A 47947-nucleotide genomic window follows, 5' to 3' on the forward strand; every position below is an offset into this window, starting at 1 on the left:
CTGTTCGTAACTGGTTATCATTGCATCATTTTTATCGGAATCGTCAAAGAGTACTTTAATCAGCTACTGCTGTGATTATTCCCTTATAAATTCCCTTATTGACCCCCTTAAACTTTTATGGATATCCTGGCAATAACAGGGTCTATCCTGTGAAATTGCTTGATTTTATCCAGATGGATAGGTTTAACAACTTCGCCACTTGCCATCAGGAGGAGACCTCTCTTAGTCCTGACATCTGAAGCAAGGAGCATCCCTTCTTTCAACTCTGCCATATCAATCTCCCGGACATCAATTTCAATCTCCTGATGTCTGAATTCATGCACTACCTCACTAAATTTTCCCACCAGGCCGGGGTCAAACATCTTTCCCGTTTCTTTTTCAAGTGCATAAATAGCCCTGTCCACAGAAAAGCGGTCTCCTCCGTCAGGGGGATTAATCAGGTCATCAAAATAGTCCGCTATGGCAATTATCCTTGAGCCTGCAGGAATTACATCACCCTTGAGATGATCCGGATAACCGTGGCCATCATATTGCTCGTGATGATGTCTTATAAGAAGAGAAACCGGCTGAAGCTTTTGTATATGCTGAAGAGATGTCTGTCCAAGTACAGGATGCTGCTCAAGAAGCGCCTTCTCAGTAGGGTCAAGCTCAGAAATCTTTTTTTTAAGCATCTTTTCAGGATATCCGAGGGTTCCTATATCCTCCAGCATTGCGGCCAGCTCAATGTCAAGTATCTCATCCGGAGACTGTCCGACCCTCTCTGATAGCCTGCGAGAAAGTGCTGCTACGCGTTTACAGTGGCTTCCAAGATGCGGACTTTTTAATTCAAGAATGTTTATGAAGACCCGTACGAAGTCAATAAAGTTCTGTTCAAGATTTTTATAAAGGACCTCAACCTCTTTAGTCCTTTCTGCAACTTTAGCCTCAAGATTGTTGTTAAGGTCTTTTAACTCAACATTCTGTCTCATTGTAACCGCCTGTAATTCCCTGTTCTCGTTAACAAGGTCATAATGACGTATTGCATCCTTTACAATGAACCTTATTTCTTCATCATCCCACGGTTTTGTTATAAACCTGTAGACCTCTCCCTGATTTATGGCATTCATTACCGCCTGCATATCAGCATAGCCGGTAAGCATCATCCTGATTGTATCAGGAGATTTCTTTTTGACTTCATTGAGGAATTCTGCACCTTCCATGCCCGGCATTCTGTGGTCTGAAAGCACAACACTAACCGTTTCCCTGTCTATGACTGACAATCCTTCCATACCGTTCCTGGCCGTAAATATCCGGTATGGTTCCTTTCTGAAAGTCCTGTTAAGGGAATTCAGGATGTTTTCCTCATCATCAACAAGGAGCACTGAGTGTATACACACCAAATCTGTCTCAGGATTCATGATACCTTTCTATGACCCATAAAAATATATCCAATAAATAAGGATCAAATTTAGTACCTCTTCCCTTTTCCAGGACCTCATTTACCTCTTCACCTGTCATAGCCGGCCTGTATGGTCTGCTGCAGGTAAGTGAATCATATACATCTACCAGTTGAACTATCCTTGACCCGATTGGAATTTCATTTGCTTTCAATCCATCAGGATAACCAGTCCCGTCAAAATGCTCGTGGTGATACATCACTATCGTGGATACTGCATCAAATCCATTAAGGAAAGATATTATGGATGCCCCTATAACGGGGTGTTTCTGTATCTGAATCCATTCATCGGGAGTAAGTGGTCCATTCTTCTTTAATATATTACTATCAATACCTATATTTCCTACATCATGCAGTCTGGTTGCTATATATAAGTCCTTCAAATCGGTATCACCAAGCCCCAGCTTTTTGCCTACCTCCTGACTGATAGTATTCAACCCATCAACATTAGTCGGTATGCCGGTACATTTTTCCCTTGATAAATAACTAAGCATTTCAACAGTACGTACGACATTTACCTTAATTTCCTCTATTTTTTCAGTCAAAAGAAGATTTGATCTTTTCAACTCTTCATTTTGTCTATTCAAGTCAATTAACAGTTTCTTGTTGATATTTTGAAGCTCGTACCGTTCAAGTGCATAGCGTACCTCAGACTTTAAAATGTCATCTTCCCACGGTTTGGCAATATATTTATATATGCCGCCGTCATTTATGGCTGAAATAATAGTGGAGCTGTCAGCATAGCCGCTAAGAATCATCCTGATGGCATCAGGCATTATAGCGGTTGCCTCACGTAAAAACGTAACGCCATCCATATCCGGCATTCGGTAATCTGATATTATAAGGTGGCAAAATTGTTCTTTAAGCAGTTTTAATGCATCGAGAGGGTGGTCACATCCCAGAATATTGTACTTCTCTTTCCTGAAAATCCTGTAAATAGCATTCAGGACACTTATCTCGTCATCAACAACTAATATCGTATAGTCACCCATAGTATTCAACCTGTAATTTTGCGATTTAATTGCATGCTTTCAATTGGTATACATATGTTGAAAGTAGTCCCGCTTCCAATTAAACTGCTTACTGTAATATCACCATAATGTTTACGAATGATCGCATACGCCACGGACAACCCAAGCCCGGTCCCCATGCCAACCGGTTTTGTCGTAAAGAAAGGTTCAAATATCCGGGACACATGCTCCGGTGAGATTCCACAGCCAGTATCACTTATCTCAACAAATACATTATCACCCTCACAGAAAGTCCTGATAGTTATAACACCTTTACTTTCTATCGCATGTGCGGCATTTACAAAGATATTCATAAAGACCTGATTCAATTGCTGCGGATAGCACAAAACATGTGGAATATCCCCATAGAGTGTTTTAACCTCGGCCTTATATTTAATCTCATTCCAAACGATATTAAGTGTGCCTTCCAATCCTTTATTAATATCTGCATATTCTGGACTATCTGATCCTGTGTGTGAAAATTCTTTCAGATCCTTGACAATCTTCATGATCCGTCTCATACCGTCCTGAGTTTCTGTGAATATCTGTTCAATGTCATCGAGTAAAAAGACCACATCTATTTTCTTTTTAAACTCCTCAACCTGCTTCATATGGGATAATACATCTTCATCAGATATAGCTCCGCAACTCTGAAGGAGCGTATCATACTCTTCCAAAAGACCTTTTATATCACTAATATATTCATTCAATGTCTTTAAATTGCTTAATACGAATCCTGTCGGGTTGTTGATCTCGTGGGCAATTCCAGCAGACAGCTGGCCAATTGATGCCATCTTATCGCTCTGTATCAACTGAGCCTGGGTCTGTTGTAATTTTTTTAATGCCACATCACTTGCTTCCTTCGCAATCCTCAACTCATCTGTCCGACGGTTAACACTTTTTTCCAATTCCTCATTTAATTGCGTTAGCTCAGTAACAAGCGGATATATCTCCCTCATATCTCTTGAAAACAGCAAAATGGCCTTAACACTGCCATCTTCACTTCTAAGCATTGAGCCATTCATAATAACAGGTATCCTTTCACCAGTACTGCTCAACATGTTAATCACCTTATAGTGCAAATCTCCATTCGTCTGAAGCCTGTTTACATGGTCAGATAAATGCAATTCCAGGTCATCAAAGAGACTCACTGCCGGGATACCATTAATTTCTTCATTACTAAATCCCAGGACATTAAGGGCTGACTGATTCACATACCTTACAGTTTCATCCGGATTGGTCACAACCAGTATATCCGCCATGCTTTCCAAGACGCTATCAATTAAATCAGAGATATCACTTATATTATTCATCCATTCCTCTCCCTTAACTTGCCTTTCAACCTTATCATTGCCTGGGTATGCAGCTGTGAAACCCTGGATTCTGTTACCTCAAGTATCCTGCCTATCTCCTTCATGGTAAGTTCGTTATAGTAATAGAGAGAGACCACCTTTCGTTCCTTATCCGGGAGCTTATCAATCGCAGTAGTCAATGTCTTCTGTCTGTCTTTGGTCATTAACAGGGAAAGTGGGTCACGCTTTTCAGGATCACCTATTGTCTCAAGCATATCTCTGTCGTTATCATCACGATTCATTCCAAGGTCTTCAATACTTATCATTGAAGAACTTCGAGCCTGCGTAAGGAAATCCTGATACTCATTAATATTCATCTTCAATGCAGCAGCAATCTCCTCTTCTGACGGCGGTCTCCCCAATTCCTTCTCCAGCGATGAAACTGTTTTGTATAACAATCCGGATTTTTCCTTAACTGACCTTGGAACCCAGTCCATGGCACGTATTTCATCCAGCATTGCACCCCTTATACGAAATTCAGCATATGTTTTAAAGAGAGTTTCCTTTGCCGGGTCGTATTTATCCATTGCGTCCATCAGCCCGATTATCCCTGCACTGATCAGATCATCAATGTCAATATCGGGTTGCAGCCTGTAAGACAGCCTGTATGCCATATACTTTATTTTCTGTGCATATTCCTGAATCAGTTTGTCCCTCGCATCAGGGTCCATGATTCCCTTTTTTGCTGCTTTACCCTTGGAACTATACTTATTGACCTTATTGATAATCTTTTCCATATATCACTCCTTTTCTATATTTTGTCCCACCCTGACTGGCCCATGAGCCTGCGCCATAAAAACTGGATATTACCCTTGATGTCTTTATTGACAGGCCATCCACAGACTGTTCTGGCAAGCGAAGTATAACATTTACCAGCATCTGAACCCGGATACAAGTCAACGACCGGCCGCTGATTTAGTACAGACATACGAACAGATTTATCCTGCATGATATGACCCAGATAATCTATGGACACATTAAGGAATTTGTCAGCAGCTGTGCTGAGTTTCCTGTAAACATCTCTTCCCTCTCCGCTTTCCCTGACCATGTTTACCAGAAGCCTGAAGCGGCTCTCCCCATATTTCATGTGCATAATTTTCATAAGCGCATATGCATCAGTGATCGAGGTTGGTTCCGGCGATGCCACAACGATGATGTCCTGAGCTGCAGTATTAAAATACATGACATTGCCTGAAATACCGGCAGCTGTATCAATCAAAACAATGTCAATTGAACTGTCTATCCTGTCCAGTTCAGAGAGAAGATTTAATTTCTGATTTGCAGTCAGTTCTGATAACTCCTGAATGCCTGAACCTGCTGGGAGTATTTTCATTCCTCCAGGTCCGTATGTCATCACCTCACTGATTTTCTTTTCGCCATTAATCAAATGATACAAATTATATTCCGGAGCCAGGCCTAACATCACATCTATATTGCCAAGTCCCATATCTGCATCAAGTATAAGGACATTTTTACCAGACTCTGTCAGCGCATAGGCGAGGTTAACTACAACATTTGTCTTCCCCACCCCCCCCTTGCCGCTTGTGACCGAAATTACCTTAACAGCATTATCACCCGGTTTGTTAAATACTTCACCGGTCGGTCTGCTCATCATCTCTTGAAGTGTGAACGCCTGTCCCATTTAGTCTCCTTTTTCCGATTTCTTACTTTTGACTGCTTATTTCCTGTTTCACTCATCGCGCTATGCTTTCCGCTCATTGCTTTATCTTTTAATGACCGCTCACGGCATCCATCCTGAGTATTAACCTGCTTAGCCGCCCAGCTGCGGCAAGTTCTATATCCTCAGGGACGCGCTGCCCTGTAGTAAAATATGATAATGGTTTCTGCGCATTTATCATGGAGCTGAAAACAGCGCCATAATTGTCAGCCTCATCCAGTTTAGTAAACAGCAGACTGTTTATCTTTATATCCCTGAAATTTCCAATGATATCTGCTAATACCGCATTGCTGCTTGTAGCTGAAAGCACCAGATGACAATCTATCTCATCTCTCTGACTGACTAATTTGCTTAGTTCATTAATGTAAGAGCGGTCCTTGTGACTTCTGCCTGCTGTATCAATAAGGATCAGGTCAGCATCTTTCTTCTTGCTAATTACCCCGTCAAGGTCTGAAGGAGCAAGCACTACATCTACCGGTAAACCGATAATCTTTGCATATATCTTAAGCTGCTCAACTGCCCCAACCCTGTAGGTATCAAATGTAACAAGAGAAACTTTCTTCTTGTCAATCAATGTATATTTAGCAGCAATTTTGGCAATGCTCGTAGTCTTCCCAACACCTGTAGGACCAACAAATACCGCTATTTTCCTATCCTTAACCTCACTACATATGGGTCCTGTGACCTTGACCTGTTTCTCGATTATTTCATATCCATATCTGTCAATCTCTCCTGCATCTTCTTTCTGCTCTTCAGATAATTTGCAATTTAATATCTGGACAAGCCTGTACGCAATATTTCTTTCCATTCCCTCTGACATCAGTCTTCTGAAATAAATCACAAGTTTATCGTGCAGGGTCTTTAAATGCTCCTGCTCTCCATCTCTAAGTAGTTCCTGAATATAACCCTTAAGCAATCCAAGTTCGGATTTTACATCGCGTAATTCGCCGGGGGTTTCCCTTATCTCACTTCTTATCTTCCTGAGTTCTTCCTTCATAAAATCGTCTGTTTCAATGAATCCCTTATGCGGACTTACAGAAGTGCCGTTTTGCTGAGGCTTGTCAACGTAGTCTCTGGCAGCAACAACTTCTATAACCTGACGGCTGAATATCCCGAATACACCATTATCCTTTTTTATCTGTCTAGTAGAAAGAATTACTGCATCCGGACCAAGCTCACCCTTAACCAGCTTAAGCGCCTCCTGCATGTCAACCGCTTCATATCTCTTAATTTGCATCGTTATACCTCACTGTACTTATAGATTGTAAACTCACCGATGATGAGAGCTCATTGGAAGATAATATATTTATGCCTGGGATAAATCTCTCTAAATACTTCCTTAATGGAGCCCGTATTGACGGAGATGTCAGCACCACAGGGTAGATACCCTTTCTAGTAGATGCTTCAATCAGCCCCTTTAACTGATTGATAAATACCTGTGCCATTCTCGGCTCCAGAGACAACTGCATCCCCTGCGAAGTCTGTCTGATTGCCGCGTTAATCTTTTCCTCAAGAACAGGTTCAATTGTAATAACCGGAAGACTGTTGCCGTTTTGATACTGTTTTGTAATGGTCCTTGCGAGACTGGCCCGTACATACTCTGTAAGCACGTCTGTGTCCTTGGTGACTACTGCATAATCAGCAAGAGTTTCAAGTATTGTCAAAAGATCCCTTACTGACACCCTCTCCTTGAGGAGATTCTGCAAGATCTTAACTACCCCTCCAAGCGTAAGCAGGTTTGGTATAAGCTCTTCAACGACCCTTGGATATTTCCTTGCAAAACTGTCAAGCAGTGTCTGAACCTCCTGTCTCCCGATTATTTCATGAGCATGCATCCTTATGACTTCTGTGAGATGGGTAACAATCACTGTCGAAGGTTCAACAACGGTAAAACCGGTCAATTCAGCCTTATCTTTCTCCTGCTCCGAAATCCAGAGGGCAGGGAGTCCGAATGATGGCTCCCTGGTTGGAATGCCCTGTATTCCTTTATTCATACCTTCCGGATTCATGGCAAGTAATCTGTCCGGCATCAATTCTCCTTCTGCGATCTCTGTCCCCTTGATTAGAATCATGTATTTGTTCGGCCCAATCTGCATACTGTCTCTGATGTGTATGGGCGGAACAATTATTCCCATATCTGACGCTAATTGATTCCTTATAGATTTTATACGATCAACGAGCTCTCCCTGCTGCTTGGGGTCTACAAGTTGTATCAGACCGTACCCTATATGAAGCTCCATTATATCCAGAGGTGTCACTCCATCAAATCCCTCATGAGGCACTTCTCCTTTTTCATCTTCTGCGGACTTGCTTCTGGGTGAACGTACTGCTTTTTCAGGCTGAGTCCAGCCTATTTCACTACCTACTGATTGTTTAATGTTATACGCAACCCATGCTACTCCGCCTGTAATAATTGAAAGAGTTATAAATGCAAAATGCGGGAGCCCTGGTATTAACCCGAATAAGAATATAATAACAGCGCTGATGGCAATAGCCTTATGGTGAGAAAGCAACTGTTTTGATACTTCTGCACCAAGGTTTGACTCTGAAGCAGCCCTGGTGACTATTAAACCTGCGGCCGTTGATACAATAAGGGCTGGTACCTGAGCAACCAGTCCGTCACCAATCGTTAGCAGTGTATAATTCTGCGCCGCAGCAGATATCGCCATGCCATGCTGCAATACCCCTATGACAAGACCGCCTATTATATTGATAATTGTTATAATAATACCTGCAACCGCATCTCCTCGTACAAATTTACTCGCACCATCCATTGCACCGTAAAACTCTGCCTCCTGAGAAACCTGCATCCTTCGTCTTCTGGCCTCTGTTTCATCTATCATACCTGCATTCAGGTCAGCATCTATACTCATCTGTTTGCCAGGCATTGCGTCTAAAGTAAATCTGGCTGCCACTTCGGCAATGCGGCCGGCTCCCTTTGTTATTACGACAAAATTAATAACTACGAGGATCACAAAGACTACAAGTCCAACTGCATAATTACCGCCGACTACAAAGTTGCCAAATGCCTTGATGACCTTACCTGCAGCATCAGAACCTTCATGCCCCTTAAGCAGTATTAGTCTTGTGGATGCAACATTAAGTGACAACCTTGCGAGCGTAGAGATCAGGAGGACAGAAGGAAATACGGAAAATTCAAGAGGTTTCAGTATATACATTGATACAAGCATAATGATTATAGATATAGTGATACTGAAAGACAGGAGCATATCCATAACAATGGCAGGAACAGGTATGATCATGACAACAATAATCCCAACCGCCATTATTGCAAGCAGTGCATCACTGTTTTTAGTCAACGTAATAAATAGTCCCCTGTTAGGCTCTGCTATAGTTGCTGACATAATCCCCTTAATCCTCCGCTGATCTTTTTATTATTATCTGTTCTTTTTCAATTTATAGACGTATGCGAGTATCTCTGCTACAGCCTTGTAAAGGTTAGAAGGAATTTCATCTCCAATCTTCACCATCTTGTAAAGTGTTCTTGCCAGCGGTTTGTTCTCCAGGATAGTAACGCCGTTACTCTTCGCAATCTCCTTGATCTTTTCTGCAATAATCCCTGCGCCCTTTGCAACTACTTTAGGGGCATTCATGTCACCATGCTGGTATGACAGCGCAACAGCCAGATGAGTAGGGTTGGTTATAACCACGTCCGCTTTTGGCACATCCGCCATCATTCTCTTTCTGGCCATCTCCTTCTGCATGCTTCTAATCCTGGATCTGATCTGAGGGTCACCTTCCTGCTGTTTATACTCCTCCTTTACCTCCTGCCTGGTCATTCGAAGATCTTTTGCAAACTGCCATTTCTGATAACCCAAATCTACCGCAGCAAGGATAAATATAACTATACCTGTCCAGATAACAAGTTTTAATGTCAGGTGCCCCATATATGAAAAGATATAATTAACATCTGCATCTAATAACAACGGGAAATTATGGAACTCACTTTTGATCAGATTATAGGACGTATACCCTACAATCGCTATCTTGACCAATGACTTAATAAGCTCCATTATTGAACGAAGGGATACCAGTTTTTTTATCCCTTCAACAGGATTGATCCTTTCAAACCTGACTCCCAGAGCCTTAGGACTGAACACAAAGCCAATTTGAAGAATGTTTGACACAATGCCTGCAAGGGCGACAAAAACAAGGAATGGTAATAACGTAAAAAAGACCTTTCTGAGGATACCTGACCAGAATGGATAGAAATTATCCGCAGTAAGCTGTATCGTACCGCTCGATCCAAGAACATTTGAGGTAATATCAAGCAGGTTAGTGTACACGCCGGGCAGCAGATAATACATTGCGGCCGTACCAGCCATTAATACAGCCACAGAGGATACCTCAGGGCTTTTTGCTACCTGCCCCTTTTCCCTGATCTCCTCCCTGCGTTTGGGCGTGGCCTGCTCTGTTTTTTCCATGTCCTGATCAGCCATATTACCTCACCATAACACTTAAAACATTAAAGAAGTCACCCTTCATACCCTCAAATGCCCTTTGAACCAGATTAGAAAATAAGGGCATTGAAAGCACCATTATCAATAATCCGCCTGCTATAGTAATTGGAAAACCAACCATCATTACATTCATCTGCGGCATCGTCTTTGATACAATGGCCAGAGCAATGTTTGTAATAAACAATGCTACAATCACAGGGGCGCCTATCCTTATAGCAAGGACGAATATATCCCTTGAAAGTGTCATAATACCTGCAAACATCTGATCAGTTAATGCTAATCTCAACGGAGGCACCAGGGTAAAACTCTCAGCAATAGCAGCAATAAATAAATGATGCGCATTTATAGTCAGGAATATCAGTGTCGCCATTATCGTATGGAATTGACCGATAATAGGCACATGCGTACTCGTTTGAGGATCAATTACATTTACTATAGAGAATCCCATCTGAAAACCTATAATCTCACCTGCCATTTCAAGGGCGCTGAAGAGCAACTTTGCTATTAGTCCTATCGTAAAACCTATGATTATCTCGCCGGCTATCCCTGCTGTCATTGTTATCAAGTCTGCAGATATTATTGCCGCATCAATCTTTACAATGCCGATCAATATAAGCGACATCATTAATGAAAGACCTATTTTGAAGACCCTCGGAACATTGCGAGCCCCAAGAAATGGTATAAAAAAGATCATAGCCGCAGTACGTACAAATATCAGGGTAAAAGAGTTCAATTGCATTAAGATATCCATTAAGTTTACAGCCCTTTATTTATTTAATATATGCCGGGATATTTATAAATAAGGATGATGTAAATCCCAGCATTACCCTCATCATCCATGGGAAAAATATCAGCAGCGCCAGAAATGTTACGATAATCTTTGGGACAAATGTCAGAGTTGCCTCGCTGATCTGAGTGACCGCTTGAAATATGCTTATTATCAGTCCTATCCCAAGGCTCACCAGCAGCATTGGAGCAGCTATCAACAGTGTTGTCTCCAGGGCACTCTTGCCAATTGTCATAACAAGTTCAGGTGTCATTTTACTCTCCGCTCTTTTTAACCAAAGCTTCTTACTATAGAGCCTACTATGAGATACCAGCCGTCAACCAGTACAAATAACATGAGTTTAAATGGCAGCGATATCACAACCGGGGGGAGCATAAGCATGCCCATTGACATAAGAACGCTCGCTACTACCATATCCAGAACAAGAAATGGGATATAGATTAGAAAACCAATCTGGAATGCAGTCTTTAACTCACTTATCATAAACGCTGGAATTATCACATGTGTCGGAACCTCAGATATATTTTTTGGGTCAGGAATCCTTGCCATATCTATGAACAGTGACAGATCCTTTTCCCTCACCTGCTTAAGCATAAATTCCCTGACAGGCAATATGGCCCTGTCAAAGGCAACTGACTGTGATATTTGATTTGTCATCAGCGGCTGCAGAGCCTCACTGTTAACCCTGGCCCAGACCGGCGACATTATGAAAAAAGTCAAAAATATTGAGAGGCTTATCAAGACCTGATTCGGCGGGATCTGCGGTGTACCGAGCGCCTGGCGGAGAAGAGACAGGACAACTGCTATCCTGGTAAAGGATGTAACCATCACAATAATGGCCGGTGCCAGAGACAGTATCGTAAGCAGCATCAGTATCTGTACTGTAACTGCTGTCCCGCCGGCACCCTGAGACCCTCCTATACTGACATTAATTTCAGGCAGAGAGATGGTGTTTCCTGAGGCCGCCGCCCCCCACGCTAAGCTGTCAGCATAAACCGGGTAAATAAATGCTGCAGCCCCGATCACAAGGGTCTTGTAAAAAGATCTAAACTTTTTCCCACAATTCATCTTGTAACTCAACCCTCTCATTTGTTGGTTCAGAATTGATCTTCTCTTTCAAAACCTCAACGAAGTCTTCATCCTTTCCAAGTTTTGTAAGCATAGAAATATGCGTGGCAGTAACACCAACGACTATTTTTTCTCCTGCAATCTCCACTAATGCGATTGATTTCTTTGGCCCGAGATATGTGCTTGTCACTACCCGGATCTTCTGATCTTGCCCGGACAGCCCGATCTTCTTTCCCAGATATTTCTTCACGAGATAAACAATAGCAAATAGGAGTGACAGAACTATCCCGAGTGCCGTCACCATCTTAATAAAAGAGCCGGTAAAACCCGGGGGATCTTTCAATAAATGAGGCTTATCTTCATCAATATGCTGATCAGGCTGCAGTCCGTCTGTTTTAAGCAGTCCTGTTACGGCTTCTGCATGCGATTGTCCGCTCAAAACCTCGCCCTGATTTTCGTTCGTGTTAGCTGCGGCAACATCACTACTTTCAATCGGCTCAATTTGTGCAGGCGGCACTTGTTCTATTGTTACCGGTAATTTGATTTTTTCAGGTGGAATCGCATTTTTATTCAAACGCTTTCCCGTATTAACTTTTACAGCAGCCGGAGTCTTTTTATTTACAGCCGGAGGTTGTTGATCATAACTTATTATCAGACCATTATTATCCCTGCTGATACTGACCCTGTCCTTCAAGTTGACCGCATTGCCATATGCAAATAATCTTATCCGAACTGTATTTTCATCAAACTGATAAATAAAGATATTTTTAACAATTTCATCTTCCACCTTCAGCCATTGTTTGGGCGGATCTGTATAAGCCTCAGGAATTTCAACCTGAATAAATTCATTCCGGTATAATATTTTTTCATGTTCCGGCTTTTCATCAAACATGAGTTCTATTTTAGTGTTATCTACTGATGTAGCAATTTTCACATCATTGAGCATGACAAGATTAGCCGGCCTGGCCGCAGCAGATTGATGCAAGGCAGGCAATAATGTCAATAATGTCATAACTGATAATATTCTTTTCATTCGAAAACCCCTCTTCCCTGTCGTGCCGGTCCCATTGACAATTCAATTATTGCTTACTTCAACTGCTCAACCCTATCAGTAAGACTCAATACATCCGTCAGGCGAATCCCGAACTTATCATTAACAATGACCACTTCACCCCTGGCAATCAACTTGTCATTTACCAGTACGTCCATTGGTTCACCTGCCATTTTGTTTAATTCAATTATTGAACCCTGTCCCAGCTGAAGCAGATCCTTTATCAACATCTTGGTCCCGCCGACAAGTACTGATACATGCAATGATATATCCAGGATAAAATCAAGGTTGTTTACACCACCTCCTGTATTTGCAGCCGTAAGCGGTGTAAAGTTGGCTGGCCTGGCATCCGTAACATTTTCCCGCGATGCAGCCTGACTTTTATCCTCCGCATCCGCTGTTTCTTCATGCAGAGATTGTTCCCACTGGGCCGCTAATTCATTATCATCCATTGCCTTCTACCCCCTATTTTGTAGACGACGAATTTATCTGGAATGCAAGATTCCCTCTATATATCCCGGGCCTCCCCGTAAACTTGGGCCGACCCTCAACCTTGGCCACTAAATTCTCATCAACCTGTTTATCGAGTATCAGGATGTCACCTGTCCTTAAATTCATCATTTCTTTAATCTTTATCACTGTACCTCCCAGCTCAACGGTGATATTGAGCGAACATTCTGACAGCTGGTTCCCGAATCTTTCCATCCACTTTTGATCAACCTCATAATTATCACTCTGATACCCTGCCTGTAATTTATCCTTTATTGGTTCAATGCAAGGGTAGGGTATGCATACATGTATCTTGCCAGGTGCATTATCAACCTCCATATCAAATGTTATTACTATTACTATCTCAGTCGGCGTTACTATGGAAGCAAACTGTGGATTAATCTCAGTCCTGGAATACTGCACATCAACCGCATAAACTGGCTTCCATGCTTTTCCTATATCCTGAAGACAGAGATTAACAACCTTGTTGATTAACCTGTGTTCAATAGGTGTATAATCTCTTCCCTCAATTTTTACATGCGTCTGCGCCTTGCCGCCAAAAAAATTATCCACGAGAAGGTAGATTACCCGAGGATCAACGACGAGAAGGCTGAAACCCTTTAACGGGTCCATTTTAAATACATTAATACATGCAGGCAAAGGTACATTCTTCATGAATTCATTAAACTTCATAAGCTCAACAGATGCCATGTTCACAACCACTATTTTTTTTAACAATGCAGACATGCTCACCTGAAATATCCGTGCAAATCGTTCACTGATTATCTCAAGAGTTGGCATTCTGCCGCGGATAACACGTTCATTACTTGTCAGATCATAATTACGCCATCCGTCTCCATCTGCTGATGATGCATCTGCTGACAAGTCACCGTTATCAATCCCTCTTAGCAGAGCATTTACTTCATCCTGTGATAGAATTTTTTCCATATACCCTCATTACTGCATTACAAATTCAGTAAAATAGACTGCTTTTACTTTTCCTGTCTGAAGATAGTGATTAATTCTTACAACCATATCTTCCTGCAACTTCAGTTTACCACCTGTACTTCTTACATCTTCAGCCGTCTTGCTTGTAAGCAGCATTAGAATGGTATCTCTTATCTGAGGCATTCTTTTTTGAATCTCTTCAACCACTATTTCAGAATCAACTTCCAGATTTATGGCTACCTTAAGATATATAGACTCAGACGGATCTGCTAAATTAATTATAAAAGGGTCCAGGGTCACTATTTGTCCAGTGAATTCTTTCTTGGCATGTCCATCAGTTGCAGCTGCCGAGCTACCATCCCCACCCTTATGAATAAATAATTTCCATCCGGCATATCCACCTCCCAGTATTAACACTATCCCTGCCCCTATAATGGCCAGCTTCATGAATTTCTTTTTTGGCGTCCTTGCAGGATTTTTTTCAGTCACATCATCTTCTATCTTATTTTCTTCGTTCCCGGTATTTTCTTCTCTTGCCATATCCCCCCCTTAGTAAGCCTGCCAGGTCAAATTCACAAGAACTGTCAACCTATTTTTGCAATGAACATGCCAGCAAAATGCCGTATGCATAATTATTTATTTCTTGATATTTCAAGTAGTTATAGAACTCATCAGGATCATGGGGAGTAGGTCTGACGTCAAACTAAGCAATGCTGCGTCATGCAATTGACAAACAAATCTGTAATACAAATAAAATAGCCCCCTCAGGTCCTGAGGGGGCTAAATGTTAAAACTATTATCTCTTCAGATTCACCAGCTCTTCAAGCATTGAGTCGGTGGTAGTGATAATCCTTGAGTTGGCCTGAAAGGCCCTCTGTGTAGTTATAAGTTTAACAAATTCTTCTGCAAGATCCACATTGGAAAGTTCAAGTGTATTTGCAAGAATCCTTCCGCGGCCTCCGTTATCCGGTGATCCCAATACTGGTTGGCCTGAATCAAAAGATTGTGCATACAGGTTTTTACCGATCTTGGTCATCCCCTCAGGATTTGTGAACATACCAATTACAATCTGACCTATGGTCCTCGTCTGACCATTTGTAAACAGCCCGCTGATTATTCCGGATTGATTTACATTGATACTCTTTAATGAACCGGCGGCATAGCCATTCTGATTCATGAATACAGTAGTTGAGGCGGAACCAAATTGTGTCGTACCATCTAATCCTGATCCGCCTTCGGTAATACTTGTACCAAAGTCAAAATTGATAGCCTGATTCTGTACTCCCCCGCCTTTAAAATTAAAATCTGATATGACGCTTGCCAGACCCAGGCCAGACACAGGATCAATATCCATATCCGCTGTATTTTCAGCTACCAGGGCACCGCTGGAATCAAACTGAAGATAGCCTCGCCCCATAACCTCGGTACCTGTAGCCCCATCCGCCACTGCATTCCACTGCCAGTAATTTCCCGTTCCGCCCGCTGTATCTTCATGTATTTTCGTATAATAGGTTGTAACTTGGTGCTGATTTCCAAGGGAATCGTAAACCGTCAAAGAATTGGAAAAGTGATAGGAGTTACCAACGTCATTAATGTCAAAACCTGATGCTATTGGAGCTTTGCTTGAATCGAGATTAGCAGTCACCTGCACATTTGATGTTGTGTTAGGTGGGGTTGTATTTGATGATACATCAATATTACCAATGGTGCTGGTAGCGTTTCCTGTTGAATTTGCCTGGTATGCTTGAAGAAAATATCCTTCGGGATTTACGATGTAACCTTCTTTATTAATACTAAACTGGCCTGCCCTCGAGTAGTATGAAGTCCCTGCTGAATCATTAACAAGGAAGAACCCTTCTCCATCAATGCCAAAATCAAGTGCACTTGAGGTTGTCTCCATTGACCCCTGTGAAAATAGCGTAGAGACATCGCTAAGATATACACCCCGGCCTATCTGCGAACCTGATGAGCCTGTAAGGCTTTGGCTCAGAACATCCGAAAAAGCGGCACGGCTTGCCTTGAAACCTACGGTATTTACATTCGCAATATTGTTACCTATCACTGAAAGCGACGTGCCATTTGCGTTAAGACCGCTTATCCCTGTAAATAGTGATGTTAAAATTGCCATTTTAATTCCCTCCTTTATTATTCGTCTGAAAACAGCTCATACCTGTTATTCTGAAATATGTTCTGAACTAATTTAAAAAGCATTTCCATTACTCTTTTAGGGCCAGGTCCTTTTATTTATTCACCTCCTTAATCTCTTCAATATCAGATACCGGCACCTTCAAGCCATTTATTGTAAGAAAAGGAACATTTCCTTCAAACAATATGCCATCAACAATGCCAATTACGTTTGGAAGAATATTAATCTGATCTCCCTTCACATCTTTTGCACTTAATGAAAAGTTATATTCACCTGAAGGCATGATATTTCCTGAAAAATCTCTGCCGTCCCATAAACCGGTATGGAACCCGGCGCTTTGCGGTCCGGCCTCTATTTTCGAGACCGGTTTCCCATCTTTATCAAATATCCTGATAACAACATCAGTTGCATCTTTATTTAACTGATACCCAATGCCGGTTGCTCCACTTTTATCGTTTATATTAATCGTGTTTCCGGTGGCCTTTACATTTTTCCCGATTAAGTTAACTGCCTGTGCATTGTTCATATTTTTCTGTGTCTCTGTCAGTGTTTTTATGCCATTGTTGATGCCCGATAGGTGATCGAGACTTGAAAACTGGGAAAGCTGTGTCACAAACTCTGTATGTTCCATAGGCTTTAACGGGTCCTGATATTGAAGTTGAGTAACAAGAAGACGTATGAAATCTTCCTGACCAAGGGTTTTCTTAACCTCGTTGTCAACTTTACTGGCAGAAGCAATTTCATTAGAAGTGACGGAATTAATCATATAACCTCCCTTTGTTTAATCACACAAATATGCTGAGTCCTACAGCCGAGCCTGCATATAACAGAGTCTCATCCATGTGAGACAAAACATTTTCATCATTTACATGACTCACAACAAAAATATCATCATTAAACATATTTCTGCTGTTTCGGCCTGACCATCCACCCGATATATTTCCATCAAAATTTGACGGCGCTATATTCACTGTAACTTGATCTACATTCAAACCTGACCTCCTTAATTGTTCGACAAGCGTATCAATATTTGCATCTATAATACCCTTGACACTTTTATCCTCAACAGTAATAATCGCATTGATACTGTCTTTTATAACTGATAAATCTATATGAAGATGTCCAAGTTCTTCCGGCTGAAGACTGATCTTTGCCGAATTCCCCCCTATGTGGTAAAGATCAATAATTTTGTCTGACAGATGTGATACTAAATCAGGACCATTTGTATGAATTGGTTGGAGCGTGACTTCATTACTGTTTACGCTGGCAACGTCCGTAACTAAATTCGGAATAATCTCCGGCATTGTATCAACTGTCGTCTCAGGCATTTGTTCCAGATGCTTGTTGAAGTCGTCTTGAAATGAATTCAAATCTAATAAGCCTTTATATGCATCTGAATCGCCATTAAGTGACATAGAAGCCTTAGCGCCGGAAAAGGAAATATTATCGTCCTTTGATTCAGTTTCCGCACCCTGACCTAACCTGTCCTCATCACCAGCATTTATTTGCCTGAATAAGGGAACCGGCCCTGATGTTAATATATCCTTATTCAATTCAGCGGCTTGTTTCAGCTTTGAGGGAAAGGATGTCGGTCCTTCAACGCCGGGAACTGACACGTTATTACCGGTCAATGACAACATATACAACAGTTCTGAAAAGTTTTCACTATCTGCCGGCCCTGCTGGCTTTTTCTTAACATCATCAGTCTTTTCAGATGCATTTCGGGATTCAGCAGGTTTCTCTGCCGGAGGCAGGACAGTCGGCATATTCATTCTACTTTTCCACCTTTTTAGAAACTATCCTTTCACTTATTAGTGCAGCCTTGTCAGCGCTGATTGCCCCCAGAATCTTACCTGCCTGTTTACTTTTTATGGCACTCAGAAGTTTTACACTAAGTTCAGTGTCCATTTTTTCAATCCTCTGAGCGGCCTCTTCAACTGACATTGCTTCATACAACTTTGCGGTCATTGATACTCCGTCCCGGGTCTTGCTGTCTGAAGGACTCTTCTGCATCTTTTCACGGAGTGATGAATACTGCTTCAGTGATAGTTCTATCGAATTCTTCAGCATATCCAATCGTGCTTCTTCCTTCTTTAATGCCTCTTCCCTCTTTGACAGTTCTCTCTCTCTTGCCTCAAGCTCCTTCATTATATCCTGTATATCCATTCCGACATCCACAGAAGATGCCTCATTACTGTTGCGGTCTCCTTCTACACCATGATCACTATCTTGTTTTTGCACAGCGACTGCCGGTACAAATATGAAGATACCTGTTAGGACAGTGAATACTATGGTAAGAGATATTATGAATTCTTTACGTTTTAACAATGAAGGCCTCAGTTGTTAGTGGTATACCTGTTGTTCCCTATCTCATTCATCGTTTTTTTATCTTCTTTTTTGACATGTTCTTTTTTACTGTTGATCGCTTTGTTTCTGACCTTTTCAGCAATCTTTTTATCCTTTGATGCACTTATCAGCGCCGATTCTCTTTCATTATATGTCTTAACAACGTCAGCAACCCTCTTCCGCTGGACCTCCAAATCAAGCGTTATCTGATGCAGAAAAGAATGATACATGAATATTTCATGTGACGGCACTTCACTCTCCTGTCGCTCTTTCAATTCATCATTTGCCTGTCGGCAAATTTCCTCAAGAGCAAATAGTTTTCTCTCCTCCAGCTCCAGTTTCTCAAGTACTTCAGCCAATTCGTACTTCATAGTCTCCTCCAGAAATTCCCTGTATCTAAGGAGCGGATCAAATCTTTCGCTCTCACGCCTCATGCTGCTGCCTTATCTGCAAATAACATATGCAGTCCCTTGATACAATCATCATAATTGACCTTTTCATCAATACCCTGACGCAGATAAGCATTAATTCTGTCCATCATGCTGATGGCAAAATCTATCTCTTTATTAGTGCCGGTCTTATAAGCCCCTATGTTTATCAAATCTTCCGCCTTCCTGTACCTTGATACAACCTCGCGCAGTTTTCTCGCATTAGCAAGGTGATCCGCCGACACGATGTCTATCATCGTCCTGCTTATACTGCGGAGTACATCAACTGCGGGATAATGGTTGTGGGTAGCGAGGTCCCTTGAAAGAACAATATGACCATCCAGTATGGACCTCACGGCATCCACTATGGGATCATTCATATCATCTTCTTCAACAAGAACAGTATACAGTCCTGTAATATTACCAATACCCTCACATGTACCGGCCCTTTCCAGTAACTTCGGAAGTACAGAAAACACAGAAGGGGTATACCCCTTGGTGGTGGGGGGTTCTCCAATTGCAAGACCAACCTCCCTGAGTGCCGTTGCAAACCGCGTAACTGAATCCATCATTAGAAGGACTTTCTTACCACAATCCCTGAAATACTCTGCAATTGCTGTTGCGATGTATGCACCGCGCATCCTTACCAGCGGTGGCTGGTCTGATGTAGCAACGACGACTACAGAACGGGCCAGTCCATCCTGTTTAAGGTCCTTTTCCAGAAACTCCTTTACCTCTCTTCCCCTCTCTCCAATCAGCGCAATGACATTGACATCCGCAGTGGTGTTTCTGGCCATCATGCCAAGCAATACACTCTTGCCGACTCCGCTCCCTGCAAATATACCAAGCCTCTGCCCCTGTCCGCAGGTAAGTAAGCCATTCATAGCCTTGATGCCAAGATCAAGCGGTTTATCAATACGACGCCTGTCCAGCGGATTAAGGGGAGAATTGTAAATTGGGTATTCCACTTTTTCATTTATCGCTCCCTTGCCATCAATTGGATTGCCAAGCCCGTCAATGACCCTGCCAAGAAGGTTATCTCCAATTTTTACGGAAGCACCATGAGTTTTTGCCATTATTTTACTGCCCGGGCTCAACCCTCTCGTATCACCAAGCGGCATTAATTGAATTTTTTCCCCTTTGAATCCTACAACCTCAGCCTCAACAGCATTAGATGCCCCTGATGGGAAAATGTCGCATAATGCTCCTATGGAGGAACCAGGTCCATGTCCTTCAATAATAAGTCCTGTAATCTGTGTAACCTTACCATAGATTTTGATCGGGTCTGTATCATTAATTATATTGATATATTTGTTAACGTTTATCATATTATCTCGCTGATGTCAGTGATTCCTTCAAAACCTGAAACTGCGAATCAATCCTTGCATCTATATCACCCTGATTCGTTTCAATCAGACACCCGCCTGGCTGAACAGACTCATCCACTTCAATAAGCAGGCTCTTTATGCCATCAAAACATTGAAGCAGTTCTGAGCGTTTCTTATTTAAGGCATCATAATCAACAGGGGCAACCCTGATCCTCAATACCGCACGGTCTGATGCCCTCTTAATCGCCTCTTTGGCGCTATTCACAACTACTTCGCGGTCTTTCTCAGCGATCTCACAAATTATCTTTCTGGCTATCATGAGTGAGATCCCTATCACATCATTTTCAATCTTGCTGTACAATTCATCTTTAAGGTTAATTGCGCCTTCAATCAGCTGCTTCAATATCTTTAATTCGGCGCCTAAATTGTTTAATATCTGCATCCTGCCTTTATTCATACCTTCATCTAATCCCTTGTTATATGCCGCTATCTTTTCACTATCAATCTCTGAAGCAGTCTCTTCTGAACTGCCGGAAGACGCCATTCCAATGCAATTTTCGACTATCTTCAAATTAAATGGTTTTACTTCGGGCCTGTTTAATACCCCGGTCTTAAGAATACGTTTAGACACTTAACTCACCTCTATAAACTTTCACTTCATCCAACCATCTCTTCACTTCCCTTACCGCCTATAACTATTTTCCCCTCTTCTTCCAGTCTTTTAGCCACTTTTAATATCACCTGCTGTGATTTTTCGATTTCACTGATCCTGACAGGTCCCTTTGCCTCCATGTCTTCTTTTAATCCCTGAGCAGCCCTCTCTGACATATTCTTGAAGAACTTCGCCTTCAAATCATCTCCTGCTCCTTTTAGCGACATCATAAGGTCTTCTTTACCCACCTCTTTCATAATCTCCTGCATACCTCTGTCATCTACATTCATCAGGTCCTCGAATACAAACATCATCTTACGTATTTTTTCCGCCATATCCGGGTGACTTTGTTCAATACTGCTCATAATCTCCGATTCATTGCTCCTGTCGAGACTGTTTAGTATCTGAGCAACTACATCAGGTCCGCCTATCTTTTTTTCAACGATACTTCCGCCCATCTGAAGTTCTTTATTGAGCACATCTTCAATCTCACGTATGACTCCGGGAGATACCCCTTCGATCGTCGCAATTCTCAACATAACATCGCTCCTTATTGCAGCCGGCAACAATGCCACAACATGGCTTGCGTGATCTGCGTCCAGGTGAGCAAGGATAAGGGCTATCGTCTGCGGATGCTCACATCTTATAAGATTTGCAATACCTCTGGGGTCTATCCATTTTAAAGAATCCAGCCCCTTGTCTTCCGATGATATTTCAAGATTCTCCATAACCTTACCGGCCTTTTCAGAACCCATGGCCTTTGTGAGGACTGAACGTACGTAGTCCTCACCTCCAAAGATGAAACTCTCCGCAGATGTGGCTATCTCATGAAATTCCTTTACCACAGTTTTGACTTTTTCAGGCTCTATTTTGTTTGCCTTGGAAAGATAGGTCCCAATAACACGGATCTCTTTTGCGTCAAGATTCTTCATAACCTCTGAGGCTACATCCTCGCCGAGTGACAGAAGAAGTATCGCCGCCTTTTCATAACCATTATTCTGATTTTCCGCCATGCAGCTATTCTCTCCTGATAAGATGAATAATGTTGTTCCGTCAGTAATTACTTTATTTTACTTTTCACTAATCCATGACTTAATTAATTTCGCTGTCTGCTGCGGATTTTCCTTAGCTATCTTTAAAACCTCACTTCTGGTTCTGGCATCAGAATCCATCTGAAGAGGCGACTGTCCGCCAACACCTTCAAACTCAACAACCCTCGGTAAGGCCCCTGCCATACCTCCAGGAATAGCTGCTGTCTGCGGGCTGGGAGAGAGTATATTCTTCATTAGTGGTCTTATAACAAAAAGGAATGCAAGCGCTGCCACTATTAAGGATACTGCATACTTAATGAATGGCAGAATTGCAGCTAACTGAAACTTACTTTCCGTCTCAGCTGCTCCATCATCTGCATATGCAGATGACTCAAACAGCATGCTAAGTACTTCAACCTGGTCTCCCCTTTCTTCATTATATCCAATAGCTTTTTTTACAATTTCCGTATATTTGCTGATCTCTTCTGCTGAACGAGGGACATAGTTTTTTGTTTCCTTACCATCCGCACCCTTTACAACCTCATAATTACCATCTATAAGTATAGCAGCAGACAATCTCTTTATTGTTCCTGCTGCCTCAACAGTATGGCTTACAGTCTTATTTATTTCATAATTAATTGTCTCCTGGGCCCTTTTGCTTTGTGAAGAAGCACCTCCCTTTTCACCGGACACCTGAGCATTTTCATTTTTAACTGTGGGTAGATTTGAGACGACACCGGGGACACCTGATGCACTGGCCGAGGAGCCTGAATTATTTTCCTGAACCCTTTGTTCACTCCTTACAGCAACAGTATCCGGATCATATTTCTCTTCCGTCTTCTCTACCTGATTGAAATCAAGAGTGCTTGAGATACGGACGGAGACCTTCCCCGGGCCAACTGTCTTTTCAAGCATACTCTGCACCCTATCCTCCATTGATTTCTCAAGGTTCCTTTGATACTCAATCTGATACGTGGACATATTTGCCGAATACCCTTCATCCGAAGGTTTTGATAAAATATTCCCGTGTGTGTCAACAACTGAAATATTCTGGGCGCTCAGACCCTCCACACTGCTCGCAACCAGATGCACAATGCCATTAACCTGATTCTGCGACAGCATCTTTCCACCCCTGATCTTCAATACAACCGAGGCCCGGGCTGATTCCTTTTTCTCAGAAAACAGTGTTTTTTCAGGAACCACTAAATGAACCCTTGCCTGCTCAACTTCAGTAAGTTGGCTGATAGTCCTGGCCAGCTCGCCCTGTAGTGCCCTCTTATAATTCAGCTTCTGAACAAAGTCTGTCATGCCGATGCTCGTCCGGTCAAATATCTCAAACCCGACACCACCACCTGAGGGCATTCCCTCGCCAGCCAGAAGCAGCCTCAGTTCATGCACCTTCTCCTGAGGTACCATAACAGCATTCCCATTTTGTATTTCATACGGAACCTTCATCTCCTTCAATTTCTCAGTTATTGCTCCTGCATCCTCAGGGGATAAATTTGCATAAAGCAGATGATAGACAGGCTGATTTGCCCACAACACAACAGCTATGACAACTGCAATCACAGCTGCAACCCCGGCCACCGCCATTATCTTCTGGCCAACCGGGATAGCAGCAAATTTACTCTGCAGCTCAGATGTATTCAGCGCCATAACTTCTTATTCCCTTTCTATTGATTATCTCTTTTACGAGCCAGCGACAGTTGACGCTCAAAAACGTCCAGTGAAGCTCAAATCTTAATTCCGGGCGCCGCATGACTCATTGCATTTATTTCGTTGCAATGAGTACCCCCATTTTTCATCGTCAACTATACCTGGGTGCGCATTATTTCTTCATACGCGCTCATTATCTTATTCTTTACCTGCATCATCATCTGAAGCGACAGGTTTGCCTTTTCCACTGCAATCATCACCTGATGAATATTCTGATCTTTACCGAGCAATAAATTCTGCACCGCCTGATCAGCCTCGTTCTGAATTGTATTAACCTTATCTACAGATCCCTTCAGCATCTCTGCAAAAGAATTCCCTTCACCATTTATTTTAGTTACGGAACTGCTGTCAGGTACAGACAGGACGTTTGCTCCTGCACCTTTTATCACAATATCATTCATGCCTCACCATACCTTTCCTTCTTACCTGCCAATCTCAAGCGCCTTCTGGGCCATGGACTTAGCAGAGTTTACAGCAGTAACATTGGCCTCGTAGGACCTTGATGCCGACATCATGTTTACCATCTCTTCAAGCAGATTCACATTAGGAAGCTGCACATACCCTTCTTCATTTGCATCAGGATGCTGGGGATCAAAGACTACCTGGAACGGCCTGCTGTCTTCTACTATCTCCTTAACCTCTACTGCACTGGCACCCTTCTCGATCTCATTTCCCAGAACCTCAGAAAAGACGACATCCTTCCTCCTGTATGGACCACCTTCCGGAGTGTGTGTAGATTGTGCATTCGCAAGATTACTCGCGATAATATTCATCCTGATGCGCTGCGCTTCCAGACCCGAAGCGCTGATTGAAAGTATCTTACCTATATCCATGTGCCGCCCTCCATTTAACTCATCTTCCTTCTCTGATTGCGTTAGCTATCATCCTGAACTTAGTTGATATAACCTGCGCTGAGGCGTTGTATAATATTGAATTCTGTGCCATATTTGCCATTTCGAGTTCAACATTCACACTATTGTTATCGTAGCCCGCATTGCTGTCAGGTCTATTGATTATACTTACCCCGCTGCCGCTTAAACCTGCGTTGCCGGTTATATGCATTGGATTTGTCCTTGCAATATTCTGTACCCCTCCGGAATTCTGAACCGCTCGAAGTTCATCTATAAAGTTAATATCCTTTGCCTTGTAGTCAGGTGTTTCCTGGTTAGCAATGTTTGATGAGAGGAGTTTATGTCTCTCATTCATCATATCCAGAGCCCTTGACAGGAATGAAATTGTGTTATCGAAAATAGACATAGTCATTACCATAAAACATAGAATGCAAGCGATATACCATAAATGGTTTCATATTTTAGTTCTGATTAATCAATGAGTTAAAGTTCAATGTCAGTTTTTCTGCCTTATCTTGTTTTTTTCTGGCAAGCATTTCTTTCCGCTTCAGCAGGCAATTTCTGCCGTCTGGGCATTATTATTAATAAGTAACGTTTATAAAATAATTCCTTCCTCCCGATATTCGCTCAACTTGTTTCTAAGAGTCCGGACACCTATGTTCAACAATTTTGCAGCCCTGGTCCTGTTCCAGTTAACCTCCTCGAGTGTCTTTAGAATAAGGGCCGTTTCCATTTCCCTTACTGACATTCCTGCAGATATTGATGATGGGGCATTCTGGTTTTCTCTGCTGTCATCAATCATCATATGACCCGGCAGAAGTGTATCGCCTTCTGCAATGAGGATAGCCCTCTCAATTATATTTTCAAGTTCTCTAATGTTCCCCTTCCAATCATGATTTACCAATAGATCGCGAGCCTCGCCGGCGACCTTTGTCACGAGATCTTTATTCCCGCGTAATCTCTTGTCCTGGTGTTTTTTTATAAAGTGATCTGTAAGTTCGGGTATATCAACCTTTCTATCTCTAAGTGGAGGAAGCAGCATAGGAAATACATTTAGTCTATAATAAAGATCCTCCCTGAACCTGCCCTCTTCGACCTCCTTTTTAAGAGATCTGTTTGTAGTGGCTATCACGCGGATGTCTACATATACAGGTTCCCTCCCGCCTATGGTATCAACCTGCCTCTCCTGCAGTACCCTCAACAACTTGGCCTGAAGCGGCAGGCTCATCTCTCCAACCTCATCCAGAAGGATCGTACCGGTGTTAGCCTGGATGAATTTACCATTTCGTTTACTGACAGCTCCTGTAAATGCCCCCTTCTCATGACCAAATAATTCGCTCTCAAGGAGCCCGTCAGGTATTGCTGCGCAATTTATTGCCACAAAAGGGCACTCTGCCCTGTAACTCCTCCTGTGAATAAACCTGGCAAGCATCTCTTTCCCGGTGCCGCTCTCACCCTCTATTAGAACTGTTACATCACTGAATGCTATCTCTTCAGCTGTCTTCAACAACCTGAGCATCCCCGGGTCTTTTGTTACAATCCCGGCGGTACGTCCTTCTTCATTTGAATTATTATTTATTACCCGGGCCGACTCAATACCCCGCCTGACTAAATCCTCAAGCGCATCAACAGAAAAAGGTTTCATTATATAGTCAAAAGCGCCCAGCTTCATGGCCTCTACGGCATTATCAATTGTTCCGTATGCAGTAATAAGGACTATAGGGACATCCGGTGAGCGTCTCTTGACCTCCTTTAATACAGTGACTCCGTCACCATTCGCCATCCTAACATCAGTTATAACCATATCAAATTTTCTTAATGAAATTTTCTGTATAGCCTCGTCTCCGCAGGCGGCTACTTCTACTGTATACCCGCATCTCCTGAGTGTTTCACTCATAGCATATCGCATTTCATAGTCGTCATCCGCCAGAAGTATCGTCTGCCCCATTACTCTCCCCCTTTTGAAGGCAAATTCATCACGAAGATGCTGCCATCCCCCGGTTTGCTATATGCCTTTATAGTCCACTTATGGGCACTCATAATATTGTGTACGATAGTAAGACCTAATCCTGAACCTTTTTCCTTAGTCGTAAAAAATGGGTCGAATATTTTATCTATGTCTTTAGAATCCATACCGGAACCGGTATCCTGAACGGAGATTACAATCCCGTTATTATCCTCATCCTTAAACACTTCGACAGATAGATTACCGCCATCTGTCATTGCCTGAAGTGAATTTAAGAACAGATTAAGGAATACCTGTCTTATCAATGTCTTGTCGCAATTTATCTGAAGGTTATCAGGAAAACATTTGTTTACACTGATGTACTTCTTGTTTATCAGATACGATACATCATCGAGACTGCCTTCAATTATTGCCCCTATATTCTCCGGTTCAAGCCTGGGTTTAGGTAATTTTGTGAAATGCAGCAGGTTTGATAAAACCGTATCAATATTCCTGACGCCATAAATGATATGACCCAGCAGCTCCTGCTTATCATGATCTCCAGCCAGCTCCTTCTTTAATAAAGATGAAATCAGTTCTATACTCCCCAGCGGGTTTCGTACGTCATGTACGATTTTTGTCACCATCCATCCCATTGCCTGGAGGCGATCATCTCTCTCAAGCGTTTCCCTTTTATTTATACTTTGTAAACTCTCTGATGACTTTGACTCCAGCCCTTTATCTTTCTGTTCCATTTTGCGGTATTCCATTGTCCTTAATTTATAATCCTTCTGCCCCAAATACAATGTCCTTTAATCGTTCTTCCGATGCCTGTTTAATAAGTTTATTCGTACCTTCTGTCAGCCCTGAAAATACCTTCTTAGCCTCACCTGACCTGCCCAGTCTGAGGAGGCAATCCCCTATCATAAACTCAACTGAGTCAGAGTCTTCCTTTAAATTCGTGTCCACTATTCCTGCCCTGTATGCATCCATGGCCTCCTGATATCTCTGCATACCATAGTAGGCATTTCCAAGCAGGATATAACCCTGTGATATGGCATCACTGTTCGCCTGTTTTCTGACTCCTCCAAGCATATCTCTGAGGACAGCTATGCTGTCTTCATTTTGCGCACTGTTTAGCAGAATAGTCGCGAGCTTTAAATAGACATCAGGATAACGGTATGGGGCATCTCTCATTACTTTATAAAAGTGATTGCCTGCCTTATCATACTCTTTAAGGTTATATAACCCGTATCCTGACATGGCCCTTGCTTCATTAACCTTTCCACTTTTTGGATACTCAGAGATAAACCGTCCGAGTTGATCAACTGACTTCCTGTCCTCACCGGTCCTGCCAAAAAGGCTGCCGGAATTAAACAGCGCCTGTTCTTTCCTGCTTCCATTGATCTCAATGATGCGGTCATATATCATATGTGCGTATTTATTAAGGTGAAGGCCTTCATGCATCAATGCTATCTCCATAAGAAGTCCTTCATCCTTTATATGCGGCAGGTAATTTTTGTAGCAGGCATGGTATAACATAAGGACACCTTGCTTATCTCCGCGGTCTAACCTGTCTCTTATTTGTGTCCCAATCCTCTCAATTGAGGTACTTAGAAATACAGATGCCTCATTACTCAGAGATTTATCAGGATGCCCGATCAATTCACTATAGACATCGAATGCCTCCTGACATTTCCCCTGCACTTCCATTACCCTGGCTCTCTTTAAGCGGGACATATTAATAAGGAGATCATTACCCGACAGCGTTTCAACATCTTTATAATATTTCAGGGAGTCCTGATATGATGTAAACGCTGATTTAGACGGTGAGATTGCATTGTTATTGCCCGCTGAATTGACTTGAAACTTAATGTCACCAAGGGCCAGCATGCTTTCAAATGCTTCATTACTATCATGAAAATAATTTATTACATCGAGGAATACTTTTTCGGCCATAGCCTTTTTCCCTGAAAGTGCAAATGTCTCTCCTGCCCTTTTAAGCGCAAATCCAGCATACTCATCTGCCGGATATAAGTTGTACAAAGTAATAAACCCTTCCCTCGCCTTTACTACTTCTCCATTCTGAAACTGACACTCACTGTAATCATGCAGAATTTTTGGGTTGCCTTTTACATATCCCGGCCATTTCCTCACTCCCTCGTCAAAATATTTTTTTGCGTCGCCGAACTCATTAAGTGATAAAAGGGTCTTGCCTGTTAGAAACACCCTGTCTCTCTCCATCCCCTTTTTGTATTTAAACATGAGCAAATTAAGGTCTGATAATGCCTCGTTGTACGCCCCCTTGTTTATATTTGTTATTGCCAACAGATATTGTCCATTTTCCGCATAGTCCGTTGAGGGATACTCCTTTACTACCCGGTTGAAACTTCCTTCAGCCTCAGCAAACATATGGAGGTCAAGATATGTTTTACCTAACTCAAGAAGCATTTCCGGGATCTTCCCTTTCTCTTTTAAAGGACATGTCCGGATACCGAGTTGAAATGATCTGATCCCGCTCATTAGCATCTTTTCGTCTTTATTCTTATCCTGTATCGCAAACCAGTGGTAAATACTGCCGGTATAAAGTGATGCGATTGAGGCCGCTTCACTTTCCGGATAATTAATCACCAACTGCTCAAATTGTTTTAACGAAGCTTTATAATTACTTTTTTTAAACTCCCTTAAAGCTTCAACGAATTCTTTCTCTCCTGCGCCAGATACACTCTCTGTCCATGTAACGATTAACTTATCAGGAGTTGAAAAAACTGCAGGGGTAGTGTAAAGCACAGAGGCATATGAAGAGCATTCGGATATAATGATAAACAGACTAATGAATAATATTCGCATCAGGAATGGATATAAGCAATACGTATGCCATCATAATACCGCTTAAAAGATTTTGTAACTATATGATTTTACGTGATATTTATAAAACAGGGGGGATAGCGGTACGACGACGTCCTGTCAATTGTTTGACAAAGACCTTTCAACTTGACGTGAACGAGAAAGGTGAAATGGTTATTTCATGCATTAATATGGTAATCCAGTTTCTTCTTCTTTAGCTTTTCAACAAGGGTAGTGCGGTTTAAGGAAAGGAGTTGTGCAGCCCTGTTTTTTACACCCTGTGCCTTTTGCAGGGCCTGCAGGATAAGGTTATTCTCGAACTCTTCAACAACATCTTTCAGATTGACGCCTGTTTCAGGAAGTGTGATATACAAGGCTCCTTCACTATTGATGGTATGGGAAAGAAATTTTTTTGGCAGGTCATCAGGCGATATTGTCCCGTCACTGCTGAGTATAACAAGTCTCTCTACCAGGTTCTCAAGCTCCCTTATATTCCCGGGCCAGGGATAGGTCATTAAGATATCAATAACCTCAGGAGAAAAACCCTTTATCTCTCTTTTTTTGGACTTATTGAAGTGCTTTAAGAAGTGATCCATCAACAGTGGAATATCGTCTATTCGTTCTCTCAGAGGCGGTACTACCACAGGGATTACATTAAGACGGTAATAAAGGTCTTCCCTGAATTTTCCTTCATTGACAGCATTTTCAAGGTCAATATTGGTTGCTGCAATTATTCTGACATCCACCTTAATAGTCCTGACTCCTCCCACCCGCTCAAATTCACGCTGCTGCAAGACCCGAAGAAGTTTAACCTGAAGAGTCGGACTCATGTCCCCGATCTCATCGAGGAATATAGTCCCTCCGTCGGCAAGCTCAAATCTCCCGATACGGGTAGTGCTTGCACCTGTAAAGGCTCCTTTTTCATGCCCAAACAGTTCGCTCTCAAGCAGAGTTTCAGGAATTGCTCCGCAATTTATCGGGATCAATGGTTTATTCTTACGCGGGCTGTTATAGTGAATCGTCCTTGCAACAAGTTCTTTGCCTGTTCCACTCTCACCCAGTATGAGAATCGTACTGTCGGTTTCTGCAACCTTCTCAATGAGAGCGCAAACCTTTTGAATACCTTCACTATTTCCTATCAGATTCTCATAACCGTACTTGTTGTGCAGATTCCTTTTGAGCTGACTATTCTCTGCCTTCAGCTCTTGTAACTCCATGACACGTTTCAAAAGCATCAAAACCTCAGAACCGTTAAATGGCTTCATGAGATAATCATAGGCGCCTGCCTTCATCGCGTCTACTGCAGTAGACACAGTAGCATATCCCGTAATTACGATACACTGCAGATCAGAGTCTATCCCCTTTACATTCTTAATAACATCTATACCGCTCATCACAGGCATCATAAGGTCAGTAATTACTATATTATATTTTCCCTTGTTTACTTCGTCTATGGCTGAATGACCGTCAGCTACAGCCGTCACATTGTAGTCATTCATGGAGAGGAGGGTAACCATAGTCTCCCGGATATCCGCATCGTCATCTACCAAGAGTATACGTGGGGACTTCATGAAATTATCTTACAAATGATTGACACTAATGTCAACATTTATATGGTTGACATTTTTTTATCTTTTATGTTAAATGGGTAGCACATGGAAAATGATAGCATTGTAATTGTTGGGCGAAACACTGGTTTCGCTGAATTAAGAAAATCATGGGGAGAGAAAGGCATTGAAGTAACACTTATCAAAGATGCTCATGAGGCAAAAAAAAGAATTGGTAAAACCCCATGCAGTCTCGTTGGGCTTGCCCCGGATACATTCAACACATTTGTTTCTCAAAGCGCCCCAACCACCGTCTCTCTTAAGGATTACATAGAAAAAAGGCTTCATGACTTTATCAAACGATTCAAGTCATCAGAAGGGTCAAATCTGTATTATACACTTCTGCGTGAGATCGAGAAACCGCTCATTACAATGGTGCTCAAAGAAACCAAGGGAAATCAATTAGAGGCAGCCCATATACTCGGATTAAACAGGAATACCCTCAGAAAAAAGATAAAAGAGTTAAATATATCCCTTGACAAAATCAAATAAAGTCTGTTAATCTGTCCCCTGTTTTTTTTCACCGGAGGCAACTCAATGACAAAAGCTGAACTAACGGATAAGATAGCTATTTCCGCAGGCATAAGCAGGACAGCAGCATCAAACGCGCTGAATTCCATGCTTGAAAATATAACAAAGACCCTGCAGAAGGGGCAGAAAGTAACACTGGTCGGGTTTGGTACATTCTCAGTTCAACAGAGGAAGGCTCGCTCAGGCCGGAACCCTAAGACTGGCGAAGAGATTAAGATACCTGCAAGTAAATTACCTAAATTCACAGCCGGCACAGTCCTCAAAAATTCCCTAAAGTAGTTTTTTTATTGTTCCAGTTCCAGGACTGTGTTGCAATTCATGCATAGATACCCCTCGCCGTCTGCCATGCGGCAAGTCTCAGAAAGATATCTCATCTCATATACCATCCCGCACTTACTGCACGTAATCTGATGTCTTAACGAAGAATCAGGACTTTCAAACGCTGTACCATCTGTCTTATCATTGTCTGACACATCAACCTCCGTATCATTCTTATGTTACTCATTGCTAAATACTCATTACTCATTGCTTCTTATACTAACACTGCCCCCTTACTCCCTGATGTGACCATCCTCGCATACCGTCCGAGCCACCCCTTCTCAATCTTTGGCGCAGGCTGTTTCCACTCTGCCCTTCGTCTTACAAGTTCATCCTCACTGATCTTTACATCGAGAACCCTCTTGTTGATGTCAATACTGATAATATCCCCGTCTTTGATCAGGGCTATCGGTCCACCCTCTGCTGCCTCGGGTGATACATGGCCAATACATGCACCGCGCGTACCTCCTGAAAACCTCCCGTCAGTAATTAGCGCCACTTTATCCCCAAGCCCCATACCCATGATATTCGCTGTTGGAGCAAGCATCTCCTGCATACCCGGCCCTCCCTTGGGACCTTCAAAACGGATGATAACTACATGTCCCTCTTTAACCTTTCCCTCAAGTATACCTGCACATGCCTCTTCCTGTGACTCAAAGACAATAGCAGGCCCCTCATGCCTCAGCATAACCGGGGCCACCCCGGCAGTTTTCACTACCGCCCCTTCAGGTGCAAGATTACCAAACAGAATGGCAAGACCACCGTCTTTACTATATGCATTTTCAACTGGTCTTATGACCTCTTTGTCTTTCAACACAACACCGTCAATGTTTTCGCCAATACTCTTTAGTGTCACACTTTTCTGTCCAAGATCCAGCACCCCGTCTACCTTGCTAAGCTCTTTTAGAATAGCGCTTACCCCCCCGGCATAATGAACATCCTCTATATGCCATTGCGATGACGGACTTACCCTGCATATGTTTGGTACACGGGCCGAGAGTTCATTTATCCTGTTGAGATCATAATTAATACCTGCCTCCCAGGCTATTGCAAGTGTATGCAGGATTGTATTGGTAGAGCCTCCCATGGCCAGGTCTAACGCAAATGCATTATCAATGGCGCCCTTTGTAACAATATCCCGCGGTTTGAGATCAGCCTTAATCAGCGCTATAATCTGTTTTGCGGCCCTGCGTATCAGGTCCTCCCTTTCTCCTGATGTCGCAAGTGCAGTTCCATTGCCAGGGAGGGCAATCCCGAGGGCCTCCATAAGGCAGTTCATCGAGTTTGCAGTAAAGAGCCCGGAGCATGAGCCGCATGTGGGGCAGCCATGGTCTTCGATGTCTTTTAACTCTGTCTCAGATATCCGCCCAGCCCTGAACTCGCCAACACCTTCAAAGACAGAGATCAGGTCAACAACCTTTCCTTTGGAAGTCCTGCCTGCAGCCATAGGCCCGCCGCTCACAAATATTGTGGGGATGTTAACCCTCGTAGCCCCCATAATCATACCCGGGACTATCTTGTCGCAGTTCGGTATGCATACAAGGCCGTCGAGCATATGCGCCTGCGCCATCGTCTCTACTGAGTCAGCAATAAGCTCCCTGCTCGGAAGGGAATAAAGCATTCCCTTATGCCCCATCGCAATCCCGTCATCTACACCTATGGTGTTAAATTCAAACGGTACTCCCCCTGCCTTTCGTATCTCTTCCTTTACAATTCTGCCAAACTCCTGCAAATGGACATGACCGGGAATAATATCAATGTATGAATTAACCACGCCTATAAATGGCTTGTCAAAATCCTCATCCTTTAGACCACAAGCCTTAAGCAGGCTCCTGTGAGGAGCCCTTTCGAAACCCTTCTTTATTGTATCACTGCGCATAATCCCTCTTTCTGTAAGTTATATTTTTTGACATTATAACACTGGATCAATCATCCGGTAAAGACCAAATCCCGGAAAAATTGCCGAGCCTCTACACCTTCACATTCAGGACAGGTATCCCTATCTTCTGCCTCTTATTTTCCCCTTTGAACAATTCCACTTTTCTGACAGGCACATCCCCCCTCTCCCCTTCATGCTGTGACTGCACTCTTGCAGGAAGACTCGATGCGTGCTGAACTGTATGTTTTCCAAACCGGCATGAGAGCTCATCAACAGCGCTGTATATCCTGGCCATCTTCTCTATCCCCGGCACATCATCAAAGAGGGTGTACTGAACAGTGCCGACAGGGATAAGGCCGGCAAGGATAACACCGGTTGACCTGTAGAGTGTACCTCTCCTGTATATCTCCCTGAAGCCCTTTCTGAGCAGGCCGGTAAGCTCTGCCGGAAAGGAGGTGGGGCGATTTAATTTCAGTTCAATCCCTCTGTCCCTGAAATCCTGCATCCTCAAAAATAGAATTAACCTCGACGCTGCAAGTTTATGACGCCTTGCCTTGATGCAGGCGTTCTCAAGGTTTTTGGACAACTGGGCAAAGATAAAGGTCTCATCCATTGACGGAGGGGTAAAGGTCTTCGTCTTGCTGATTGACTTATAACTGCTCTTTGACTCACGTATAACCGGATAGACACTTCTCCCGTTTAACTCATGCCATATCTCCTGATAAGGCTTGGAGAGGTATGCCTTTATGAACTCTTCTTTGCATCCGGCAAATTCAAGGGCAGTTATTACATTAAACTTCCTAAGAAATGCAGAGGTATTAGCCCCTATCCCCCATACCTTGCCAACAGGCAGATTTGAAAGATACCTGTGTATATCTCTCCCGGGAATTACCGTGAGGCCGCCTGGTTTTTTATACTTTGACGCCACCTTGGCAAGTACCTTGGTAAGGCTGACACCTATGGAAACACTTATCCCCAGCTCCCTTGCAACCGTATCCTGTATCCGTCCGGCAATATCTGAATAAGGGCCATGAAAACTCCTCCTCAGGCCGGTAAGATCAACAAATACTTCATCTATGGAATACTCCTCAACATCAGGTGAAAAACGACGGAGTATCTCAAACATCCTTATGGAGAAGAGGCTGTAGGTCTCATAATCAGACGGAAGCAGCACAACATCCGGACAGACCTTTTTTGCCTCAAACAATCGCATCCCGCGCTCCACCCCCATGGCCTTTGCCTCATAACTTGCCGCAGCAACTATACCCCGCTCCTTTCCTGTTATAACAGGCCTGCCTCTAAGTTCAGGATGTATTGCCTGCTCACAGGATGCAAAAAAAGCATCCGCATCCATATGCATTATGGCCCTGGGCCATGAGTGTATTGTAATCATGTCATGCTCATATGTTGCTACATGTTGACGGTAGCACCAACCATGATAGCCATATAGTTTCGCACACAAAGTTGACGCTCAAAAATGCCCAGGTGCAAGGAAGGACGCCGCACGACCCATTGCATTTACTACGCAGCAATGGGTACCCCGTATTTTTCAGCGTCAACTACTTATACTTCCTCACCACTGCCGTTACCACCCCTGCAATCTTCAACTCACTTTTAGGCCTTATCGTCTTATACTTTGGATTTGCAGGGACCAGCGTCGCCATATCCCCGCGCTTTCTCAGGTACTTCATGGTCCACTCCCCATCTACCTCGGCAATCACGATATTGCCGCTTTTGGGGGCCTGAGACCTGTCTACTATAACCATGTCACCTGGAAGTATACCGGCCTCAATCATGGAATCACCGGAGACCTTCAGCAAAAATGTAGCCTCACGGTTCTCTACAAGGAGGTCATCAAAAGACAATGTGTCCGCCAACTCTTCCTCGGCCGCGCTTGGGAATCCGGCCTCCACAGTCCCAAGGACCCTGATACCTGATACTAATGAGCGTGGGATAAGCCTCCCTGTATGATCCCTTTCAACCACCCCCATTTCTTCAAGCCTGTTTACAAATTTGAATACAGAATTCTTTGACCTTAGCCCAAGCATCTCCCCTATCTCGGAAAAACTTGGCATACGCCCCTGCTGCTTATAGAACCGGACTACGGCATTAAACCTCGATTTTAACTTAGCCTCTCTCCTATGTTCCTGCTTCACTCGAAATAGCCTTTCAAATCCCCCCCTGACCCCCTTTTCTAAAGTGGGGCAACTAATTTCCCCCTTTGAAAAAGGGGGATTAAGGGGGATTATTTCCATGTACCTTGTGAGCCCGCGGCTCATGACTGTTCATCCGAGAATCACCTTGAGATCAAGTATAGGTGAACGTTCGTTCACTGTCAAGGGGCATATCATCATTTATTGCAATAAACCGCTTTATTACAGTAATATGTCAGCATGATAGAAAACCATCGCCTGCGGGAGACTGCCCTCCTCTTTCTCAAACTCGGCCTCACCGCATTCGGCGGTCCTGCGGCTCATATAGGCATGATGCGGGACGAGGTAGTAAAACGCCGTAAATGGGTGGATGATCAACACTTCCTTGACATGCTCGGGGCTACAAATCTTATACCCGGCCCCAACTCAACGGAAATGACTATCCACCTCGGATATATCCGGGCCGGGTGGAAAGGACTAATAGCCGGCGGTACATGCTTCGTTCTTCCTGCCATGATAATGGTCATGGCAATAGCGTGGGCATATGTAAGTTTTGGCACAACTCCCGAGGTGTCGTGGCTCCTCTACGGAGTCAAACCAGTAGTCATAGCGATAATAGTGCAGGCACTCTGGGGGTTAGGGCGAACGGCAGTTAAAGGGGTGTTAACTGCAATGATTGGTCTTACCGTGCTTATACTCTATTTTCTTGGTGTTAACGAGATACTACTCCTTTTTTCCGGCGGGTTTGTTGCAATAATTGCGAAGAACCTCCCCGGACAATACAACAGGAGCCTCTCACAAGTTATTGCGCCGGCAGGAGGATTCGCATTGCCTGCAGCATTGACTGTCATTACTCCCATCAAGTTATCACACCTGTTCCTGATATTCCTCAAGATCGGCTCAGTATTGTATGGAAGCGGATATGTGCTTCTCGCCTTTCTGCGTGCTGATTTTGTAACCCGCCTCGGCTGGCTCACAGACCAGCAATTGATTGACGCCATAGCAATCGGCCAGCTAACGCCGGGGCCTGTGTTTACTACAGCGACCTTCATAGGTTATATCCTCGGGGGCCTTCCAGGGGCAATACTCGCAACCGTCGGCATCTTTCTGCCCTCGTTTATCTTTGTAGCCATCAGCAATCCATTCATCCCCCGCATCAGACAATCTCCCCGTATAAGTGCCTTTCTGGATGGCGTAAACATTTCATCCCTCGGTCTTATGGCCGCAGTAACGATTCAGTTAAGCAAAACATCCCTCATAGACCCCCTTACGGTTATTATTGCCATCCTATCCGTAATCCTGCTCGTCTACTTAAAAGTCAATTCAACATGGCTCATATCAGGAGGCGCTGCTGCCGGCCTCATCAGAAGCTTCCTGGCATAAATACCCACTTACAATGCATTGACACCCGTCCGTCAATTTGATATTATTACATCATACTTTCGTAATTTCTAAATTACAGAAAGACTATAAAGGGTAAACTATGGAAAAAGAGATATACGAGATGCATGCGAGCATTTGCCAGATTATGGCGAATGCAAAGAGGCTCGAGATTATCAGCATCCTTGGCAACCGGGAATTATCAGTCGGTGAGCTTGCTGAAAAGATGGATATCAGGATGGCCAATCTCTCCCAGCATCTGTCTATAATGAAGGCAAAGGGAATCCTCAAATCCCGCAGGGAAGGTGTGAGCATCTATTATCGCATTGCAAACCCGAAGGTGGTACAGGCCTGCAAATTGATGCGTGATGTTATGATGGAACAGATCAGGGAAAAGGGGCAGCTATCGGTGTCAGGTTAATCTATTGACACAAACATACCATATTGGTATTTTATATCTGTGCTGTTCACCCTCATGCATATTATTCATCTCCTTACCGTCATAATCTGGATCGGCGGTCTAAGCTTCATTACTATTATTATCATTCCTATGCTCATCAAATGGGATGACCCGTTACAGAAGGTGCTAACTTTTCAAAGGATAGAACACAGATTTGCCCCTGTCGCAAGGGTTTATAATGTCATTACCGGTTTAACCGGTTTCGTGATGGTCTATCTCACAGGGTGGCACAAGCTCTATCTTACAGCAAAGGGTCTGCCATTACTCATCATGACCCTTATATGGCTGATCTGGTTTATAATGCTATTCGGTCTCGAACCACTTATCGTAAAGAAGATGCTCGACAGGATGGTAAAAAGCGGTGTAAAGATCGAGATAGAGGCAGTATTTTCCAGGATGAACGCGATGCATTGGATCCTGCTGACACTATCACTCGCAGCATCCGTAGCAGGAATAGTCTTCGCACATAGCTATTATTAGAAAACATCTCTTCACAGAATCAGGTAAATATATGCCATGATTACCAGAACACTCAGGGCAGTACTCGTATCAGTAGTCCTCATGCTGACATTCACTGGATGCAATGAAAATACCTCCCGCCGGTCGCACCAGGTTTCTAAGGGTCTTAAAACAATAGCAACAGGCCTTGATTTTCCTCTTTATCTCACAACGGCACCTGATGATAATAACCGGCTTTTTATTGTTGAAAAAGGCGGACTCATCCGTATTATAAAATATGGTGTTTTATTAGAGACCCCCTTCCTGGATATCCGTAAACTTGTCTCAAACGGTAATGAACAGGGTCTCCTTGGACTTGCCTTTGATCCCGGATATGTAAGAAATCACCGATTTTATGTAAGCTACACTGACAATGCCGGTGATTCCAGAATCGTACGTTATCTTGTCACCGGCAATCCGGATATCGCTCAGGCTGCTCCAGACCTTGTCCTCCTGACAATTGACCAGCCATTTCCCAATCATAACGGCGGGAATATAGTCTTCGGACCGGATGGTTATCTGTATATTGGAATGGGTGATGGTGGTTCTGGAAACGACCCACAGGGTAATGGCCAGGATATGACAGATTTACTTGGATCTCTGCTGAGGATTGATGTACGACCTCAGGGAAATTATACCATTCCGGTTGACAACCCCTTCATTAGTCAGCCGTCTGCCAGACCAGAGCTATGGGATATTGGACTGCGGAACCCATGGCGGTTTAGCTTCGACCGCAAGACAGGGGATCTCTATATTGCTGATGTTGGACAGAATGCACGTGAAGAGATTGACATAGCCCCTGCCTCGCAAGGCGGTGGTAAGGGCGCAAACTATGGCTGGAATATCATGGAGGGTACCATCTGCACACCCGGAATTAATCCCGGCTGTCAAAAAACAGGACTGACAATGCCGGTTCTGGATTATGACCACAGCGGCAACGCTTGTTCCATCACAGGAGGTTATGTCTACCGGGGATCCGACATCCCTGAGTTTCAAGGGACCTATTTCTATGCAGACTACTGTGCCGGATGGGTAAAGAGCTTTGTTTACAGCAATGGTACTATCACGGACAACAAGGATTGGAAATCACTCAGGCCAGGCGGCTATATCACCTCCTTTGGAGAAGATGGACAGGGTGAACTCTATATACTCACTTCTCAGGGCGGTGTCTATCGTATTGATGCTGCCGTTCTTTCTCCGTAAGGATATTCGCTTGTTTCACAATAGTAACCACATGCCTATAGTGTGCCGTTTACCAGGATTTTATCAGCTGCATATGATCCTTGTCATAGCAAACAGGATTTCCACCGTATTAAAATGATGTGATCAGAAATGAATTTGGGAGGAAGTATTTCCAATGATTGCCACAGATGCATTGAAGAAAGATCACAGGGTAATTGAAAAGATGCTCAGGTTGCTTGAATCAGCATCTAAGAAGTTGGAGAATGGTGAAAATGTGCCAGTTGATATACTCAATAAGGCATTGGATTTCATCAGGAATTTCGCTGACAATTATCATCATGGCAAAGAAGAGGATATCCTGTTCAAGATCATGGGGGAGAAAGGATTTGCCAAAGAAGGCGGTCCTATTGCCGTAATGCTCGATGAACATAATACAGGCAGGGGCTATACACGGGCATTGTCAGAAGGGATTGATAAATACGCATCCGGCGATATTAATGCAATAAAGGAAATAGCTGAGAATGCCCGGAATTACACGCGTCTTTTAGCCACCCATATCATGAAGGAAGACAACATCCTCTATACGATGGCGGATAAAATACTACCGGAAGATCAGCAGGAAGAACTGCTTAATAAATTTGCAGCTGCAGAAATGGACCAATTAGGCATCGAACTGTTACAATACTATTTGAATATGCCGGATCAACTGATCAAATCAATCACCTGACAATTCCTGTTCATCTGCATCAAACCTTATATGTCTTTCCTCCATAGTTAAGCAGCTTACCGCTGATAAACACCGCTTGACACGTATTACGAGTTTGGATTATTTTTATACAACATGAATCCATATGACAAATTTCTTTATCCTAGTTATGCATATCCCCAGTCGCATCCCGATAATCTTGCGACATTAGCCACTTTATTTGGAATGGAACATGCTCCTGCAGACCGCTGCCGTGTTCTTGAACTGGGCTGCGGAAGCGGAGGCAATATAATCCCTATGGCCCTTGGATTACCGGAAAGCAGGTTTGTAGGTATAGACCTTGCAGAGGTCCCAATTACTGAAGGACAGGCTATGATTAATACCCTTTGTCTGAAAAATATCATTCTCAGAAAAATGGATATTATGGATGTCTCTGCTGAACTGGGACAATTCGATTACATCATTGCCCACGGACTGTTTTCATGGGTTCCGCCTCTGGTACAGGATAAGATTTTTTCCATTTGTAAAGACCTGCTGCTTCCGAATGGGATAGCGTATATTAGTTATAATACTTACCCCGGTTACCACCTGCAAGGTATGGTACGGGAGATAATGCGCTTTCACTCCACCCAAATTGATGAACCTAAGGAGAAGATCAGCCATGCGCTGAATTTCGTTAAATTTTTATCAGAGTCAATTCCAGATAACACATACAGGTTAATCCTGAAAGAGGCAGTGGAACAAATGGGAAAAAGACGGGATGAGGGTATATACCACGATGAACTTGCTGAGTTTAATCTGCCGGTCTATTTTTACAGTTTTATGGAACGTGCTGAGAATCACGGCTTGCAGTATTTATCCGAAGCTAACTTCTACGACATGCAGGAGTCATTCCCTTCGGAAGTCACAGATACCCTTAGCACCCTCGCAAAAGACAGCGTGGTACTGAAGGAGCAATACCTCGATTTCCTCAAATGCCGGAGGTTCAGACGCTCTCTCCTCTGCCGGCAGGGTCTCAATCTTAATCGGACACCTCAGCCGGAACAGATGTATAATTTCTATATAGCATCTTCAGCACAGACTATGTCACAATTATCTGACATAACATCAGAGACAGAGGAAGAATTCCGAAATGCTCAAGGGGCTTCAATGAAGACAGGACACCCGCTTGCAAAAGCCGCAATAGCAGAGTTAGCCAATGCCTGGCCAGCGTCACTTGATTTCCATGAATTATTGAACCGCGTAAGAAATCGTTTTCAAGGCAAAAATGTCGCTGCGCTTGAAGGAGATGAAACTTCTCTATCCAAAATAATATTATGGACATATGCTGCAGGGCTCGTAGAATTACATACTTATCAACCGGCCTTTACGCTGGATATTAGCGAACGTCCTGTTGCAAGTCCTCTGGCGCGGCTGCAATTGCTGAGCGGCAACCGTATCACTAACCTGCGTCATACGAGCGTGCAAATGGAAGGCCCTCTCGAACAACGGCTGTTGCTGCTATTGGATGGCACCAGGGATCGTACAGCCATATTGAATGAATTGGCCAATCTGGTTGAGTCCGGAGCAGCATCATTGCGCATGAATGATGTTGAGGTAAGGGACAGATCAGAAGCAATTGATATCCTCAGTAAAGGACTGGAGACTTCACTCAAACAGATATCACGTCTCGCGTTACTTGTAGAATAATATCTATGCAGTTGCTGAATAGAAAACTCCACGCGTTTCTTTGAATGTTACTGACACAAACTCAGCGCCAATAATGTACTCTGTCTCTCCATTGTAAAGCGACTTACTTGCATTGTTAATTTTCACAATGCCTTTTAACCAGGAACCGCTGATCTTAATAAACATGCCATGGCTGAGCTTACTGAAACACTTGAAGCGAATACCGTTCCTGGACAGATCAATCATCTCAGCAATATTACCCTTCTGAGGCCATGTTGTGTAATAATAAAACTTGTCTGATTTTTTAATTCTTGGCCCGGATCTCTTGCATTCTCTTTCAAATTGATCAACTCCAAACTTCTTTAAAGGGCTTTTACATGTTGGACAACATCCCTTTGAGCTATCATCACGTGAGAGCGGCCTCTTACAGAAACTGCAGTAACTTGTAATTTTTAGCGCTCTGTTTATACCCGAATTGCTGAAAGTATTATTAGTGTATTTTTCTAACATCATTTTATCGTATTCCCGTCTTTTAGCTTCATCTTTGAGTGATTCATACGCCTCATTTATCACTTGCGCCTTCCATTTTTCTCCACCAAGATCCGGGTGCTGTTTTAATTCTAACATAATCGCTTTATAACTTGCCCGAATAACCTCGAATGGAGCATCAGGCTGAACCTGCAGCACACGATAGTAATTGCGTCTGTTTTTCATAACCTCTCTGAAATTCAGCAGTTATTTGATGATTTTCTGTTTTTATGGCAGAAAGAAATTTGCTTATTTATAAAAAGCACTGGAATAATTTCTATTGTATAACAGTATCTTGTTGGCATAACAGGTCTCCTTAAAAATTATTACCTCATATATACCACAATAACCATGTTTGCTACAAGGAGCATCTTGAGACAGCAATAGGCCAGCGCATTTATGGTCAACGGTGACCGGAAGACTTTAAAGTTGAATATTTCAAAACGGAATGAGAATACGGAAGATAACCCTGTATCATTTTATTCTCAACTCATCTCCCGTCAGAAAAGTTAATAAACCTTGGGACCCGTATGATCCAGCAGATCGTGGCGCTGTGATTACTTCAATTACCCGCATTCGATTCGATTTTTCTCACTTTTTTTCCTTGATATTCCTTTAGCGCTGAAAGGAGCAGGAGTTCAAGAAATAGATATGATTTCAGGCCTTGAGTTGGTACAATAGAGCAAGAAAACTGACAGGATAATGTAATGAATAAGAAAACCCCGACGCGGAAGGCAATTAAAACGAAAAAAATGCGCTCTCTGCATGATTACGTGTCAGAGGTATCGGAACAGACTGATGTGAGGGTTGGTATGCCATTGCCTATGGGAACCTATGCACGCGGTGATGGGGTGAACTTTGCTTTCTTCAGCCGGCACGCCAGCCGGGTTCGTCTCGAGCTGTTTGATCATCCCGAAGATGCCGTGGCAGCGAGGGTGATTGATCTTGACCCCGCGCGCTACCGCACGGGCGACGTCTGGCATGTCTGGATTAAGGGGATCCGGACTGGCCAGCTGTATGCCTGGCGCGTGGACGGTCCGTATCAACCCTGGAACGGGCATCGTTTCAATTTCAACAAGCTTCTCATAGATCCCTTGGCAACGGCGATCTCGCCGCTGCCTGATTGGGATTTTGCCCCGGCACAGGGATATGACCAGTCTTCACCGGAACGAGACGTTGTCTGTTCGAAAACAGATGATGCGGGAGCCATGCCGAAATGCGTGTTCACCCATGAGCATTTCCACTGGCATGAGGACCATCCGCCCAGGCATCCATGGTCGAACACGGTCATTTATGAAACACACGTGCGCGGCTTCACTATCCATCCCAGCTCCGGTGTGCAACATCCAGGCACTTACCGCGGCCTCATGGAAAAGATCCCATATTTAAAAGAACTTGGGGTTACGGCCGTGGAATTGATGCCAGTGCAGGAATTCAATGAACATCAGGTGACAGCAATCAATCCGCAAACAGGCCAGCCGCTTGTTAATTACTGGGGCTACAATCCTGTGGCCTTCCTTGCTCCGAAAGCATCCTACAGCAGCTCCGGAGGCATGGGTCAGCAGAAACTGGAATTCAAGGAAATGGTCCAGGCCTTTCATGGGGCAGGAATCGAGGTAATCCTGGACGTGGTCTTCAATCATACGGCCGAGGGCAACGAAGAGGGGCCTACACTCTGTTTCCGGGGGATTGATAACACTATCTTCTACATGCTGGCAGACGATAAACGTTCATACAGGAACTACACTGGCACCGGCAACACCATCAATGCCAACCATCCCGTCGTGCGGGACCACATACTGAGAGCGCTGCGCTACTGGGTGGTGGAAATGCATGTAGATGGATTTCGTTTTGACCTGGCCGCAGTGCTTGGCCGGGGCCGTTCCGGAGACTTGCTGCCCAATCCCCCGCTTCTTGAGGGGATCGCCGAGGACCCCATCTTAAGGGATGTGAGAATCATCGCCGAGGCGTGGGATGCCGCAGGAGCGTATGAAGTCGGGAGCTTCTCCGAACGACGCTGGGCGGAGTGGAACGGCCGGTACCGTGATGACGTCCGGCGGTTCTGGCGAGGTGATGATGGTATGCTTGGTCTGTTTGCCAGCCGTATTTGCGGCAGCGCCGACATCTACACCAGGTCAGGCAAAGGCCCTGAAAGCAGCATCAATTTTATCACATGCCACGACGGCTTCACTTTGAATGACCTGGTGAGCTATAACCACAAGCACAATGAAGCAAACGGGGATAACAACCGTGACGGGACAAGCGAGAACTTCAGCGAGAACAACGGCGCTGAAGGCGAGACAGCGGATGCCGGGATAGAGGCCTTGCGGAAACGCCAGATAAAGAACTTCCTGCTGACCCTGTTAATCTCTCGAGGGGTTCCGATGCTGCTCGGCGGGGACGAATTTCGCCGGACGCAAGGCGGCAATAACAACGCCTACTGTCAGGACAACGAAATGAGCTGGTATGACTGGAACTGCCTGGAGAGGCACAGGGAAGTCTACCGGTTTACCCGCGGCATGATCGCCTTTCGCCGTTACCACCCGATTCTGAGCACAGAGCAATTCTACATGGACACCGGGATCCAATGGTTTGGCCCGCAGGGAGGATTGCCACGCTGGACAGATCCGAAAGAAAAACAGGTTGCCTGCCTGATCCATGAAGATGAGCAGGCTGCACTTTGCCTGATGTTCAATGCCGGCACCACCGCAGTAGATTTTTGTTTGCCTTCTGTACCTCCGGGGGAGCGGTGGTTTCTGGCCGTTGACACATCCCACGAAGCGCCGCAGGATCTGTTTGCAGCGGGCGAGGAACCGCTCTGGGAAGATCATCAAACGTACCGTATGGGTCCACATTCGAGCGCCATACTTCTGGTTCGAAGAATGGACTGACAGAGCAAGTAGATATAGACATGAACACAAATACAAAGGCACTTGATCCGGAACTGCTGCGCAAGATGGATGCCTGCCGGCGAGCTGGGCTATTAGCAAGGAAAGGATAATGGAGACCGGCTTTATTCATGACTAAACAGGCAACTGAGCTAAGATATGCGGTACGCTTACGGGTGGTTTTGAAGTATTTCGGTCAACTGTGCCTTGTCCTTGCCGTACTGACGGTCCTGCCGCTGGTCATATCGGTGATCTATGGCGAGACGGACGCTGTCCTGCGTTATGGCATTGTGGTTGGCGGACTCGCGGCCCTGGGAGCAAGCCTGGCACGGCTGCGGGCGCCGGCCAGTGTGCAGGCTAATGAAGGCATGGTGCTGGTGGCGCTGATGTTTCTCTCTACGCCGCTCGTTATGGCCTATCCGATGATGGGCTTCGGGTTGAGTTTTCCGGATGCCTTTTTTGAAGCCGTCTCGGGAGTGACTACCACAGGTCTGAGCATGAAGGCAACGCTCATCGGTGCATCGCCTGTTTTTCTCTTCAGCCGCGCCTGGATGCAATGGTATGGGGGACTGGGCTTTGTCGTGCTGGCTCTGGCTCTGGTGGTAAAGCCCGGGCTGCTGGCCAAAGGTCTTGCCGTAACCGAGGTTGGAGAAGACAATTTGGTCGGCAATACGAAAACCCACGCGCGGCACGTCCTCATCGTGTATGGGTCGCTGACCGTCATCGGCATTGCTGGTTCGTTGCTGGCTGGACTGGGACTGTTCGATGCGGTATTATACATATTTGCATCGGTCTCGACCGGAGGCTTTGCGACTCATGACGGCAGCCTGGCAACATTAGGTTTGCCTGCGCAGGCGTGGATCACACTTATCTGTCTCGCGGGGGCAATCCCTCTGACGCTCTACTACCGGATATTCTGGCAAAAACGGCGTATTGCGATAGATGGGCTGCAACTTCTGTCTGTAGTAATTGCCGCAATTGTCGTCACTCTTCTGATGGGCGCAGGCATGCGGTTACGGGAGGGAATGCCATGGGCACAAGTTCTTCATCATGCGCCGCTTCTGGCCTTTTCCGCGCAGACTACAACCGGTTTTTCATCCATAACGGTTTCACAACTCGATCCCTATTCCAAGCTGGTGGCGATCTTCTCGATGATCGCGGGCGGAGGGGTCGGGTCCACGGCCGGGGGATTCAAGCTGCTGCGGCTCCTGATAGCAGCCAGTGTGCTCAGGTTTATCATCGTACGCTCGTGCCTGCCGCGGCACGCTGTATTGGAACCACGGCTGCCGGGACGTCGTTTGCAGGGAGAAGAGATTCAGGAAGCGTTGATGCTGATTTTCATGTTCATAGTTGTCGTCGCTGTGTCATGGCTGCAGTTTGTCGCGCTGGGATACCCTGCTCTGGACTCGTTGTTTGAAGTTGTTTCGGCAACGGGAACCGTGGGACTTTCGGTGGGAATCACAAGTACCGATTTACCAGCCCTCCTCAAGGCGGTCCTGTGTACGGATATGCTGTTGGGACGACTGGAAATCATTGCCTGGCTCGTGATGATGTTCCCGGGAACGTGGGTTGGCAGAAGAATGGAGGCAAAATGAGAATAGTGTTTATTGGAGCCGATGAAGTCAGCATTGAAACTGCTAAGGCTCTTGTCAGGAAGAACCACGAAGTCATCATCATCGAGACCGACAGGGTAAAAATAGATGAATTGTCTGAAGAGATGGATTGCAGTTTTCTGCTGGGAGATGGCAGCCGTCCAAACATCCTGCGCGAGGTGAATCCCGAACAGACCGACATCCTCTTTTGCCTGACGGGCAGCGACCAGACCAACGTCATTGCCAGCCTCGTCGGCCGGTCCCTCGGCTTCAAGCGAGTAGTGACGAGCATTGCCGATGAGCAATTCGAGGGCATCTGCCGCGAGCTGGGGCTCGGGGACACGATCATCCCCTCTCGCACAATCAGCCGTTACCTGCAGGATATGGTCGGCGGAGGTAAAAACGTCGAGTTGTCCACGGTTCTTAAGGACGAGGCCCGTTTTTTTACATTCACCGCCAGGGAAGAAGACGCCGTTGCCGTCAAAGAGCTGAAGCTGCCTGCAGATGCCCGAGTCATTTGCTATTATCGGGAAAACAAGTTTGCCATCTCCGATGATGAGACGATGCTGCGGCCGGGCGATGAGATAGTGATCCTGACACACAGCAGGAACCTTGGCAACCTGGAAAAACGCTGGCACCCAAAGCAACTGCTGCATGAGTCAAGGGAGTGACCTGTAAGTATGGCAGACGAAACCATTTTTATTTTGCTGTTCGTTGTGGAGACAGCTGTGGAATTCTTTATAATAGCTCTATAACGTAATTATCCCGGTTAATAAAGTAAGAAGTATGCAAAAAAAGACTCGGATATTTACAGCCTCCTCCAAATTGCATTGTAATCACCTTGGTAAATTCTTATGAGGTGTGCTCATCACACCCCTGAATCTAAGATGCATGGAGCCGAGGAGGGGAATTGAACCCCCAACCTACGCATTACGAATGCGTTGCTCTACCATTGAGCTACCTCGGCA

General features: G+C 44.2%; 47 protein-coding genes and 1 tRNA gene. 11 read left to right on the forward strand and 37 right to left on the reverse strand.

Annotated features, from left to right (window positions below; translation table 11 throughout):
* Positions 1-107 precede the first annotated feature (107 nt).
* From IT392_06475 to IT392_06625, 31 genes are all read right to left on the reverse strand, one after another.
* The gene (locus IT392_06475; GenBank protein MCC6544134.1) at positions 108-1397 is read right to left on the reverse strand and encodes a response regulator; all 1290 of its coding nucleotides are present in this window, start codon (positions 1395-1397) and stop codon (positions 108-110) included.
* A complete protein-coding gene (locus tag IT392_06480) occupies positions 1387-2427 on the reverse strand; it encodes a response regulator (GenBank protein MCC6544135.1) in 1041 nt (346 codons plus the stop codon). The genes IT392_06475 and IT392_06480 overlap by 11 nt, the downstream gene beginning before the upstream one ends.
* Before the next feature lie 5 nt (positions 2428-2432).
* Entirely contained in the window at positions 2433-3758 is a 1326-nt protein-coding gene (locus tag IT392_06485) for a PAS domain S-box protein (protein MCC6544136.1), read from the reverse strand.
* On the reverse strand, positions 3755-4468 hold the full coding sequence (locus tag IT392_06490; GenBank protein MCC6544137.1) for a FliA/WhiG family RNA polymerase sigma factor: 714 nt from the start codon (positions 4466-4468) through the stop codon (positions 3755-3757). The genes IT392_06485 and IT392_06490 overlap by 4 nt, the downstream gene beginning before the upstream one ends.
* Positions 4469-4548: 80 nt before the next feature.
* Positions 4549-5439: a MinD/ParA family protein gene (locus IT392_06495; GenBank protein ID MCC6544138.1), complete on the reverse strand. Its 891-nt coding sequence runs from the start codon at positions 5437-5439 to the stop codon at positions 4549-4551.
* Positions 5440-5527: 88 nt separating this feature from the next.
* Positions 5528-6712 (reverse strand): flagellar biosynthesis protein FlhF, encoded by a 1185-nt coding sequence (gene flhF, locus IT392_06500; protein ID MCC6544139.1) that lies wholly within the window; start codon positions 6710-6712, stop codon positions 5528-5530.
* A complete protein-coding gene (gene flhA / locus IT392_06505; protein MCC6544140.1) occupies positions 6702-8840 on the reverse strand; it encodes a flagellar biosynthesis protein FlhA in 2139 nt (712 codons plus the stop codon). The genes flhF and flhA overlap by 11 nt, the downstream gene beginning before the upstream one ends.
* A gap of 33 nt (positions 8841-8873) precedes the next feature.
* Positions 8874-9935: a flagellar biosynthesis protein FlhB gene (flhB, locus tag IT392_06510; protein MCC6544141.1), complete on the reverse strand. Its 1062-nt coding sequence runs from the start codon at positions 9933-9935 to the stop codon at positions 8874-8876.
* A 1-nt stretch (position 9936) separates the two neighbouring features.
* Entirely contained in the window at positions 9937-10707 is a 771-nt protein-coding gene (fliR, locus tag IT392_06515) for a flagellar biosynthetic protein FliR (GenBank protein ID MCC6544142.1), read from the reverse strand.
* 19 nt (positions 10708-10726) lie between these two features.
* Positions 10727-10996: a flagellar biosynthesis protein FliQ gene (fliQ, locus tag IT392_06520; GenBank protein MCC6544143.1), complete on the reverse strand. Its 270-nt coding sequence runs from the start codon at positions 10994-10996 to the stop codon at positions 10727-10729.
* A 17-nt stretch (positions 10997-11013) separates the two neighbouring features.
* Positions 11014-11811 carry a flagellar type III secretion system pore protein FliP gene (fliP, locus tag IT392_06525; GenBank protein ID MCC6544144.1) on the reverse strand — a complete coding sequence of 266 codons (798 nt, stop codon included), beginning with the start codon at positions 11809-11811 and terminating at the stop codon, positions 11014-11016.
* Complete coding sequence (fliO, locus tag IT392_06530; protein MCC6544145.1) at positions 11789-12844, reverse strand: flagellar biosynthetic protein FliO; 1056 nt, start codon at positions 12842-12844, stop codon at positions 11789-11791. Before fliO ends, fliP begins: the two co-directional genes overlap by 23 nt.
* A 53-nt stretch (positions 12845-12897) precedes the next feature.
* Entirely contained in the window at positions 12898-13314 is a 417-nt protein-coding gene (gene fliN / locus IT392_06535) for a flagellar motor switch protein FliN (GenBank protein ID MCC6544146.1), read from the reverse strand.
* 13 nt (positions 13315-13327) lie between these two features.
* The gene (gene fliM / locus IT392_06540) at positions 13328-14299 is read right to left on the reverse strand and encodes a flagellar motor switch protein FliM (protein MCC6544147.1); all 972 of its coding nucleotides are present in this window, start codon (positions 14297-14299) and stop codon (positions 13328-13330) included.
* Between the two features lie 9 nt (positions 14300-14308).
* Positions 14309-14839: a flagellar basal body-associated FliL family protein gene (locus IT392_06545; protein MCC6544148.1), complete on the reverse strand. Its 531-nt coding sequence runs from the start codon at positions 14837-14839 to the stop codon at positions 14309-14311.
* Positions 14840-15095: 256 nt separating this feature from the next.
* The gene (locus tag IT392_06550; GenBank protein ID MCC6544149.1) at positions 15096-16427 is read right to left on the reverse strand and encodes a flagellar hook protein FlgE; all 1332 of its coding nucleotides are present in this window, start codon (positions 16425-16427) and stop codon (positions 15096-15098) included.
* A 112-nt stretch (positions 16428-16539) separates the two neighbouring features.
* Positions 16540-17211: a flagellar hook capping protein gene (locus IT392_06555; protein MCC6544150.1), complete on the reverse strand. Its 672-nt coding sequence runs from the start codon at positions 17209-17211 to the stop codon at positions 16540-16542.
* Positions 17212-17230: 19 nt separating this feature from the next.
* Positions 17231-18217 carry a flagellar hook-length control protein FliK gene (locus tag IT392_06560; GenBank protein MCC6544151.1) on the reverse strand — a complete coding sequence of 329 codons (987 nt, stop codon included), beginning with the start codon at positions 18215-18217 and terminating at the stop codon, positions 17231-17233.
* 1 nt (position 18218) lies between these two features.
* Positions 18219-18773 (reverse strand): hypothetical protein, encoded by a 555-nt coding sequence (locus IT392_06565; GenBank protein MCC6544152.1) that lies wholly within the window; start codon positions 18771-18773, stop codon positions 18219-18221.
* Positions 18774-18781: 8 nt separating this feature from the next.
* Positions 18782-19225 carry a flagellar export protein FliJ gene (gene fliJ / locus IT392_06570; GenBank protein ID MCC6544153.1) on the reverse strand — a complete coding sequence of 148 codons (444 nt, stop codon included), beginning with the start codon at positions 19223-19225 and terminating at the stop codon, positions 18782-18784.
* Complete coding sequence (gene fliI, locus IT392_06575) at positions 19222-20547, reverse strand: flagellar protein export ATPase FliI (GenBank protein ID MCC6544154.1); 1326 nt, start codon at positions 20545-20547, stop codon at positions 19222-19224. Before fliI ends, fliJ begins: the two co-directional genes overlap by 4 nt.
* Before the next feature lies 1 nt (position 20548).
* Complete coding sequence (locus IT392_06580) at positions 20549-21178, reverse strand: hypothetical protein (protein MCC6544155.1); 630 nt, start codon at positions 21176-21178, stop codon at positions 20549-20551.
* A gap of 26 nt (positions 21179-21204) precedes the next feature.
* The gene (fliG, locus tag IT392_06585; protein ID MCC6544156.1) at positions 21205-22212 is read right to left on the reverse strand and encodes a flagellar motor switch protein FliG; all 1008 of its coding nucleotides are present in this window, start codon (positions 22210-22212) and stop codon (positions 21205-21207) included.
* A gap of 57 nt (positions 22213-22269) precedes the next feature.
* Complete coding sequence (gene fliF, locus IT392_06590) at positions 22270-23886, reverse strand: flagellar M-ring protein FliF (protein MCC6544157.1); 1617 nt, start codon at positions 23884-23886, stop codon at positions 22270-22272.
* 155 nt (positions 23887-24041) lie between these two features.
* Positions 24042-24347, reverse strand: a complete 306-nt coding sequence (gene fliE / locus IT392_06595) for a flagellar hook-basal body complex protein FliE (GenBank protein MCC6544158.1) — start codon at positions 24345-24347, stop codon at positions 24042-24044.
* Between the two features lie 21 nt (positions 24348-24368).
* Positions 24369-24779: a flagellar basal body rod protein FlgC gene (gene flgC, locus IT392_06600; GenBank protein ID MCC6544159.1), complete on the reverse strand. Its 411-nt coding sequence runs from the start codon at positions 24777-24779 to the stop codon at positions 24369-24371.
* Positions 24780-24798: 19 nt separating this feature from the next.
* Positions 24799-25203, reverse strand: a complete 405-nt coding sequence (flgB, locus tag IT392_06605) for a flagellar basal body rod protein FlgB (protein MCC6544160.1) — start codon at positions 25201-25203, stop codon at positions 24799-24801.
* A 189-nt stretch (positions 25204-25392) separates the two neighbouring features.
* Entirely contained in the window at positions 25393-26745 is a 1353-nt protein-coding gene (locus IT392_06610) for a sigma-54-dependent Fis family transcriptional regulator (GenBank protein ID MCC6544161.1), read from the reverse strand.
* A complete protein-coding gene (locus IT392_06615) occupies positions 26745-27512 on the reverse strand; it encodes a hypothetical protein (protein MCC6544162.1) in 768 nt (255 codons plus the stop codon). Before IT392_06615 ends, IT392_06610 begins: the two co-directional genes overlap by 1 nt.
* Before the next feature lie 10 nt (positions 27513-27522).
* Complete coding sequence (locus IT392_06620) at positions 27523-29532, reverse strand: tetratricopeptide repeat protein (protein MCC6544163.1); 2010 nt, start codon at positions 29530-29532, stop codon at positions 27523-27525.
* A gap of 236 nt (positions 29533-29768) precedes the next feature.
* Positions 29769-31160 carry a sigma-54-dependent Fis family transcriptional regulator gene (locus tag IT392_06625; protein ID MCC6544164.1) on the reverse strand — a complete coding sequence of 464 codons (1392 nt, stop codon included), beginning with the start codon at positions 31158-31160 and terminating at the stop codon, positions 29769-29771.
* Between the two features lie 84 nt (positions 31161-31244).
* Here IT392_06625 and IT392_06630 point away from each other — a divergent pair, with 84 nt between their 5' ends.
* Positions 31245-31688 (forward strand): hypothetical protein, encoded by a 444-nt coding sequence (locus IT392_06630; protein ID MCC6544165.1) that lies wholly within the window; start codon positions 31245-31247, stop codon positions 31686-31688.
* A gap of 45 nt (positions 31689-31733) precedes the next feature.
* On the forward strand, positions 31734-32006 hold the full coding sequence (locus IT392_06635; GenBank protein MCC6544166.1) for an HU family DNA-binding protein: 273 nt from the start codon (positions 31734-31736) through the stop codon (positions 32004-32006).
* A gap of 5 nt (positions 32007-32011) precedes the next feature.
* Here the strand turns inward: IT392_06635 and IT392_06640 are convergent, their stop codons facing one another.
* From IT392_06640 to lexA, 4 genes are all read right to left on the reverse strand, one after another.
* Positions 32012-32200 carry a hypothetical protein gene (locus tag IT392_06640; protein MCC6544167.1) on the reverse strand — a complete coding sequence of 63 codons (189 nt, stop codon included), beginning with the start codon at positions 32198-32200 and terminating at the stop codon, positions 32012-32014.
* 59 nt (positions 32201-32259) lie between these two features.
* Complete coding sequence (gene ilvD / locus IT392_06645) at positions 32260-33924, reverse strand: dihydroxy-acid dehydratase (protein MCC6544168.1); 1665 nt, start codon at positions 33922-33924, stop codon at positions 32260-32262.
* 91 nt (positions 33925-34015) lie between these two features.
* Complete coding sequence (locus tag IT392_06650) at positions 34016-35317, reverse strand: DNA polymerase IV (protein MCC6544169.1); 1302 nt, start codon at positions 35315-35317, stop codon at positions 34016-34018.
* 166 nt (positions 35318-35483) lie between these two features.
* Complete coding sequence (lexA, locus tag IT392_06655; GenBank protein ID MCC6544170.1) at positions 35484-36203, reverse strand: repressor LexA; 720 nt, start codon at positions 36201-36203, stop codon at positions 35484-35486.
* A 114-nt stretch (positions 36204-36317) separates the two neighbouring features.
* Here lexA and IT392_06660 point away from each other — a divergent pair, with 114 nt between their 5' ends.
* From IT392_06660 to IT392_06685, 6 genes are all read left to right on the forward strand, one after another.
* Positions 36318-37460: a chromate transporter gene (locus IT392_06660; GenBank protein MCC6544171.1), complete on the forward strand. Its 1143-nt coding sequence runs from the start codon at positions 36318-36320 to the stop codon at positions 37458-37460.
* 100 nt (positions 37461-37560) lie between these two features.
* Entirely contained in the window at positions 37561-37878 is a 318-nt protein-coding gene (locus tag IT392_06665) for a helix-turn-helix transcriptional regulator (GenBank protein MCC6544172.1), read from the forward strand.
* Positions 37879-37932: 54 nt separating this feature from the next.
* Positions 37933-38397 (forward strand): hypothetical protein, encoded by a 465-nt coding sequence (locus tag IT392_06670; GenBank protein MCC6544173.1) that lies wholly within the window; start codon positions 37933-37935, stop codon positions 38395-38397.
* 81 nt (positions 38398-38478) lie between these two features.
* Positions 38479-39618, forward strand: coding sequence for a PQQ-dependent sugar dehydrogenase (locus tag IT392_06675; protein MCC6544174.1), 1140 nt, complete (start codon positions 38479-38481; stop codon positions 39616-39618).
* A 154-nt stretch (positions 39619-39772) separates the two neighbouring features.
* Positions 39773-40324: a hemerythrin domain-containing protein gene (locus IT392_06680; GenBank protein MCC6544175.1), complete on the forward strand. Its 552-nt coding sequence runs from the start codon at positions 39773-39775 to the stop codon at positions 40322-40324.
* Between the two features lie 114 nt (positions 40325-40438).
* Positions 40439-41992, forward strand: coding sequence for a methyltransferase regulatory domain-containing protein (locus IT392_06685; GenBank protein ID MCC6544176.1), 1554 nt, complete (start codon positions 40439-40441; stop codon positions 41990-41992).
* Between the two features lie 3 nt (positions 41993-41995).
* Here IT392_06685 and IT392_06690 read toward each other — a convergent pair whose 3' ends face one another.
* A complete protein-coding gene (locus IT392_06690) occupies positions 41996-42685 on the reverse strand; it encodes a DnaJ domain-containing protein (GenBank protein MCC6544177.1) in 690 nt (229 codons plus the stop codon).
* A gap of 521 nt (positions 42686-43206) precedes the next feature.
* Between IT392_06690 and glgX the strand changes: the two genes are divergently transcribed.
* From glgX to IT392_06705, 3 genes are all read left to right on the forward strand, one after another.
* Positions 43207-45390 (forward strand): glycogen debranching protein GlgX, encoded by a 2184-nt coding sequence (glgX, locus tag IT392_06695; protein ID MCC6544178.1) that lies wholly within the window; start codon positions 43207-43209, stop codon positions 45388-45390.
* 128 nt (positions 45391-45518) lie between these two features.
* Positions 45519-46982, forward strand: a complete 1464-nt coding sequence (locus IT392_06700; GenBank protein ID MCC6544179.1) for a TrkH family potassium uptake protein — start codon at positions 45519-45521, stop codon at positions 46980-46982.
* Positions 46979-47650 (forward strand): TrkA family potassium uptake protein, encoded by a 672-nt coding sequence (locus IT392_06705; protein ID MCC6544180.1) that lies wholly within the window; start codon positions 46979-46981, stop codon positions 47648-47650. Before IT392_06700 ends, IT392_06705 begins: the two co-directional genes overlap by 4 nt.
* A gap of 221 nt (positions 47651-47871) precedes the next feature.
* On the opposite strand, the gene IT392_06710 is transcribed toward IT392_06705, so the two are convergent.
* Positions 47872-47946: transfer RNA gene (locus tag IT392_06710), tRNA-Thr, on the reverse strand.
* Between the last annotated feature and the right edge of the window lies 1 nt (position 47947).

The sequence above is a fragment of the Nitrospirota bacterium genome (genome assembly GCA_020846775.1).
Classification (GTDB): domain Bacteria; phylum Nitrospirota; class 9FT-COMBO-42-15; order HDB-SIOI813; family HDB-SIOI813; genus RBG-16-43-11.

What these genes read in the sequence shown, in the direction of transcription:
- IT392_06635 (MCC6544166.1), top strand. Translation starts at nt 31,734, where the DNA reads ATGACAAAAGCTGAACTAACGGATAAGATAGCTATTTCCGCAGGCATA.
- IT392_06660 (MCC6544171.1), top strand. Translation starts at nt 36,318, where the DNA reads ATGATAGAAAACCATCGCCTGCGGGAGACTGCCCTCCTCTTTCTCAAA.
- IT392_06550 (MCC6544149.1), bottom strand. Translation starts at nt 16,427, where the DNA reads ATGGCAATTTTAACATCACTATTTACAGGGATAAGCGGTCTTAACGCA.
- IT392_06670 (MCC6544173.1), top strand. Translation starts at nt 37,933, where the DNA reads ATGCATATTATTCATCTCCTTACCGTCATAATCTGGATCGGCGGTCTA.
- flhB (MCC6544141.1), bottom strand. Translation starts at nt 9,935, where the DNA reads ATGGCTGATCAGGACATGGAAAAAACAGAGCAGGCCACGCCCAAACGC.
- IT392_06625 (MCC6544164.1), bottom strand. Translation starts at nt 31,160, where the DNA reads ATGAAGTCCCCACGTATACTCTTGGTAGATGACGATGCGGATATCCGG.
- flhF (MCC6544139.1), bottom strand. Translation starts at nt 6,712, where the DNA reads ATGCAAATTAAGAGATATGAAGCGGTTGACATGCAGGAGGCGCTTAAG.
- IT392_06705 (MCC6544180.1), top strand. Translation starts at nt 46,979, where the DNA reads ATGAGAATAGTGTTTATTGGAGCCGATGAAGTCAGCATTGAAACTGCT.
- fliQ (MCC6544143.1), bottom strand. Translation starts at nt 10,996, where the DNA reads ATGACACCTGAACTTGTTATGACAATTGGCAAGAGTGCCCTGGAGACA.
- IT392_06615 (MCC6544162.1), bottom strand. Translation starts at nt 27,512, where the DNA reads ATGGAATACCGCAAAATGGAACAGAAAGATAAAGGGCTGGAGTCAAAG.
- fliJ (MCC6544153.1), bottom strand. Translation starts at nt 19,225, where the DNA reads ATGAGGCGTGAGAGCGAAAGATTTGATCCGCTCCTTAGATACAGGGAA.
- IT392_06560 (MCC6544151.1), bottom strand. Translation starts at nt 18,217, where the DNA reads ATGAATATGCCGACTGTCCTGCCTCCGGCAGAGAAACCTGCTGAATCC.
- IT392_06650 (MCC6544169.1), bottom strand. Translation starts at nt 35,317, where the DNA reads ATGATTACAATACACTCATGGCCCAGGGCCATAATGCATATGGATGCG.
- IT392_06675 (MCC6544174.1), top strand. Translation starts at nt 38,479, where the DNA reads ATGCTGACATTCACTGGATGCAATGAAAATACCTCCCGCCGGTCGCAC.
- IT392_06665 (MCC6544172.1), top strand. Translation starts at nt 37,561, where the DNA reads ATGGAAAAAGAGATATACGAGATGCATGCGAGCATTTGCCAGATTATG.
- IT392_06480 (MCC6544135.1), bottom strand. Translation starts at nt 2,427, where the DNA reads ATGGGTGACTATACGATATTAGTTGTTGATGACGAGATAAGTGTCCTG.
- IT392_06690 (MCC6544177.1), bottom strand. Translation starts at nt 42,685, where the DNA reads ATGAAAAACAGACGCAATTACTATCGTGTGCTGCAGGTTCAGCCTGAT.
- IT392_06495 (MCC6544138.1), bottom strand. Translation starts at nt 5,439, where the DNA reads ATGGGACAGGCGTTCACACTTCAAGAGATGATGAGCAGACCGACCGGT.
- IT392_06555 (MCC6544150.1), bottom strand. Translation starts at nt 17,211, where the DNA reads ATGATTAATTCCGTCACTTCTAATGAAATTGCTTCTGCCAGTAAAGTT.
- fliM (MCC6544147.1), bottom strand. Translation starts at nt 14,299, where the DNA reads ATGGAAAAAATTCTATCACAGGATGAAGTAAATGCTCTGCTAAGAGGG.
- fliE (MCC6544158.1), bottom strand. Translation starts at nt 24,347, where the DNA reads ATGAATGATATTGTGATAAAAGGTGCAGGAGCAAACGTCCTGTCTGTA.
- ilvD (MCC6544168.1), bottom strand. Translation starts at nt 33,924, where the DNA reads ATGCGCAGTGATACAATAAAGAAGGGTTTCGAAAGGGCTCCTCACAGG.
- fliR (MCC6544142.1), bottom strand. Translation starts at nt 10,707, where the DNA reads ATGGATATCTTAATGCAATTGAACTCTTTTACCCTGATATTTGTACGT.
- IT392_06485 (MCC6544136.1), bottom strand. Translation starts at nt 3,758, where the DNA reads ATGAATAATATAAGTGATATCTCTGATTTAATTGATAGCGTCTTGGAA.
- fliN (MCC6544146.1), bottom strand. Translation starts at nt 13,314, where the DNA reads ATGGATGATAATGAATTAGCGGCCCAGTGGGAACAATCTCTGCATGAA.
- lexA (MCC6544170.1), bottom strand. Translation starts at nt 36,203, where the DNA reads ATGAGCCGCGGGCTCACAAGGTACATGGAAATAATCCCCCTTAATCCC.
- glgX (MCC6544178.1), top strand. Translation starts at nt 43,207, where the DNA reads ATGAATAAGAAAACCCCGACGCGGAAGGCAATTAAAACGAAAAAAATG.
- IT392_06685 (MCC6544176.1), top strand. Translation starts at nt 40,439, where the DNA reads ATGAATCCATATGACAAATTTCTTTATCCTAGTTATGCATATCCCCAG.
- flgC (MCC6544159.1), bottom strand. Translation starts at nt 24,779, where the DNA reads ATGGATATAGGTAAGATACTTTCAATCAGCGCTTCGGGTCTGGAAGCG.
- IT392_06490 (MCC6544137.1), bottom strand. Translation starts at nt 4,468, where the DNA reads ATGGACCCTGATGCGAGGGACAAACTGATTCAGGAATATGCACAGAAA.
- fliO (MCC6544145.1), bottom strand. Translation starts at nt 12,844, where the DNA reads ATGAAAAGAATATTATCAGTTATGACATTATTGACATTATTGCCTGCC.
- IT392_06680 (MCC6544175.1), top strand. Translation starts at nt 39,773, where the DNA reads ATGATTGCCACAGATGCATTGAAGAAAGATCACAGGGTAATTGAAAAG.
- fliI (MCC6544154.1), bottom strand. Translation starts at nt 20,547, where the DNA reads ATGATAAACGTTAACAAATATATCAATATAATTAATGATACAGACCCG.
- flhA (MCC6544140.1), bottom strand. Translation starts at nt 8,840, where the DNA reads ATGTCAGCAACTATAGCAGAGCCTAACAGGGGACTATTTATTACGTTG.
- IT392_06610 (MCC6544161.1), bottom strand. Translation starts at nt 26,745, where the DNA reads ATGGGGCAGACGATACTTCTGGCGGATGACGACTATGAAATGCGATAT.
- IT392_06475 (MCC6544134.1), bottom strand. Translation starts at nt 1,397, where the DNA reads ATGAATCCTGAGACAGATTTGGTGTGTATACACTCAGTGCTCCTTGTT.
- IT392_06545 (MCC6544148.1), bottom strand. Translation starts at nt 14,839, where the DNA reads ATGGCAAGAGAAGAAAATACCGGGAACGAAGAAAATAAGATAGAAGAT.
- flgB (MCC6544160.1), bottom strand. Translation starts at nt 25,203, where the DNA reads ATGTCTATTTTCGATAACACAATTTCATTCCTGTCAAGGGCTCTGGAT.
- IT392_06630 (MCC6544165.1), top strand. Translation starts at nt 31,245, where the DNA reads ATGGAAAATGATAGCATTGTAATTGTTGGGCGAAACACTGGTTTCGCT.
- fliF (MCC6544157.1), bottom strand. Translation starts at nt 23,886, where the DNA reads ATGGCGCTGAATACATCTGAGCTGCAGAGTAAATTTGCTGCTATCCCG.
- fliP (MCC6544144.1), bottom strand. Translation starts at nt 11,811, where the DNA reads ATGAATTGTGGGAAAAAGTTTAGATCTTTTTACAAGACCCTTGTGATC.
- IT392_06700 (MCC6544179.1), top strand. Translation starts at nt 45,519, where the DNA reads ATGACTAAACAGGCAACTGAGCTAAGATATGCGGTACGCTTACGGGTG.
- fliG (MCC6544156.1), bottom strand. Translation starts at nt 22,212, where the DNA reads ATGGCGGAAAATCAGAATAATGGTTATGAAAAGGCGGCGATACTTCTT.